49 protein-coding genes are annotated in these 44,926 nt (G+C 64.0%); 30 read left to right on the forward strand and 19 right to left on the reverse strand.

What is annotated here, in order from left to right:
* From NA11_RS37265 to NA11_RS37320, 12 genes are all read left to right on the forward strand, one after another.
* On the forward strand, window positions 1–846 hold an 846-nt coding region (locus NA11_RS37265; protein WP_218023454.1), incomplete at its 5' end, for a phage tail tube protein.
* A 126-nt stretch (window positions 847–972) separates the two neighbouring features.
* Window positions 973–1,230, forward strand: coding sequence for a hypothetical protein (locus NA11_RS37270; protein WP_069166794.1), 258 nt, complete (start codon window positions 973–975; stop codon window positions 1,228–1,230).
* Between the two features lie 2 nt (window positions 1,231–1,232).
* A complete protein-coding gene (locus NA11_RS37275) occupies window positions 1,233–1,634 on the forward strand; it encodes a DUF5361 domain-containing protein (RefSeq protein WP_069166795.1) in 402 nt (133 codons plus the stop codon).
* Window positions 1,631–5,611 carry a tape measure protein gene (locus tag NA11_RS37280; protein WP_141718057.1) on the forward strand — a complete coding sequence of 1,327 codons (3,981 nt, stop codon included), beginning with the start codon at window positions 1,631–1,633 and terminating at the stop codon, window positions 5,609–5,611. Before NA11_RS37275 ends, NA11_RS37280 begins: the two co-directional genes overlap by 4 nt.
* Complete coding sequence (locus NA11_RS37285) at window positions 5,608–6,546, forward strand: hypothetical protein (RefSeq protein WP_069166797.1); 939 nt, start codon at window positions 5,608–5,610, stop codon at window positions 6,544–6,546. Before NA11_RS37280 ends, NA11_RS37285 begins: the two co-directional genes overlap by 4 nt.
* Entirely contained in the window at window positions 6,543–8,195 is a 1,653-nt protein-coding gene (locus NA11_RS37290; protein WP_069166838.1) for a Gp37-like protein, read from the forward strand. The genes NA11_RS37285 and NA11_RS37290 overlap by 4 nt, the downstream gene beginning before the upstream one ends.
* Window positions 8,192–8,752 carry a phage gene 29 protein family protein gene (locus tag NA11_RS37295; protein ID WP_069166798.1) on the forward strand — a complete coding sequence of 187 codons (561 nt, stop codon included), beginning with the start codon at window positions 8,192–8,194 and terminating at the stop codon, window positions 8,750–8,752. The genes NA11_RS37290 and NA11_RS37295 overlap by 4 nt, the downstream gene beginning before the upstream one ends.
* A complete protein-coding gene (locus NA11_RS46900) occupies window positions 8,749–10,080 on the forward strand; it encodes a peptidoglycan DD-metalloendopeptidase family protein (protein ID WP_069166799.1) in 1,332 nt (443 codons plus the stop codon). Before NA11_RS37295 ends, NA11_RS46900 begins: the two co-directional genes overlap by 4 nt.
* Window positions 10,077–10,322: a hypothetical protein gene (locus NA11_RS37305; protein WP_069166800.1), complete on the forward strand. Its 246-nt coding sequence runs from the start codon at window positions 10,077–10,079 to the stop codon at window positions 10,320–10,322. The genes NA11_RS46900 and NA11_RS37305 overlap by 4 nt, the downstream gene beginning before the upstream one ends.
* Before the next feature lie 153 nt (window positions 10,323–10,475).
* Window positions 10,476–11,477, forward strand: a complete 1,002-nt coding sequence (locus tag NA11_RS45990) for a glycine-rich domain-containing protein (RefSeq protein ID WP_069166801.1) — start codon at window positions 10,476–10,478, stop codon at window positions 11,475–11,477.
* Window positions 11,477–12,082, forward strand: coding sequence for a hypothetical protein (locus NA11_RS37315; protein ID WP_069166802.1), 606 nt, complete (start codon window positions 11,477–11,479; stop codon window positions 12,080–12,082). The genes NA11_RS45990 and NA11_RS37315 overlap by 1 nt, the downstream gene beginning before the upstream one ends.
* A 55-nt stretch (window positions 12,083–12,137) precedes the next feature.
* Window positions 12,138–12,464: a hypothetical protein gene (locus NA11_RS37320; protein ID WP_069166803.1), complete on the forward strand. Its 327-nt coding sequence runs from the start codon at window positions 12,138–12,140 to the stop codon at window positions 12,462–12,464.
* 60 nt (window positions 12,465–12,524) lie between these two features.
* Here the strand turns inward: NA11_RS37320 and NA11_RS37325 are convergent, their stop codons facing one another.
* From NA11_RS37325 to NA11_RS37335, 3 genes are all read right to left on the reverse strand, one after another.
* Complete coding sequence (locus NA11_RS37325) at window positions 12,525–13,070, reverse strand: hypothetical protein (RefSeq protein WP_069166804.1); 546 nt, start codon at window positions 13,068–13,070, stop codon at window positions 12,525–12,527.
* Between the two features lie 122 nt (window positions 13,071–13,192).
* Window positions 13,193–13,570, reverse strand: a complete 378-nt coding sequence (locus tag NA11_RS37330) for a hypothetical protein (RefSeq protein WP_069166805.1) — start codon at window positions 13,568–13,570, stop codon at window positions 13,193–13,195.
* A gap of 211 nt (window positions 13,571–13,781) precedes the next feature.
* The gene (locus NA11_RS37335) at window positions 13,782–14,228 is read right to left on the reverse strand and encodes an NUDIX domain-containing protein (RefSeq protein ID WP_069166806.1); all 447 of its coding nucleotides are present in this window, start codon (window positions 14,226–14,228) and stop codon (window positions 13,782–13,784) included.
* Here NA11_RS37335 and NA11_RS37340 point away from each other — a divergent pair.
* Entirely contained in the window at window positions 14,227–14,478 is a 252-nt protein-coding gene (locus NA11_RS37340; RefSeq protein WP_141718058.1) for a pentapeptide repeat-containing protein, read from the forward strand. The genes NA11_RS37335 and NA11_RS37340 overlap by 2 nt on opposite strands.
* Before the next feature lie 127 nt (window positions 14,479–14,605).
* On the opposite strand, the gene NA11_RS37345 is transcribed toward NA11_RS37340, so the two are convergent.
* The 3 genes from NA11_RS37345 to NA11_RS37355 all read right to left on the reverse strand — a co-directional run bounded on the left by NA11_RS37345 (window position 14,606) and on the right by NA11_RS37355 (window position 17,383).
* Window positions 14,606–15,028: an NUDIX domain-containing protein gene (locus NA11_RS37345; RefSeq protein WP_069166808.1), complete on the reverse strand. Its 423-nt coding sequence runs from the start codon at window positions 15,026–15,028 to the stop codon at window positions 14,606–14,608.
* A gap of 154 nt (window positions 15,029–15,182) precedes the next feature.
* Window positions 15,183–16,076 carry a phosphotransferase enzyme family protein gene (locus tag NA11_RS37350; RefSeq protein WP_069166809.1) on the reverse strand — a complete coding sequence of 298 codons (894 nt, stop codon included), beginning with the start codon at window positions 16,074–16,076 and terminating at the stop codon, window positions 15,183–15,185.
* Window positions 16,073–17,383 (reverse strand): NsdA family TPR-like regulatory protein, encoded by a 1,311-nt coding sequence (locus tag NA11_RS37355; protein ID WP_245746503.1) that lies wholly within the window; start codon window positions 17,381–17,383, stop codon window positions 16,073–16,075. Before NA11_RS37355 ends, NA11_RS37350 begins: the two co-directional genes overlap by 4 nt.
* Window positions 17,384–17,699: 316 nt before the next feature.
* Between NA11_RS37355 and NA11_RS37365 the strand changes: the two genes are divergently transcribed.
* From NA11_RS37365 to ileS, 9 genes are all read left to right on the forward strand, one after another.
* Window positions 17,700–18,380, forward strand: coding sequence for a hypothetical protein (locus NA11_RS37365; RefSeq protein WP_218023455.1), 681 nt, complete (start codon window positions 17,700–17,702; stop codon window positions 18,378–18,380).
* 131 nt (window positions 18,381–18,511) lie between these two features.
* Window positions 18,512–19,486 (forward strand): Gfo/Idh/MocA family protein, encoded by a 975-nt coding sequence (locus tag NA11_RS37370; protein ID WP_245746504.1) that lies wholly within the window; start codon window positions 18,512–18,514, stop codon window positions 19,484–19,486.
* Window positions 19,483–20,736 carry a DegT/DnrJ/EryC1/StrS family aminotransferase gene (locus NA11_RS37375; protein WP_069166812.1) on the forward strand — a complete coding sequence of 418 codons (1,254 nt, stop codon included), beginning with the start codon at window positions 19,483–19,485 and terminating at the stop codon, window positions 20,734–20,736. The genes NA11_RS37370 and NA11_RS37375 overlap by 4 nt, the downstream gene beginning before the upstream one ends.
* A 6-nt stretch (window positions 20,737–20,742) precedes the next feature.
* The gene (locus NA11_RS37380) at window positions 20,743–21,183 is read left to right on the forward strand and encodes an NUDIX hydrolase (protein ID WP_069166813.1); all 441 of its coding nucleotides are present in this window, start codon (window positions 20,743–20,745) and stop codon (window positions 21,181–21,183) included.
* Between the two features lie 338 nt (window positions 21,184–21,521).
* Window positions 21,522–23,930: a methyltransferase gene (locus NA11_RS37385; RefSeq protein ID WP_084655402.1), complete on the forward strand. Its 2,409-nt coding sequence runs from the start codon at window positions 21,522–21,524 to the stop codon at window positions 23,928–23,930.
* A complete protein-coding gene (locus NA11_RS45260; RefSeq protein WP_141718060.1) occupies window positions 23,927–24,784 on the forward strand; it encodes a 2OG-Fe(II)-dependent halogenase WelO5 family protein in 858 nt (285 codons plus the stop codon). The genes NA11_RS37385 and NA11_RS45260 overlap by 4 nt, the downstream gene beginning before the upstream one ends.
* Before the next feature lie 256 nt (window positions 24,785–25,040).
* The gene (locus tag NA11_RS37395) at window positions 25,041–25,706 is read left to right on the forward strand and encodes a hypothetical protein (RefSeq protein ID WP_141718061.1); all 666 of its coding nucleotides are present in this window, start codon (window positions 25,041–25,043) and stop codon (window positions 25,704–25,706) included.
* Between the two features lie 4 nt (window positions 25,707–25,710).
* Window positions 25,711–26,667: a phytanoyl-CoA dioxygenase family protein gene (locus NA11_RS37400; RefSeq protein WP_069166817.1), complete on the forward strand. Its 957-nt coding sequence runs from the start codon at window positions 25,711–25,713 to the stop codon at window positions 26,665–26,667.
* Between the two features lie 327 nt (window positions 26,668–26,994).
* Window positions 26,995–30,144 (forward strand): isoleucine--tRNA ligase, encoded by a 3,150-nt coding sequence (ileS, locus tag NA11_RS37405; RefSeq protein ID WP_069166818.1) that lies wholly within the window; start codon window positions 26,995–26,997, stop codon window positions 30,142–30,144.
* A gap of 73 nt (window positions 30,145–30,217) precedes the next feature.
* On the opposite strand, the gene NA11_RS37410 is transcribed toward ileS, so the two are convergent.
* Window positions 30,218–31,021, reverse strand: a complete 804-nt coding sequence (locus tag NA11_RS37410) for an aminoglycoside phosphotransferase family protein (RefSeq protein WP_167837811.1) — start codon at window positions 31,019–31,021, stop codon at window positions 30,218–30,220.
* Window positions 31,022–31,373: 352 nt separating this feature from the next.
* Here NA11_RS37410 and NA11_RS37415 point away from each other — a divergent pair, with 352 nt between their 5' ends.
* Entirely contained in the window at window positions 31,374–31,598 is a 225-nt protein-coding gene (locus NA11_RS37415) for a hypothetical protein (protein WP_069166820.1), read from the forward strand.
* Window positions 31,599–31,691: 93 nt separating this feature from the next.
* Complete coding sequence (locus tag NA11_RS37420; protein ID WP_084655403.1) at window positions 31,692–32,726, forward strand: FkbM family methyltransferase; 1,035 nt, start codon at window positions 31,692–31,694, stop codon at window positions 32,724–32,726.
* On the opposite strand, the gene NA11_RS37425 is transcribed toward NA11_RS37420, so the two are convergent.
* From NA11_RS37425 to NA11_RS44360, 5 genes are all read right to left on the reverse strand, one after another.
* Window positions 32,691–33,401: a hypothetical protein gene (locus NA11_RS37425; protein ID WP_141718062.1), complete on the reverse strand. Its 711-nt coding sequence runs from the start codon at window positions 33,399–33,401 to the stop codon at window positions 32,691–32,693. The genes NA11_RS37420 and NA11_RS37425 overlap by 36 nt on opposite strands.
* Before the next feature lie 576 nt (window positions 33,402–33,977).
* Window positions 33,978–34,232 (reverse strand): cold-shock protein, encoded by a 255-nt coding sequence (locus tag NA11_RS37430; RefSeq protein ID WP_069166823.1) that lies wholly within the window; start codon window positions 34,230–34,232, stop codon window positions 33,978–33,980.
* 13 nt (window positions 34,233–34,245) lie between these two features.
* Window positions 34,246–34,605 (reverse strand): hypothetical protein, encoded by a 360-nt coding sequence (locus NA11_RS37435; RefSeq protein ID WP_218023456.1) that lies wholly within the window; start codon window positions 34,603–34,605, stop codon window positions 34,246–34,248.
* Between the two features lie 500 nt (window positions 34,606–35,105).
* Window positions 35,106–35,318 (reverse strand): hypothetical protein, encoded by a 213-nt coding sequence (locus tag NA11_RS37440; protein WP_141718064.1) that lies wholly within the window; start codon window positions 35,316–35,318, stop codon window positions 35,106–35,108.
* Between the two features lie 588 nt (window positions 35,319–35,906).
* A complete protein-coding gene (locus tag NA11_RS44360; protein ID WP_084655404.1) occupies window positions 35,907–36,215 on the reverse strand; it encodes a hypothetical protein in 309 nt (102 codons plus the stop codon).
* A gap of 150 nt (window positions 36,216–36,365) precedes the next feature.
* Here NA11_RS44360 and NA11_RS37445 point away from each other — a divergent pair, with 150 nt between their 5' ends.
* The 3 genes from NA11_RS37445 (at window position 36,366) to NA11_RS45265 (ending at window position 38,791) form a co-directional block, all read left to right on the forward strand.
* A complete protein-coding gene (locus NA11_RS37445; protein WP_069166826.1) occupies window positions 36,366–37,217 on the forward strand; it encodes a helix-turn-helix domain-containing protein in 852 nt (283 codons plus the stop codon).
* 12 nt (window positions 37,218–37,229) lie between these two features.
* On the forward strand, window positions 37,230–37,595 hold the full coding sequence (locus NA11_RS37450; RefSeq protein ID WP_069166827.1) for a DUF397 domain-containing protein: 366 nt from the start codon (window positions 37,230–37,232) through the stop codon (window positions 37,593–37,595).
* 929 nt (window positions 37,596–38,524) lie between these two features.
* Window positions 38,525–38,791, forward strand: coding sequence for an NUDIX hydrolase (locus tag NA11_RS45265; RefSeq protein ID WP_141718065.1), 267 nt, complete (start codon window positions 38,525–38,527; stop codon window positions 38,789–38,791).
* Window positions 38,792–38,888: 97 nt separating this feature from the next.
* Here the strand turns inward: NA11_RS45265 and NA11_RS37460 are convergent, their stop codons facing one another.
* The 5 genes from NA11_RS37460 to NA11_RS37480 form a co-directional block, all read right to left on the reverse strand.
* On the reverse strand, window positions 38,889–39,392 hold the full coding sequence (locus NA11_RS37460) for a P-loop NTPase family protein (protein ID WP_069166829.1): 504 nt from the start codon (window positions 39,390–39,392) through the stop codon (window positions 38,889–38,891).
* Entirely contained in the window at window positions 39,389–39,964 is a 576-nt protein-coding gene (locus tag NA11_RS37465; protein WP_069166830.1) for an NUDIX domain-containing protein, read from the reverse strand. Before NA11_RS37465 ends, NA11_RS37460 begins: the two co-directional genes overlap by 4 nt.
* 52 nt (window positions 39,965–40,016) lie before the next feature.
* Window positions 40,017–40,391 (reverse strand): hypothetical protein, encoded by a 375-nt coding sequence (locus NA11_RS37470; RefSeq protein ID WP_069166831.1) that lies wholly within the window; start codon window positions 40,389–40,391, stop codon window positions 40,017–40,019.
* A gap of 99 nt (window positions 40,392–40,490) precedes the next feature.
* A complete protein-coding gene (locus NA11_RS37475) occupies window positions 40,491–40,958 on the reverse strand; it encodes a hypothetical protein (RefSeq protein WP_141718066.1) in 468 nt (155 codons plus the stop codon).
* A gap of 225 nt (window positions 40,959–41,183) precedes the next feature.
* Window positions 41,184–41,468 carry a hypothetical protein gene (locus tag NA11_RS37480; RefSeq protein ID WP_069166833.1) on the reverse strand — a complete coding sequence of 95 codons (285 nt, stop codon included), beginning with the start codon at window positions 41,466–41,468 and terminating at the stop codon, window positions 41,184–41,186.
* A gap of 565 nt (window positions 41,469–42,033) precedes the next feature.
* On the opposite strand from NA11_RS37480, the gene NA11_RS37485 reads away from it, so the two are divergent.
* The 3 genes from NA11_RS37485 to NA11_RS45995 all read left to right on the forward strand — a co-directional run bounded on the left by NA11_RS37485 (window position 42,034) and on the right by NA11_RS45995 (window position 43,766).
* Complete coding sequence (locus NA11_RS37485) at window positions 42,034–42,786, forward strand: hypothetical protein (RefSeq protein WP_069166834.1); 753 nt, start codon at window positions 42,034–42,036, stop codon at window positions 42,784–42,786.
* Window positions 42,787–42,969: 183 nt separating this feature from the next.
* Window positions 42,970–43,278 (forward strand): hypothetical protein, encoded by a 309-nt coding sequence (locus NA11_RS37490; RefSeq protein WP_069166835.1) that lies wholly within the window; start codon window positions 42,970–42,972, stop codon window positions 43,276–43,278.
* Window positions 43,279–43,613: 335 nt separating this feature from the next.
* Window positions 43,614–43,766: a hypothetical protein gene (locus NA11_RS45995; protein WP_167837812.1), complete on the forward strand. Its 153-nt coding sequence runs from the start codon at window positions 43,614–43,616 to the stop codon at window positions 43,764–43,766.
* A 220-nt stretch (window positions 43,767–43,986) separates the two neighbouring features.
* On the opposite strand, the gene NA11_RS37495 is transcribed toward NA11_RS45995, so the two are convergent.
* Together NA11_RS37495 and NA11_RS46000 are read right to left on the reverse strand one after the other, a co-directional pair.
* Window positions 43,987–44,364 carry a hypothetical protein gene (locus tag NA11_RS37495; RefSeq protein ID WP_069166836.1) on the reverse strand — a complete coding sequence of 126 codons (378 nt, stop codon included), beginning with the start codon at window positions 44,362–44,364 and terminating at the stop codon, window positions 43,987–43,989.
* 135 nt (window positions 44,365–44,499) lie between these two features.
* The coding region (locus NA11_RS46000) for a helix-turn-helix transcriptional regulator (RefSeq protein ID WP_167837813.1) at window positions 44,500–44,926 on the reverse strand (427 nt) is incomplete at its 5' end.

A 44,926-nucleotide genomic window follows, 5' to 3' on the forward strand; every position in this document is an offset into this window, starting at 1 on the left:
CACGTTCTTATGGCAAGCTCTGTTGCCAACGTCTACGCGGCGATGCCGCGCGCCACCGGGTCGTTGCTGCGCGCCCCGCTCGGCACACCCGGCCCGAGCAGCGCCACCAGCGATCTGAACTCCGCGTTCATCGACCACGGCTACATCGGCGAAGACGGATACACCCTCGCCGAATCCCGTGACGTCGACAAGAAGAAAGCCTTCGGCGGCTCGACGGTCAAGATCTTGCAAACCGACTACACCCTCACCGCGCAGTTCACGTTCCTCGAGTCGATCAACGCGCACGTCCTGCGGGCGGTGTACGGCGACGACAACGTCACCGTGAAAGGCAACTCGATCGCGGTGCGGCACAACAAAAGACAGCTACCACACTCGAACTGGGTCATCGACACCCTCGACTCCGATGTTGCGCTGCGCCGCATCTGGATCCCCGACGGACAGATCAGCACCGTCGACGACGTGCAGATCGTGCACACCGAGACCATCGCCTACACCGTCACCGTCGAATGCTTCGAAGACGCCGACGGAACACCGCTCTATGAATGGGTGCACAAGGGCCGCCCACCGACTCAGTGGACTGTCGCGATCTCCGGCGCTCCGACCGCCGGAACCTTCCTGCTATCCGTCGACGGGAAGCCCACCACCGCAATTGCTTTCGACGCCACCAACGCTGCGGTGCGGACCGCGCTGGCAGCGCTGGCCGACGTCGGTGCCGACGGCGTCACCGTGACCGGCGCGGCCGGTGGCCCATTCCAGATCACCCTCTCCGGTGGCGGCACCGTGACCGGCAACGGCTCGGGCCTGACCGGCGGCACCGCGCCCAAGCTCACCGTCACCCCGGCCTGACCCCGGCATCCCTTGATCCCGCCCGACGGGGTTCTTTCACACCCCTTGGACCGGGCCTGCCCTCGTCGGGCGGGCATCGAAAGGCCCGATCCACCAATCCAATTCCCACAGAAGGGTCCGGTCCAGATGATGGAGAAGTTCAGCTATACGACCGCGGGCGGTAAGGCGATCAGCCTGCCGAAGATGGAGAACATTCCCTTCGGGCTGATCCGCAAGCTGCGCCGCGAGTCCGACACCGAGCAGTTCTTCGCGCTCATCGAAGGTGTCGCCGCCGCAAAGGATCTCGCGTTGATCGACGCGATGACCCAAGCCGAGGTGCGCGAGCTGATGGCGGCGTGGCAGAAGGATTCCGGTATCGAGCTGGGGGAATCCTCGGGCTCCTGAGCGTGGTCGATCAGCATCGCGACGCCGTGGAAGCAGACCTCATCCGCGCCGGTGTCCGGTTACGCGACGTCGGCTCGGAGTCCTTCAACTGGCACGACCTGCTCGTGTTGATCCGCCAATCCCCCCGCGAATCCGCGCTCATGTCCGCGATGCACCCCGAGGTGACGCGGTGGGGACAAGCGGAGTTCCTGCTCGCTGAGCTGATCGACCTCGCGAGCTTGCTGCTGTGGGCCAAGACCAAGGACGGGGCGCGCAACCGCAACCGGCCACGCCCCTACCCCCGTCCCGGAGTCGAGGATTCCGGTGCCCGCCGTGTCAGCGGGCACGCGATCCCCATGACCGAGGTCCGAGACAGGTTGCGCGCCTTGCGTACCCGTGCCGAAGTGGAGGGGGATCTGCTGTGACGACAGGTGGAGTGAACCTCGGCACCGGGTACGTGTCGCTGGTCCCGACCACCGACAAGTTCGCCCCGGCCGTCGAGGGCGCGTACACCCAAGTCCAAGGCGGCGCGGACAAAGCGGGCCGGTCGATGGGCTCGCGGTTCGCCTCCGGGTTCGGCGCAGTGTTCAAGGGCGCGCTCACCGCCGGAGGGATCGGCGCGGCGCTGTTCGGTGGCACCGCCCTGAAATCCGGGCTGGACCGGCTCACGACCATCCAGAACGCCACCACCTCGCTCACGACCATCATGGGCTCGGCCACCGAGGCCGGTCAGCTGATGGACCAGATCAAACAGACCGTCAACGGCACCCCGTTCAACCTCGACCAGTTCGCCGACGTCGGCAAAAACTTGGTCGCGATGAACGTCCCGGCCGAGAAGGTGCCGGGGTATCTGACCGCGATCGGTGAGGCCGCCGCCGCATCCGGCAAGGGCGCCGACGGGGTCGAGCAGGTGTCGGCCGCGTTCGGGAAGATGGCCGCCACCGGCAAGGTGTCCCTCGATCAAGTGTGGTCGGTCGCCGAAGCCGGAGTGCCCGCGCTGGCGATCCTGGCCAACGGGTTCGGGGTCAACACCGCCCAGATGCAGAAGATGATCTCCAAGGGCGCGGTGCCCGCGGGCAAGGCGATGGACATCCTCGCCAAAGGCATCATGGAAGGCTCCGACGGGGCCGCCGGAGCGACCAAAGCCTATGCCGGCACCATGGCCGGGCTCCGGCAAACCCTCTCCGGAGCGACCGGCGGTTTCCAAGCCGCGATGGCGCGCTTGGGCGCCGGGTTCCTCGCCCCTTGGTTGCCGGTCGCCACCACCACTCTCACCGGGGTGGCCGGTGGTCTGGACAAGCTGACCCCGAAGATCCAGGCGTTCTCCCAGCGGCTTGCCGACTCTCAAGCTGTCGAGACCTTCACGCAGTGGATGACCAATCTCCCGGCGACTATCGAGCGGGTCACCAATTCGATTGGCGCATTCGACTTCTCGAAGCTCACCGCCGGATTCAGCACGGTCACCGACTCTCTGAATCGGATCAATGAAGCCGGAGCCGGGAAGGACAGCGGGTTCCTGAACAGCCTCACTTCCGGGCTGGCCGGGCTCGGCGGCGCGCTGGGCAACCTCGGCGTCGACTCCATCACCGTTGTCTCCGCCGCCCTCGCAACGATGAGCGACATCCTCGGCATCCTCGCCGAGCACACCGGCCTGGTCACCCCGCTACTGATCGGACTGGCTGGCGCATATGCGATCTCCCAGGCCGCGCAGACCGGATACCAGATCGCCAGGATCGTGCAGACCCCAGCGATGTTCGCGCAGTTGGTGGTCCAGCGCCAGCTCACCGGCGCGATGACCGCACACACCGCCGCGTTGACCGCGAACACCGCCGCGACCGGCGCGAGCACCGGGGTGCAGAACGCCGACACCGCCGCCAAGGCGCGCGGACGTATCGCGACGATAGCCCACGCCACGGCCACGAAAATTGCGGCGGGCGCGACGTTGCTGTGGAACGCCGCCATGGCGGCGAACCCGATCGTGCTGATCATCGCCGCGATCGCCGCGCTGGTCGCGGGACTGGTGTGGTTCTTCACCCAAACCGAAACCGGGAAACAGATCTGGCAAACCGTCTGGGGCGCAATCCAATCCGCCATCTCCGCCGCCTGGGACTACATCAAACCGGTCTGGGACAACTTCCTCGCCGCGCTGGGCTGGGTCGGAGACAAACTGCTGTGGCTCTGGACCTCGGTCGTCTCACCCGTCTTCGGATTCATCGGATCGCTGATCTCGCTGTGGTGGTCCGGGGTCCAGCTCTACTTCACCGCCTGGGGCATCGCCCTCAACGCAGTCGGCGCCGTCGTGTCGTGGCTGTGGTCGACGATCATCTCCCCGGTATTCGGGTTCATCGGAACGCTGATCTCGGCCTGGTGGGCAGGGGTGCAGATCTACTTCGCCGCCTGGAAGGCCGTCATCGGCGAAGTCGGTGACGTCGTGTCCTGGCTGTGGTCCTCGGTCATCTCACCGGTGTTCGGGTTCATCGGCGATCTGATCTCCTCGGTATGGACCGACATCATCCAACCCGCCTGGACCGCGTTCACCACCGCGATCAAGGTCCTGGGCACCGCGTTCTCGGCGATGTGGACCGCAGTCATCAAACCAGCGTGGGAGGGTTTCCAGTCCGGATTCCAATCCGGCTGGGAACTGATTAAATCCGCGATCGACACCGGCAAGAAGTGGTTCGAAGGTCTGCGTGACACCGTCGAACGCGTCGTCGGCAAGATCGTCGAGTACTGGGACCGGGTCAAGGGCATCGTCGGCAAGGTCAGCGACGTCGCGGGCCGGATCGGTTCAGCCGTCACCAGCGTGATCCCTGGACTCGCGGCGGGCGGCTCGGTCGCCGGACCCGGCGGCCCGACCTCCGACAGCGTCGTGGCCCGGCTGTCCGCGGGCGAGCACGTCGTCACCGCCCGCGAGGTGTCCGCTGTCGGGGGACAAGGCGCGATGTACCGGCTGCGCGGCGCGATGCGTTCGGGCGCACTACGTTTCGCTGCCGGTGGTGCGGTCCCACGCGGCATCAAGGATGCACTCGCCGCCGCGCGGGCGGTGACCGGCAACCCCTACAAGTGGACCGGTGTCGGCCCCGACCAATTCGATTGCTCAGGCTTCATCAGCTTCCTTCAAAGGGTCGCCATGGGGATGGCCAACCCAGCGGTGCGGCTCTACACCACCCTGGACCTGCTCGCCGGTCGCCTCGCCGGGCTCGAGGTCGGCCTCGGCCCTGCCGGCACTCTGTTCCAGGTCGGCGCGAACCCCGATCACATGGCCGCGACCATCAACGGCCAACCCGCCGAAGCCGGTGGCTCCCACGGCACTTCACGGCTCGGTTCACCGGCGGTCGGTGCGACCGACTCCCAGTTCACCCACGCCTTCCACCTGCCCAACGAACTGATCGCGGGGTGGGCCGAAGGGGCCAGCGACACCAGCGGAACCACCTCCTCCAGCAAGGGCAAGGGGAAGAAGGAGTGGACCGACGCCGATCAGACGAACCTCGAATCGGCGCAGGTCTCCGTCGAGCAGGCCAAACAACGCCGCGACAAGGTCTACGGCGATGAAAACAAGTCCGACGCCGACCGACGCCAGGCCGACCTCGCCGTGGAGAAAGCCGAACAGAGGGTTGTTGGGCTGCAACAGAAGAAGGACGCCGTCGCCTCCGGGGAAGCGGATGGTCCCGCACCTCAAGCGCCTGCGCTGGAACGGAAGTTCAGCGAAGACGAGCTCTCTCGCATCGACGCCCAGTCCTCGCTCGACTCCGCCAATACCCGCCGCAACGAGGTCTACGCCGACCCCGAGGCCACCGCGAACGATCGACTCAAGGCCGACGCCGAGCTGTCGCGGGCACAGACCAAGCTCGACGAACTACGCAACTCCGGCAACAAGATCCAGGGCCGTGTCCGCGACTTCGTCACCAACGCCGCCGGGATCGCCTTCGACGCCGTGCTCGAACAGCTACCGTTCGGGCTCGGCCAATCCCGCTGGTGGAGCATCGATTACAGCCCGCTGATCCAGGCCGGGCAGACGCTGGCGCAGCGCCAGGCCCAAGCGATCGGCCCGCTGCCCTCGTTCTCGCCGGACCAGGTCGCCGCCCAGCTCGGCTATACCCCCGTTGCGGGGCAACCGACACCGGAGTGGTGGGAAAAGCTGCGGCCGAAGGTCTTCGACAGCGGCGGCTGGTTGATGCCCGGCGAGGCCGCTGTCAACCTCTCACGCCGCCCGGAGCCGGTCCTGTCGAGCCCGGGACAGATGCAGGCGTTCATGGGCGGGTTCACCGCCGAACCCGCATTGGACGCCAGCGTCCGCATCGAGAACCTCACTACCGGCATGTCTTCTGCGGAGTTCCGCCGCGAATGGTCGCTGATGCAGCTCGACCAGCGCCAACGCGCCAAGACCTGGACGGGACGATGATCAGCCCACCCGAGGGCACTCGCATCGTCATCGACTCCCCGGCCGGGGAGTCGTTCACCGTCGCCGGACCCGGACGCGGCGACAAGGGCGTGGTCCTCGCCGACGAGGACTCGGGCACCGAGTTCGACGCGATGTACGAAACGGTGACCGAGACCATCTACAACGCCACCGCTTTCCAGGTCGGTGCGGACTTCGGCGGCACACGGGAGGAGAAGTTCGACTTCTCCCTCGCCTTCCACATCATCGGAACCACCGGGCTGCCGTGGCGGGTCGCCGATTCCCGATTCCGTAACGCCTTCTCCTACAAACGCGAATCCCTCGTCCGCGTCCGCATCGGCGACACCCACCGCCGCCTGCCGGTCCGGCTCGGCGCGAAACCACGGGTGAAGATCGTCGGCGACCCCCACATCGACGACTACGGCCTGGTGGTGTTGCCGCTGGTCGGGGCGTATCCGCGCTGGCTCGAAGACGACGTCACCTCCAGCTTCGTCACTACCACCGATACCACCGGCGGCGGAGTCGAGACCGGGTTCGTCACTGTGTCCAATCCGCTGCCGGTCGACTATGAGATCTGGCTGCGCTGGGTATTCCAAGGCGCCGCCGGAATCGTGTGGACGATCCCCGACTTCTCTTGGGGCTCCGATGAATTCGATCGAGCAGACATTGACAGAGAGCGCAAGATCGTCATGCCGCCGCTGCTCGACGGCGAGCACATCGTCGTCGACACCGACCGCATGGCCCGTAACGGACAGGTCAACTCGAGCCTGGATACCGAGGTGTATGCGCGGATGGGTGGCAAACGGTTCCTGTACCCGCTGCCCGGCCGCACCCCGCTCACCCGGATCCCGGTGTCGGTGACCGGCGCGCCGATCGGTGCCGGGATCCAAGTGCGCTGCCCGCGGCCGTGGCCACGCCCCTGGGGTGGACTCGAGTGAACGCCACGGTCGAAACCATCGATTTCGACCAGGTTTTCGCCGACATCACCGCACGCCTGAAAACCGACACCGAGCGCCGGATCCGGCCCCCACTCGTCCGGATCTGGGACGGCAACTGGGCGCTACGCGGAGAAGTCCACAACGAGATCAGCGCGAAATTCTCCGCCATCGAGAACGACACCGGCATCGGGACGATCGAACTACCCGCGCACTACTACCTCGCGCGGTGGATGACCAACCACGACGCCCGCTCGACGGACAACATCTTCATCACCGTCGACAAGGACGGCGCCCGCTGGTCGGGGATGCTCGATGACCTCGAGCAAATCAAAGACGAGAACGGGCAGCGCATCGTCCGCGCCACGTTCAAACACGACATCGAGCACCTGCGCCACATCATCGCCTACAGCAACCCGTTTCTGTTGCCCGAGGTGCAGTTCCCCAAGGTTTTCGTGTGCTTCGGTCCCGCCCGCTGGAGTCTGCTGCTGACCTTGTTCCTGAACCTGCTGCGGCTCGAAAGCCACCTGTGGACCCTGCCCGATGACCCGCTGGATCCGCGCAGCTGGCTCAATCTCGACACCACGACCTGGTCGCAGGTGGTCAAACCACTCGCCATCCTCGACGACCGCTCCCCGTTCGCGATCGTGCACTCGAGATTCAAGACGATGTATGAGGTCTCCAAGTCCATCGTCGCCGACGCCCAGCTGACCTGGGAGCCGCGTCGCTGGCTCGACGGCGACCCCGAACCCTGGCCCGGAGGCCGGGTCCGCCACGGCGCACTGGTGTGGGACCTGGTCGATTCCTCCGGGTGGAGTACTGAAACCTCTTTCGCGGGAAACCTTTTCGACGGGCTCGTGCGTGCGGTCACCCGCATCGCCGCCGACGGCTTCAACCAGACCGTCGAAGAGATCCGCGATCCCACCTTCCCCGAGGAGTACTCCCGCCCCGGCTGGAAAGGCACCGTTCCGCGCGCGCCGGGCATCATTCTGCGCGACGGCGACCGAACCGGGGTGGTGTCCACCAGCTTTCACTGGCGACCCGCGACCGACGTCGGGTTCGTCACCGGAGGCCACAGCGCCCCTGGCGTGAACGAGATGCTGGCGGCGGCGGTGAACCTCATCGGCGATCTTACCTCGCTTGCATTGCTACTCCCGCCCCTCGGGGGCACGGCTTCAGAATTGCTGAAACCCCTGTTCATGGACGTTTTCGGGGCGTTCATGAAGCACCGCGACGGCGCACGGGCACGCAAACTCGGGTGGTCGCACTACTTCGAAACCTGGTGTGACGGAGCCGATCGCGCCTACAGCCTCAACGCCCTCATCGCCCTGCGAACCGGGCGGTGGCGCACGCGTGAGCAGACCACCCACACCCTCAAGGTCGCCGATGGCTACGAGAACTTACGCATCGGCCAGCGCGGATACGGCAACGCCTGGCTGGGCACCCGCATCGGCACCACCGTGCGCGACTGGGGGCAAGCGGGGCGGGTGTATGTCGACCGGATCACCGAAATCGTCCTGGCCTGGGACCGCGACACAACCCCGACCTGGGACATCACCGTCGGTCACCGCGAACCCGAAGACCCACTGATGAAGGGACTGGAAATGCTCGACGAACTCGCCGGCCTCGCCCGAGACCTCGGTGTGCTGTGAGCACGCTGTGGCGCATCGAAGACATCGACCCGGACAACCCCGAAGAACGGTTTCTGCCTGCGCTGCAATGCATCCCGATCCTTGGGCGCACCCCGATGGTATTCGTCGAACCACTCGCGCGCGCTATCTCCAAACACCTCACCGAGGCCGGATGCCCACCCATGGATCCCGCCCTGGCGACCAAGAAGTTTCAGCGGCCCTATCGCGGTGAACAGCACCAGCTCAACGGCATGGGCCAGTGGGTCGACCTCGATGTGCCCGATCCCGAGCCGTTCGTAGTCCAGGACCCGGCTTCGATGACAGTGCGCGAGCGCGAAGCCCAGGTCGAGCGGCTGCGCTACCTCGGTTACAAGATCGACGAACCCGAGCCCGCCACACCGACCGCGCACGTCATCGACACCCTCGATACCCCACCACGTTTCGACCCGGCTGCCCACTCGGTCACCGAGGTCAACGCCTACCTCCGCGCACTCGACGACCAGATCGAGCACCGCCGCGTTCTGCACGCCGAACGAAACGGCAAGGCACGCAACGGAATCCTCAAGAGGCACACATGAACACACGCTATTGGCCGATGGATCGCGGGCTCATCGTCACCTCGCTGTTTGGGCCACGCGAGGACGGCTGGCACTGGGGCCTCGACATCGGCTGGCCCTTCGGCAGCGGCGGACGCCCGGTCTATGCCATGGCAGGCGGGCGCGTCGACCGCGCCGGGCCTGCGAGGGGGTTCGGGCGCTGGGTGTGCATCGACCACCCGGCGGCCGAGGGCGGCGGCTACACCGTCTACGGGCACATCGTGCCCGAAGTCTCTGTCGGCCAACGCATCGAAGCGGGCCAGCGCATCGCCCACGTCGACCCCGACAGCGCGACCAACGCCGGAGTGAAACCCCACGTCCACATCGAGGTGCATGAGTACAGGTGGGTGCCGCCAGGGCCCGGCCGCCTCGACCCGCTGCTCTGGCTTCGCGACAGCGGTGCCATCTTCCCCGATGAAAGGCCGAGCATGGCAACGGTATTCGGCATCGACATCTCCAACCATCAGCGAGCTTTCGACTTCGCCGCCGCGCGCGCCGAGGGGTTCAGCTTCGCCACACACAAGATCTCCCAAGGCAGCTGGGTCGACCCCTGGTGGCCACGCGCCCGCGAACAGATGCAGATCCACTTCCCTAACCGGTGGGGCGGCTACGTGTACTGCGACGTCGGCACCAAACCCGAACTCGAAGCCGACACCGCGCTCGCACACTCGGGCGGGGCCTGCCGACTACAGATCGACTACGAAGACCTGGACCGCGACGGCAGCATCGAAGATCTGCACGCACGCGTCACCGCGTTCACCGACCGCGGGTTCGAGCTGCTGCCGATCTATCTTCCGCGCTGGTACTGGATCTCGACCATGGGCTCCCCGTCGCTGGCCGAACTTCCCGTCGGCATCTGGAACAGCCACTACGTCACCGGCGAGGACTACGCCCCACAGCTGTACCCCGGCGACAACCACCCCGGCTGGGAACCGATGGGCGGCAAAGCGATCGCCATTCTGCAGTTCTCCTCCACCGCCCACGTCGCCGGACAACTCATCGACGTCAACGCCGTGCGCGGGGGCGAACCCGCCCTCGCCGCCCTCTTCGGAAAGGACACAGATATGACCCCCGACGAGTCCCACAAGCTCCACGAGATCCACCGCGAACTCACCCAGCTCCTCCCGTCCCGCTCGCGCTACCGCGACACCGACCAGCCCACCGACACCGTGGCCGGATATCTGCTCAACGTCGACGGCCGCGTCCACGAAAGCTCCATCGACCTTCCCGCCGCGCTCGATCGGCTGCAGCGCGGCATCGACGAGCTGCCCGCGAAAATCGCTGCGGCACTGCATGAGAACAAGTCGTGACCAGTCACAAGCCCCGGCTACCCGAACCTGCTCTGGTCCGATCGGTCCTGGTCACGATCACCGCGATCGCTGCCTACGCACTCAATCGCGAGATCGACAGCGGCTGGATCGAGCCTGTCCTGACCCTCTACACCCTGCTTGCGCCCGTGATCGCGGGTCTGCTGATCCGGCCCGCTGTCACCCCGAAGCGCACCCGGCCACGTCGCGACAGTGCGACGTCGGTGCCGCGCCGCGATCCCTAATAGTGCAGCGCCCGAGCGTGACTCGCCGCATCGGTCACTGACCGGCCCACCTCCCACGATCGGTTTGCTGCTGGCGATCGGTCTTTCCCATCCTGAACGCGCCTCGCCGTCTCGCGGTCCGAGGGCGCGTTCACCGTCATGTCTGGAGGTGAGATGACTACTCCTCGCCAGCCCGCACCGGACGGCTCGTTCGTCCTGGGCTCGAAGTTCGGGCAGAACATCAACGAAGACTCCGCCAGGTCGGCGCTGAAAGAGGCGACGTTGGCGGTGTTCACCCGCTACCAGCAGCGGCTGCACAACCAGGTCGTCAACGTCATCGGCGATCACTCCCGCTCCATCACCGAACTGCGGCAAGCCTACGAACAGCTCACCTTGCACGGGCGGGCGATCGTGTTCCCCGGCAACAGGGACTACACACCCGCCAAGGGCATCGTCTCGGTCGACGTGATCCTGCTCGGCGGTGGCGCCGGAGGCGCGGCCGGCCGCTGGGACATCCTGGCGGCCGGGCGAAAGACCGGAGGTGGTGGAGGCGGAGGCGGCGAAGTCCACCACAGCATTCCCGCCGCCTTGCTGCCGGTCGACCGTGACGGCAACTTCCTACCCATCGCGATCGTGATCGGGCGGGGCGGATCGGGCGGCACCGGCGATGCCGAGCCCGGATACGGCGGTGGTAATACCAGCTTCGGCGATTTCCTGATCGCGGGCGGCGGTGTCGGCGGTCAAGCCGACTTCGAAGTCGGTGGCACCGGCGGTGCCGGTGGTGCGGGCATGATCCGTGGCGGTGCCGGAGGCAAAGGCGCTGGAGTCGGTGTCGGCGCAGCCAATCCTGGCGGCGATTCCTACACCGAGTACTCGCTCAACGGCGGTGGCGGAGGAGGCGGCGGCGGCGGAGGTCCGGGCGGACCAGGAATGCCCGGCGGGCAAGGCGGCATCTCACCCGGCGGGCTCCCCGGCCAAGACGGCCAACGACCCTCTGTCGTGGTCACCACCGGCGGCGGTGGCGGTGGCGGCGGCCCCAACGTCAACGGCTCCGGAGGCAGCGGCGCCGCTCCCTCCGGAGGCGGCGGAGGGGGCGGTGCCGGACTTATCCCGCCCCGAGGAAACGGCGGCAACGGCGGCAACGGGCTGCTGTATGTCATCGAGCGATTCACCTGATGCACACCGTGATCCGCTTCTATGCCGCCAACGCCACATGGAACAAACCCACCCGCCTGGACTCGATCGAAGTCTTCGAACGAGCCGGTGGCGGCGGAGGTAACGCCGACAGCGGCGGCGGTGGCGGAGCCGCCGTGCACCCCCGGCGCATCCGCGCCAGCCAACTACCCGACACCGTGGCCATCATCGTCGGTCCCGGCGGCGATCACGGAAACGACGGCGGCCCCACCGTATTCGGCGAACTCCTCGCCGCACAACCAGGTCTCGGTGCCGACCACGGCGGCATCGGCGGCCAGTCGAACATGCGCGGAGGAAACGGCGGCGGCCCGAACCAACCCGGCCGATCCGTGACATCCGGCGCCGTCGCCCTGCTCGCCGGGGGCGGCGGCGGCGCGGGATCCGGATCCACCGGCGGCGCATCCGGACTCGTGCCCGCGGGCACCAGCCACCCGGTGCTGTGGCAAACCGGCCAATCCGGCGGCGGCGGCCACACCGGACAACCCGGCGGATACCCCGCCGGTGGCGGCGGCGCAGGCGCACACGGCGCGGCCGGACTACTCACGCTCATCGAGTACCTCTTCGAGCCGCCGAACCCGACCCCCTGAACGAAACACCCTGCCCCCTAGCGAATCCGGGGAGCGACATCGAGGAGGAGCCGTCATGGCGCACGCCGCACTGCATGTAGACAACCTCGGCGGGTACATAGGACCTGCCCGCTGCTACAAACTCGACCCGCCCATCCGACTCGACGGCATCGACTGCGAATACGTCACCGTGTGGATTCAGCCACGACTACCACACCAGCAGGCCGAGGTCGGAGTCGTCGCGGCGACCGTCACCGGTGCGTGCGCCACCATGTCGGTCATGCGGCAGCCGGGAAGCTTTGTTCTCCACGGCGATCCGGACAACGACGACTATCTCGAAGGCTGCTACACCATGGCCCTCGGCCTGCTCGGCTACCAACTCGGCGACACACCCCCCACCTGACCCAACCCCCGCATGCGATCGAGCCCCGGCCACGGCCGGGGCTCTTCTCGCATGTCGGGGTCAGTGCGAAACTTGGCCCCCGCCAGCCGCACGTCGCCGCGCCTCCAGCCAATCCTCGCGCCGGAATTCGCCCAACCCGTCCATGCCTCGTTCGTCCGCGATCGCCATCGCCGCCATGATCACCTCCGGCGAGGGCACCAACTCGAATTCCGGTACCAGAGGAGCCGCCGTCGTGCGGTTGATTCGCAGGTCCGCCGCCACCTCCACCCAGGTGTGGTCGGAGAACAACACCTGGACCCGACCTGGTAGCGGCGAATCCTGCACCACCTTGGCGACCCGACGATCGCCCTCGTGCCACCGATCAAATGGAAGCAGCTCGCGCGCCGCAACCGTTGTGTCCCAAGGAAGCTGACCGGTGATCTTGTAGTCGATCGCCCAGCCCGAGGTGCACTCCGGGCAGATGGTGAAGCCGTGTCCGCACGCCTCGGCGCTGGACGCGATCGGGATCTCGACATCCTCGACGGCGCGGACCATGACATCCGAACCCGCTGGAATGTGGTTGTTTTCGAGTGTTGCGGTCACCATCCGCAGAGCGGTATCGGCCATCGTTTCGTTCCCTTCGCAATACGTGAACTGTATATACGAAACGTAGCTGCGGCCTATGGAAACCGGAACCCGGATATCGAGTCATTTGAAAGTTAAAACCGTTGGCGCACAACGGTATACGTTCATATGAGTATGAACACGGCGGGTAATGCCGCAGCATCGAGACTGCCCCCGATCAGTGCGCGTGCCTGCTCGACGGTGATCGCTGCCACCGCGTCGAGCTGTTCGTTGAGTACGCCTTTTACCAGGTAAGCGACCTGATAGTCACCAGGAGCGAACACCCCGACCGACCACGGTTCCTCATGCCCAACAGCTTCGAGATCACCATTGACCACACCGACTTCAAGACCGTTCGGAAGGAGTCCCGACAGCGCCCAGCACGATCCACCTGCGCAGGTCACCTCGGCGGCAGTGACACAGTACTGCGAGATCAGATGCAATTCCCGGCTGTACTTCCTACGCAAGTCGGCTGCGCGATCGACACGAAGCTCCTCGCTCATCTACGTTCCCCTCTCAGCGGTTCGCGCGTCGTCGACGGTAGCTCGATGTATATACATGATCAACGAATCCGAGGTGCGCGGAAAGGTATTCCTAGGCAGCACAGTTCGCGAACGCGTGGACCGGCGATGGTTCACTTACGGATGCGATCCGGGGCGGCGCAGCGCGGTCGAGCTGGCGTCCGCGTTATCTGGCGCGCCAGATTCGGTGTGGTTACCGCTCGACGCCCATGTAAATCTCGGTGCCGTCACGCCATTGACCCCGTTTGAGGAATTCCGGGTAGATATGCTGCTCGGCCTGCACCTCCTCCGGGGTGAAGAACCGCATTTGCTCGACCGGTCCGTCCAGGTCAGCCCAATCCTGGTCGAGTTCCCCGGCTTCCAGTTGAGCAAGGAAGTAGCACTCGACCTTGTGGCGGTGATGTTTGGCTTCCCAGTATTCGAAGACGTGCACCAGATCGCCGGCCTTGACCTGGAGCCCGGTTTCTTCGTGGACCTCGCGGCGGATGCAGTCGTGTAGCGATTCCTCTGGCTGGAGCCGCCCGCCGGGTGTGTACCAGATGAGGCCGTCGTTGGAGACCAGCAGCAGATCTTCACCTTTGGTGACCAGTGCGCGGGCGGTCACCTGGATCTGAAACTCGTCCGAGTTCGTGTCGGCCATGATGTCCCTCCTCGGATCGCGGTGGGTCAGCGGCATCGGCAAGCCACTGCCACAGCGCGGTGTGGAATCGGAGCTGGGTGGTCTCGGTCATACCAGCGCCGACGCCGATCTCACCGAAGCATCGCTCAACGGCGCGAACTTCGAGCGGCCGAACTTACACGACACCGACCTGCACGCCATCCACAGGCACAACCCCGGCCAGCTGGCCGTCGCCATAGTCGACGACAGCAGCCGACTCCCCGATTCCTGATCGCCGCACATGCTGTAACGGGGAATCGTTTGAGCGAGCGCTCCCCTAACTCTCAGGTCGACGGATGCGAGATGAAGGTGTAGATGGCTTCGACACGGCTCCGGCGTGCGAGTCCCGCGCGTTGGATTCAGCCCGCCCAGCTATGCCAGAGTGACCGGGTTGTGGTGTCGATGAATTCTTTCATCGCGCTCGGGCGCAGGTCTGCTGTCGTGAGCTGTTCTGTTGGTAGCCAGTCGAATTCGAGATGAAGCTCTTGGCTGGACGGTTCGGCGTCCAGTTCGGCGTCGAATACGAGATTGATCTCGTGGTGAGTGGTTTGGTTGTCGTCGATGTAGCCGTGTTCGACTACGCCGATCAGGCCGACGATCTTGGCTCCGGTGCCGAGTTCTTCGGCGATCTCGCGGGTGAGCGCGGCTTCGACGGCTTCGCCGGGTTCGACGTGTCCTCCAGGGAGAAATGCCCATTTCTTGCCGCGTTCGCGTGCCACGAGTAGCCGGTCGCCGTCGCGGATGACTGCTCTGGCGATGATTTCGGTTGTGGCGGCGCCCATCTGGACCTTTCGTGTCGGATGGCTCCCGTACGGTGGAGGAAGGGTGATTTCGGAGCTTACTGCTGATGATATGGCGCTTGGAGTAGGACAGGTTGTCGCTGGGATCGGACTGGATCGAGTGACGCTGCGTTCGCCCCACCGTGCTTCCTCGCCTTTACAGAGCGTCCCAGCGCCACGGCCGCGCCACTTGGCCACGCAGGCATGCGATCCGGTGCTTCGCCTGCGCAGCCGCCCGTGGACTGTCCGGGGATCGGGCGATAGCGAACCCCACCCACCGCAGTTCTTGGATATCCGCCAAAACCCGGAATCCGGGCCAGGAGGTCACGTCATATCCACCGTAGGCCTCGACGAAGGCGCGGTAGTCCTGTCCGGAGACGCGGCTGAAGTCTGTGTAGTCCACCGCCAGCTGGATGAGGTCCCACTCACGTCGACCGATTGAGACCTTGTCGAGGTCGAGTACGGTGGGGACCCCCGATGACGGCACGACCAGGTTGCCTTGCCAGGCGTCACCGTGAATCACGCTGAGGGAGAATGCTTCTGGCAAGGCGTCATACTGTGTGCGCAGCTCGGTGTGGTGACTGAGCAACCAAGTGCGATCATCCTCGTCGATCATGGCTGCGGTCACGAGGCGCTCGTGGAGCCCGGTGAAAGGGTCGTAGGCGGGCAGTTGTAGTTCGGTCGGCGGTGGCAGTGCGTGCAATGCGCTGAGCATTGCCCCCATCTCAGCTGGTGTTGATGGTCGATGATCGGGGATCAGGCGCCACCAGGTGACAGGGCGGTCAGCGACGACAACTGGCTGTCGCAATGCTGACATCGCTTCGACGGTTGGTATCCCAGAGTTGTTGAGCCACTGAGAAATCCGCAGTTCTCGTTCGGCAGCTTCGAGGCAGCCTGGCTGTCCTATTCTGGCGACCATGTCGTGGGCCAACCGATAGATGGCGTTGGAACCGTCGCGGATGACCTGAGCACCATGCAGGTCGACGCCACTGATCTCTGCTGCCTTGGCCAACACCTGCTCAGTTGAGCTGGTCGCGCGAGCGGAGCTCATTGCGCCGGTCCCGACGGCGCGCTACTGGCGATGGCGTAGCGCAGCTCAGCCACTTCGCTGACCCGCCGTCGTGGTGCAGCCGCAGCGGCCAGGACACGCAGTTCGTTCTGAATGCGTTCCGAGTGAAACGCTGTCGCTTGCTGAGCGGCTTGCAGGCCGATGACTGCGGCCTCTCTCGGATCGTCCAGTTGCATGGTCAGGGTGGCCAACCGGGTGAGGGAGAAAGTGCGCGACCGCGGGTAGTCCGATCCTTGCAGTGCAACAGCTTCCCGAATCCGTGGAGCGGCCAGCTCGATGCGTTGGCGCGCCCGCGCGACGGGGATCAGTGCTTTGCCGGTGCTGCCGAGGTGTTCGGCTTTGTCGTAGTAGCACAGCCAAGGGGCGTCGGTGGCGGGAGCGCGGTCGGCGAAGTGCTCGTCGGATCGAGCTACCTCGGTGAGTGCTTCGTCGGTACGTCCCAAGCTGGCGAGGAACTGGGCACGAAGTGCACTCAACATCGCGCGAGCGGTGGCGGACAGGCGATCTGAGCGCACCTGGGCGAGCTCGATGAGCGAGAGTGCGCTGTCGGTGTTGCCGATGTAAGCCATTTTCCGGGCCATGTCCGCCAGTGTGCTGGCGCGCAGTTCCCACGATCCGGCGGTGTCGGCGCACCAGAGTGCGAGCCGAAACCGCCGCTCAGCCAGCGGATAGTCTCCTACATCGAAAGCGGCGTAACCGGCTACACCGCTGAGGTTTCCGACGGCTTCGAGCAGCGCGCGCCGAATAGTCGGCGCAGCCAATCCATCGAGGTATCGAACGCAAGAACCGAGCTGGTTTCGCGCAGTGAGGCTGGCCCAGCCGCCGCCGTGCAGATTCTCGGCTGAGGCAGTTTCGCGGGTGGCGTTCTGGACCTGCTCGACCTCGGTCCAGCCGACGCGGCTGACCGGTTGGTGATCGTGGGCGGTGAGCCCGAGGTACTCGGTCGGAATTACGCCGGGGTCGAAAGGGCTGAACAGATTCACCGACAGCGTGCCGTCGGGATGGTTATCCGGCTGGCGTCGCTTACGGGACGCTACGAACCCGAGCTCGGTATCGGTTACGCCGAGGACGGTGCGAAATGCCTCTCGGTAGAGCTCGTTGGGCCACCGGACGATGCCGCGTTCGTAGCGGGCGATGGTGTGCGCATCGAGCTCACGGCGCTGACCGTGCTTGCGCCACAGATAGTCGTTGACGGCCTCGGCGAGTTCGGCACGGCCCATCGGCTGTCCAGGGGTGACCCGCGACGGCGTGGCCTCGCGCCGCTGCTGCAACTGCACGTTTGGTGGCATAGGCCCCCTCCAGTGTCGGTCGGCTCAGTGTAGTCAGCCGCTGCCCGCCCGCCGGGGCACACCGAATTCTGCCCCCTAACTTGCCCTCTTTCATCGTCGCCCAACAGCCGAACCTTGAACCAGAGGTTCTGACGACAGGAACCACCGAAGGCTCGACTAGAGCGTTTCTCGGTGACCGTGTCGACCCCGGATGAGGACGGTGAGGATGAGGCCACTTGGGCATGGCTATCTGCGTCTAGATGTAGCTGGTCGCCGAGCCACACAGTGTGAGAACGAGATCCGGCAACTGGCTCATCGCGAAGGCATCGAGCTCGGCATGGTGTTCCATGAGCGCCAGGGTGCCACGGCTGCATTGGTGGCGCTCATCGCCGAACTCCGCCGGTCGACATCTCGTCATGTTCTGGCGCCGACCGCGAATCACTTGGTCGGGCCAGCCATGCCCGATCGGGCCTTCGAGGCACGTCTCTGGGGTGAGGCGCGTGCCAGGGTCATCTTCGCTCACCCCGCAGCCGCCGCCGACAATCTGATGCCGTCATCCAGGCCCCGCGTCCAGCCCGAGAATTACCCCGAACCGCTCTCGGAGTTGCAGCTGGCCACCACCACGACGGCCGTCTCCATGGCCGAGATGCACGCACGCATGACCTTGTCCCGCTGGGGACTGAACGAGCTGGCCGAGGTCACCGAACAAATCATGACCGAATTGGTCACCGAGGCATTAAAGGCGACCGGCATCGCTTACCCACACCACCGGCTGCATGAGGCCGCACCGCTGAAACTGCTGACGGCCCGGATCCGCCGCACACAACACAGCCTCGTAATCGAGGTCGTAGATGACCGACCAATCGAAGCGGACTCCGAGATCAGGCTGGGCTTCAACCAGCGAGTTGCGGCCCTGAGCCATCGCTACGGCCGGTTCCGCAACAGCGACAACACCGTCACCACCTGGTGCGAACTGGCAACGGCATCTCGCACCGTGTCACCGATATGGGGGATCTAATGAGGCAATCTGAATCACTTCGAGGCGCCGTCACAGCGGGACCATCACCGCGCATCTTCTGCGCAGGGATCGAACCATCCTGGCGCACAAAACAACTCGCCAACAAGTGCCGACCCACCCTGCGGGCCGCAGTGATCGGGCTCGGTCAGCAGGCAATCAATGACCACCTGCCCGCACTGGCGGCATCGCACAGTGTCAACCTGGTCGCCGTCTGTGACGAGAATCCGGCGATCGCGCACGAGCAGCACCATCTGCGGCAGGTCCCCGGCTACACCGATTTCCGGGAAATGTTCACCGCCGAAGAACTCGACTTCGTCGTGGTCTGCGTACCCCACGACATCGGGCGAACCGTCATCGAAACGGCTGCCCAGCACGGAGTCCATGTGCTCAAGGAGAAGCCGTTCGCCACCAACCTGACCGAAGCGATCGAACTGGCCGCGCTGTGCGAACAAGCTGGCATCGAGCTGATGGTCACCCTGCAGCGACGCTTCAACCCGATCTACAGCAGCTTCACCCAACTCGCTGACCAGATCGGCACACGGTTCCTGGTCGACGCCCGCTACACCCTCCATGTCGATGACCCCTCCGAAGGCTGGCGTGGTGTGACCGCCAAAGCCGGAGGCGGTTGCGTAATCGACCTGGGCTACCACCTCATCGACTTGATCCTGTGGTACTTCGGCCTCCCCGATTCCATCACCGCCGACCTATCGATCAGCGCGAGACCCGATCGCAGCTATGACGCCGAAGACACTGCCCTGGTTCACTTCTCCTACGACAGCGGGCTGTACGGCTCGCTGCTGCTCTCGCGTTTCATGGGCCCCAAAGCCGAGGAGATCCGCCTCGTCGGCTCCGACGGCATCGTGCATCTCGAGCGCGGCTGTATCCGCCGACTGACCAACGGCGGCGAAGTCATCGAGTCGCTGCGGCGCGAACAAGCCTGGCCCTCAGCCGCGGCCTGCCAGATCGACTACTTCCAACGCGTCATCGACGGCACCAGACCCAACCTCAGCGGCCCCGCCGACAACCTGGCCCACATGGCCTTCGTCACCGCCTGCTACGAGTCCGCCCGCACCCACACCCCCATCAATCCCAAGGAGCTCCTGTGACCTCACCGCTCGCTCTTCTCGGCGGCAAACCCGTCATTGATCAACAGACGCCGCACTTTTCATGGCCACCCTTGCCCGACTCCGCCACCGCCGCCGTGCTCGACCAGCTCGACGAAGGCATCTCCATCTACGACCGCTCCGGGGTCATAGCGCGGCTCGAGGATGCGTTGGGGGACTACTTCGATGCCCGACACGCGGTCCTCACCAGCTCAGGGACCGCAGCGTTGTATTCGATGTACGCAGCATGCGGCATCGGCCCCGGTGACGAAGTAATCGTGCCCGCCTACACCTTCTTCGCCACGGCGACACCACTGCTGCACCTGGGCGCGACACCGGTGCTGGCCGACTGCGATACCAGCGGCAACATCGACCCCCAGGACGTCCCTCGCCGCATCACCGATCGCACCAAAGCCATTGCCGTCACGCACATGTGGGGAATGCCCGCCCAAATCCAAACCCTCAATCGCCTGGCTGACGGTTACGGCCTACAGTTGCTCGAAGACGCTTCTCACGCCCACGGAGCCAGCGTTAGCGGCAAGAAGGTCGGCACCTTCGGCCGCGCCGCCGCCTTCAGCATGAACGGGCCCAAACCGCTATCGGCCGGTGAGGGCGGCTTCGTGCTCACCGACGACGACGAGGTGTACCACCGGGTGCTCCTGCACGGCCAATACAACAAGCGCTGCCGCAACGAAATACCGGCCGACATCGAACTGAGCCGCTACGCGGTCACCGGCATGGGCCTCAAACACCGCATCCACCCGATCGCCGCAGCCATTGGCTTAGAACAGCTTTCACACCTCGATGACTACCTCTCCGGTCGCCAACGCATCGCCGAATACATCGGCGAGAAGCTCGATCCCGAGCTCGGCATCACCGTGACCTGGCATGAACCAGAGGTACAGCCATCCTGGTACGGGCTGACCATGCGCTACGAGACCGAATTCTTCGACGGTGTCTCCGTCGAACGCTTCCACGCCGCTCTCCAAGCCGAAGGCTGCGATGAAATAGACCGCCCTGGCTCAACCTGCCCGCTCAACCTGCTGCCGCTCTTCCAGGACCCTGGCCCCTTGTTTCCGGCGTTCACCGGCAAACTGGCCTACGCCCCTGGCGACTACCCACGGGCCGAGCAGACCCACCACGCCACCCTCAAGCTGCCGGTCTGGCACCGCGACGAAGACCTACCACTGGTCGACCGCTACATCGAAGCCATCTACAAAGTCATCGCACACCACGCCGACCTGAAAGGATAGGAACTGATGATCGACACCATGCTGCTGGAGAACCTCGTTCAGGACGCCGAACGAGACGGGGTGCAACAACTCGTCGTCGGCGCGGTCGTCCAGCACCACGGCAAAGTGCTTCTGCTGCAACGTCCCGTAGACGATTTCATGGGCGGCATCTGGGAATTGCCCAGCGGGAAGGTCGAACCGGGCGAAGCGCTCGGCGATGCACTGATTCGCGAAGTCAAGGAAGAGACCGGCCTCGACGTCGCCGACATCCAGGAGTACCTCGGTGACTTCGACTACCAATCTGGCAGCGGTAAGAAGAGCCGCCAATTCAACTTCACCATCGAAGTCACCGCCCCTGAACCGGTCGAGCTGACCGAGCACGACGCCTACACCTGGACCAGCCTTACCGAGGAGCCACCGGTTACAGACGCAGTGAAGCAGGTTCTCGCCCGCTACCGCAGAAAGTGAAGATGAGCTGCTTGAACGTTGACCCGCCATTGGGGCGGTCAGGTGTTCACCCCGCAGCCTGACCGGCGGCATACGCGAAAGCCTCTGCGCCATAGGCGGTTCCGGGGTACGGTAACGCTCAAGACAACCCGCGAGGTGCTGGGCGGGTGGCTCCCTGCGGCAGCGTTTGCTGTTTGGTGATCCAGGGGATTAGGCATCACGGCCAGGCTGCTTCTGTCACCTGCCTGCCGACTATTTGGAGACTCTCGAGCCATCAGGGGGATCACGCCGTGAATGTTCCACTTCCGCAAGGGGTATCACTGCCGGGCGTTGAACTTCTAGGGCGATCTCCTCAACCTGTGTTCGACTATCACCAGATGCAGCGACGGATCTCGCGCTGTGCCCGCGCAGCCAAGAGTCGCAACATAGTTCTCGCCTACAGCGTCAAGACAAATCCCGATAGGGAGGTACTGAGTTGCGTCGAACAGGCAGGTCTCAAAGCAGAGGCGATCAGCGGCGCTGAGGTATCAGCCGCTACCGCAGCAGGTTTCGACCCCAGCCGCATTGTGCTGGGTGGAGTCGGGAAAGCTTGGCCGACAGGCAGCATCCCCGGCGGATTAATGGCCTTGCTGGATGACTCGCCGGATGCGTTTACCGATTCAACGAAAGCCGGTGGGGGACATCGCTTTCATTGCCTACGCCTCAGATTTCCGGGTGTATCGTCTCGTCTGGGTGTGGACACAACTACTGACAACGGTCGCAAGGAAGTTGCTGTCGCCCTTCAGCGCGCCTACGACTCTGGAATAGCCGTTGGCCTGGCGACCCATCAGCGAAGCTCGTTTCGGCTAGGTCCTGACCAGTGGCTGTCGGCGGTCGAAGGTCTCCTCGGCGACCTTGTGCAGGCCAGCCCTAAGGTCAGAAGCATCGTGAGCGTGCTCGACCTCGGAGGCGGCTTTACCTCGGATGGCCTGGACGCGCTGCTGGAGGGCGATGCCGGCGCTACTTTGCTGTCCGTCGTTCACGACCTATTTCCCAACTGCGAGAAGCTCATCCTGGAACCTGGACGCTCGTTGGTTCAAGCGTATGGCTTCGTCTTATCGCGAGTCATCGGCCGTTCTTCTGAGATTGAGGCGAATGTCGATGCCTGCCTTGCCGAACTGCCGTGGCCGGTTCCCGACACTCGCCCGGTTCACGTCTACCGTGACGGTGCCTGGCAATCGCTCCGCGGTGGATCGGGAACGCTCGCTGGCCGGACCACTGTCGAGACAGACATTCTCGCGTCCGGTGTCAATGTGCGCGACTTGGACGTGGGCGACATCGTTTGCTTCTCCGAGGCCGGAGCTTATGACATCAGTATGCGCAACTGGTTCGGCAGCGGCATGGCACTTGGTGGTGACCAGAGAAGCATCGTGGCCACGTCAAACACGCTACGGGGACCGGTATCAGGGCGGCAAGACGCTGGCTGGGTCAAGGTCTTTGACCGCTACGTCTCTAGCGCCCCAAATGGTGATCAAATCCATGCCGTCGTGACAGAGTTGATCGACCCCGCCTCACGGCACGAGAGGATGCCACGCTTATCCGAACGATACGCGCCTTTCTTTGGGCCTCAAGACATTCCGGGTAGCCGGTATCCGTTGAATCGGCTCGGTTCCTTCGCACGCATCGACAGAAACTACTTATCAAGCTGGGTCGATGTCGCAAAGTTGACGCAATTCGTGACCACTGACAATTTGCTTGTGCCAGCCGAAATGCTGGTAGAGGCGATAAGCTTGATCGGCGCATTGACATACTCTGCGGAGTGGGTTGATGACCCGGAGACTGCTCAGGACCTCGACAACAGTGCTAGCGCCAGAAGTGTCCTACATGTAAACCAGTTGATGGGGCACGAGGCGGTGGCGCACCTACTCTCCAGCCTGTCGGGTAGCCCACACATTTTGGACATCGGGGTGGGTCGCGGCAACACCCTGATCCCATTACTGGATGCGTTGGTTAGCGCGGGTACCCGTCGCGTTCGTATTTCACTGCTGGACATTTCAGGCGAACAACTCAACAAGGCTCGTGACCGGATCGCGCACCATGCTCATAGCATCGGACTCGGTATCGACTCATTTACGCTGATTGAGGGAAATCTTCACGAGCTGGGGGTGTCTCTGCCTGCACGGTCGGGCGAATTTGATCTCGTGCTGTCCGGGGGCACACTGTTCCATTCGACTGAAAAGCAGCGGATCTTCGACTGGGTGCGCGATTCGCTGCGCTCGGGAGGCATTTTCGCACTGTGGGACTGGTTTGCGCCCTGCTGGGGCGCGCCAACCCTTCAGATCGGTAATGCTAGCCAAGACGACAGCCGCGAGCGATTCATCACGACCGCCGAACAAGCTGTCGCAGCTGCGCAGACATGGGCCATCGGATGGTTTGGCCCACGCGGGTATTTCAACTACCGGGCACCTACATGGTCCGACTTGACACACGAACTCGACGGCGAGCTGACGCAATTTCTCGAAGGCAAGCCATTTGCATTTGTCGACTGGCTTTCCAGGACTGCGACTAAATACCCCGAACCTGACCCGGTCGCCCACTACTACTGCATCGAGGGGTACACAAATGTGGACGTGTACCAGAATCATATCGGGTTATCGGGATTTCAGACGCTAGGCCACTACTCCCAGGAGGATCTCCGCGCGCGTCATGTCGCGCATGCTCATTCGGTCGCCGACGGGTACGACAACACCATCCAAATCTTCGTACTTCAGAAACAAGAGCAGAAATGAACGACGTCAGCCACTTCAGCGCGGTGACCGCGGGCAGCCTGACCCCCGAGTTGTGGAACGGCCTCACGGGCGGAGGTATCGGAATACTGCGTATCAGCGGCTTCATTTCTGCGCAACGATGTTCGGCCGCAGTAGAAAGGCTGACGGACGAACGGTTCCCTGTCTATGACCCTTTCGACGAGTTCGGTGGGACTGACCCGCTGAGTCATCAACAGATCCGGCATGACTACCTAGCCGGAAGCGATCCTGACCAGCCACCTGTAAGCCGCAGGCTGGGCCGAACGCTTTACGAACACGCAGCCAGGGGGTCGGAGTGCGAATACTTCACGCACGCAATGGACTTTGACAAACAGCGACGCGATGTTTTCGCGGACGGCGGTGATGTGATCGATGATGTGCTCACCGCCGCGCGGGCCGTCACTGGAATGGCGGCAGAATTAGCCGAAGAACCAGGCCACGGTAAATGCTTCGCTGGCGTGATCCGCGAAGTGCACGGGCTATCCCGACTTCACTCCGACGACTCGCGTGAAGAGACACCAGGATTCTTGGTCGGCGCTGTACCACAACAACTCGGCATCAACGTGTTTCTTCAAATGCCAGAAGCTGGCGGCGCCCTGACTGTATATGACCGTGAATACCAGCTGGCGGACCGGTCCATGAGGAGCGGCTACGGACTCGATCCTCGCGCCGTAGCAGGGGATTCTTATGTTGGGGTGACTCCACAGGCTGGCGATCTCATCCTCTTCCCGGCCCGGCACATTCACCGGGTAGATGCCTGTAGTGGCGCTGGACGGCGAATCATGCTGCAAGCACATGTGGGTATCACCAACGAAAAGATTGTCTGCTGGTCTTGAGGCGGCCCCGCGTAGGGAACATCTGCACCAAAGTCTTGGCTAGCGCGCCGACGTGTACAGCTATGCCTTCAACGCCTGCTCCAGCGCATTTCGGCTTTCGACACGGAGATCTGATGCGCCCCAAGCGATCTCGCAGCGAACCTCAGTGTCGCAGAATGCCCTACGCAGGGCTGTCGGACCTAGTACCGTAACCGGCACGCACCCCCGGCGCGTGGGTGCGTGTCGATCGAACCAACAGCAGTGGGGAGTTCCGATCATGACCATTATTCCCGTTTCATGGCAGTTACATGGCGACGTCAACGGCCATTCTTTTGAAGTGGACGGCACGGGTATCGCCGATATGGCATCCGGTGCAACACGTCTCGATCTCGATGTCGCACCCTCTTTGCCTTCGGGCTTCGATATCCGTATGTCCCAGCGGATTTGCAACTTCGCTCTCGCCGCGTATGCGGCAGACGGAGCGTTGCCTGTTCGTTTCCGGGATGCCGTCGGCCGCGGTGTACATATCAAGCCGTCCCGGGTCGTGCGCATTTTCGATGCCGCCGGTGAGGAAGTCGCCGAACTCAAGGCTCTGACCACGATGACCGTGCACGAGGACAAGATCTCGGTGGTCAACTGGATGACCGGGTACTCACACTTGAGTGCCAACGTTGCTCATGTCGAGGGCGGCGAACGTCTCGTTCCGACCGATAGCGGTGCGGCCGTGAGCGTTTCCAGCTTCCGCGTGCGTCTGGAGAACGGTGAACAGCTCGAAGGTCTCACCACCGTCCCCTACCGGTTCGACCGCCCGGTGCTCGTGACCCCAGCGGTTCGCACGATCTCCGAGGAATCCTGCATCTGGAGCAGCGATACCCACGTCCGCCTGGCGGCAACCAGCCAGTGGCAGCCGATGGTTGTTCCGACCGGCGTCACGCAAGGCTGACCTCTTGGACGTTCCAGTCGCAGACCTACCGGGTCTGAGCGGTGCCGAGATTGCCGAAAATCTCGGCACCGCGCTGGATCTCCTCCGCAAGGACGGGATCCTGATCATCCGGCAAGGGATCGAGCCCGCCATGCTCGATGAGCTCAAGCAGATGGCAACGACCTGGCACGATGACTTCCTCTCCGGAGAGGTGCAGAACTACTCGCTCGGTGACCCGGAGACAACCGCAACCGTCGTCCCGGACATCAACCAGGACACCTTCGTCGAGCCACGCGACAAGCAAGGCTTCCGGAAGTGGAACATGGCCAGCAAGGACGCCAGAATGCTTCCACTGGTTGATGTTTCGCCGCTCTACGACGTCATCCATGCGTTCATCGGGCCCGACTTGCAGGTAACCAAAACACAGTTGATCGTGCTGCCGCCGGACTGCCTCGATTCACAGTTCCTGCACACTGACGCCGGATCGCTGTCCGACATCGTCGAGAGCATGGACGCCTCGCCGGTCATGGTCTCGGCGCAGGTCTTCCTGACCGATCTCCTCGAACCGGGCATGGGCAACTTCACCTGCGTGCCGGGCTCACATCAGCAGCGGTACCCGTGGTCACCGGACAACCCGACACGCACCCAGATCGGCACGGTCCCACTGGGCCAGGAGATCCCGCTCGATATCCGCCGTCAGGTTCTCGCTCGTGCTGGCGATGTGGTGATCTTTCTTCATTCGTTGTGGCATGGCGTCACTCCGAACACATCCGCACAAACGCGCCGGAGCCTGATTCTGTCCTACGGCAAGTCGTTTGTGCGGCCCTACGACTACCAGCAAACCCCACCGCTGGTGTTGAAGGCCGGTACGCCTCGGCAACGCCTGTTGTTCGGAGACCTCGGCGGCTGGGGCTGGCAGGACGGCTGCTACTACCACCTGCCCGAAGACCATATTCAGACCCTGGCTCCCGGCGAGCCCTGACGACGCTCACCGACGTACAACCCGGGCGGAATCGACTAGCAGGGCAGCGGCGGCGCATCGCCGTTGTCCTGCTAATCTTTTGTTCAAAGGCGTTGATCCGGCCATCACCGGGAAGCCTCCGGAAGAACAGAGCCCCCTTCGGGCAGCTCCCAGTAGAACCGGACGTCCGTCGCACGTTATAGCGACCAAATGAGCGGCACACAGTCTGAGCGTGTGCAAGCGGGGTGGTACCGCGGGCTCCCAGGCGCTATCACCTGGGCGTTTCGTCCCCGTACGGGTTACAACACACTGCCTGTGCGAGCACGAAACCAAGGGAGCATCGACAACATGGTCCACGACGATCGGCCTGCGTCTCCATTCAGCGTCATCCCGACACGAATCGACCTTCCCGAGACCGAATCGAAGATCATCGAATGGTGGAACGAGCAAAACATCTTCGCTCGAAGCCTCGAACGCACCGCTGACGGGCCGAGCTGGAGTTTCTACGAAGGCCCACCCACCGCGAACGGGTCACCGGGTATCCACCACATCGAAACGCGTGTCTTCAAGGATGTCTTTCCGCGGTTCAAGACCATGAAGGGTTATTCCGTTCCACGCCAAGCCGGTTGGGACTGCCACGGTCTGCCGGTCGAGCTCGCGGTGGAGAAGGAACTCGGCCTCAACGGCAAACCCGAGATCGAGAAGTTCGGTGTCGCCGAGTTCAACGCACACTGCCGTGAGTCGGTGATGCGCTACGTCGGCGAGTTCGAGCAGATGACCGAGCGCATGGGGTACTGGATCGACCTCGAACACCCCTACACCACGATGTCGCCGGAATACATCGACAGTGTGTGGTGGTCGCTCAAGCAGGTCTTCGAGGCAGGTCGGCTCACTGAGGACTTCCGAGTCGCCCCGTACTGCACTCGCTGCGGCACCACGCTGTCCGATCACGAGCTGGCCCAGGGCTATGAGACGGTGACCGACCCCTCGGTGTATGTGCGGCTGCCCCTGCTGGATGCCGTCGCGGGGATCGAAGGTGTCAATCTGCTGATCTGGACGACGACCCCATGGACGCTGCCGTCCAATACTGCCGTTGCCGTCCACCCGTCAGTCACCTACGTCATCGGGCGGACCGAGGCCGGCACTTTCCTCGTGGCCGAGCCGCTGCTGACCGCAGTCCTGGGCGAGGACGCCGAGCAGCTCGCCACGGTGACCGGCGAAGAACTCGCCGGGTTGCGGTACCGCCCGCCGTTCGACCTCGTCGACATCCCCAACGCTCACCTGATCGTGCTCGCCGACTACGTCACCACCTCCGATGGCACCGGCCTGGTCCATCAGGCTCCGGCCTTCGGTGCCGACGACTTGGTTGTGTGTCGAGCCAACGGCCTGCCGCTGGTCAACCCGATCGAGACCAACGGACGATTCTTCGGTGACCTCCAGCTGATCGGCGGCATGTTCTTCAAAGACGCCGACCCGGTATTGATCCAGGAACTGGAGAAGCGCGGACTGTTGTTCCGCCGCACCGATTTCGAGCACAGCTACCCGCATTGCTGGCGCTGCCACACCCGGCTGATGTACTACGCACAGCCGTCCTGGTACATCCGCACGACTGCCGTGCGCGAAAAGCTGCACCGCGAGAACGAGAAGACGAGCTGGTTCCCCGAGACCATCAAGCACGGGCGATTCGGCGACTGGCTCGACAACAACGTCGACTGGGCAGTCTCGCGCAGCCGGTACTGGGGAACCCCGCTTCCGTTGTGGCGCTGCACCAACGGACACCTCACCGCCATCGGCTCACGGGCCGAATTGAGTCAACTGGTCGGCACCGACGTGTCGGGGATCGATCCACACCGGCCCTACATCGACGCGGTCACCTTCACCTGCCCGGACTGCGACACAGTCGCAACCCGAGTCCCGGAAGTCATCGACGCCTGGTACGACTCGGGCTCGATGCCGTTCGCCGCGTTGGGTTATCCACACGTGGAGGGCAGCGTAGAGGCGTTCGAGCGCACCTACCCCGCTCAGTTCATCTGCGAAGCCATCGACCAGACCCGCGGCTGGTTCTACACGATGATGGCCGTCGGCACCCTGGTCTTCGACCGCTCGTCCTACGAGAACGTCGTCTGCCTCGGTCATATCCTGGCCGAGGACGGCCGCAAGATGAGCAAACACCTCGGCAACGTCCTCGCACCGATTCCCTTCATGAACGACCACGGCGCCGACGCGCTGCGCTGGTTCATGGCGTGCTCCGGTTCACCGTGGTCGGCTCGCCGTGTCGGCCCGACGGTGCTCGATGAGATCTCGCGTCGGCTGTTGATGACCTACTGGAACACGGCCTCGTTCTTCGCGCTGTACGCGAGCAACTCGGCCTGGAACCCCGAAACAGCAAGCCCGCCAGCGGAACGTCCGGTTCTCGATCGCTGGATCCTGAGTGAAGTGCACACGCTAGCGAGCGAAGTCGATGCCCGCCTGGAGTCCTACGACACGACCGGAGCGGGTCGGCTGCTGTCGGAATTCGTTGACGTGCTGTCGAACTGGTACGTGCGGCGCTCTCGTCAACGGTTCTGGGACGGCGACCAGGACGCGTTGTCGACATTGTTCGAATGCCTCGACGTGGCTACTCGACTTCTGGCGCCGTTCGTTCCGTTTATCACCGAACAGGTGTGGCAGGACGTCGTGCGGCCGGGTAACCCGTTGGCGCCGGAGTCGGTGCACCTGTCGGAATGGCCAGTCGCAGACCTCGCGCTGATCGATGTGGTCCTGGCTGAGAGTGTCCGCACCGCGCAGGCGCTGGCTGAGGCGGGTCGTGCCGCTCGCAAGGTCAGCAAGGTGCGAGTCCGCCAGCCTCTGGCGAGGGCGTTCGTAGGGTTGCCGCCCGGTGTCAGGCTTCCCCAAGATCTATTGGATGACGTAGCCGACGAACTCAACGTCAAGAGCCTCGAGACCTTGCAATCAGCCGCCACCGTCATCGATGTCAGCGTGAAAGCGAACTTCCGGGCTCTGGGCAAGCGCTTCGGCAAACAGACCCAAGCCGTAGCCAACGTCGTGCACGACGCGGACGCCCGGCATCTCGTCGAGCAGCTGCGCGACACCGGGTCCGCGGTGATCGAGTTCGAGGGAACCGAAGTCACCCTCAGCCCGGACGATGTGATCGTCTCGGAGCTGCCGCGCAGCGGTTGGGTCGTCGAATCACAGCGTGGAGTCACGATCGCCCTGGATATCGAGATCACGCCGGAACTCGCGGCAGAAGGTATTGCTCGCGATGTGGTGCGGGTTGTGCAAAACGCGCGACGGGATGCTGGACTGGACGTATCCGACCGCATCGCACTCACCATTGCAGCCACAGACGATGTGCTGGCCACAGTGAAACAACACGAAGCCTTCATCGCCCACGAGACGCTGGCAACGTCGACGGCCTTCGTGAATTCCGTTGACGGCGGGTTCTCCGGAACGGTCGGCGACGCCGCCGAGATCAGCGTGCGGACCGTGAAAGCCTGATCCCCGCAACAGTGGCCCCGCCGATCTCAGATCGCCGGGGCCACTGTGTTCGCGCCAGTCAGTAGCGGCTGGTCTATGACCATGTGAGCCGTCGGCTCAACCATTCCCGTGACACCAGCGCCGAGTGCGCTTGGTAGCCGCGAAGTTTCGGTGACCGCGGTGGCGCAGATCGGCGGCTGTTGTGTTCCCAGTAGCCAACCAGCGCGCAGACGAATGCGTCGATGGCAGCGGGGTCGGTTCCGCGGGTGACCGGATGCGCCGCGAGTATCGGGTCCGGGTCGAGCCCGCTAGCGGCAATCGAGGGCGCCAACGAAACCAGATCGACCCATGCCGCGCCGCGACACGGCCACGCCCAGTCCACCGCAACTACAGTGCCGTCAGGGCGCAGCAGCATGTTGTCAGGACGAAGGTCGGTGTGCAGCAAGGTTTCACCAGCCGCAGCTTCGGGCCATGTCGACTCGAGCGCGGCCAACCGGTCCAGATTGCGTAGCGACCAGTCATCGAGATCAGCAGGTGGGGTGTGCTCGGCGAACTGCCGCCAGCACATCAACTTCGGCCCGTAATCCTCGGCGATCGTTGCTCCACCGACCAGAGGGCTGGGAGTCAGGACGTCGGCCAGCTGTTCGACCATGGCGAGCACGGCCACCAAATCGTTGGGTTGATCGAGGCGAGGATGGTGGCCTTCGATGTCCTCGAAAACGGTGATGAACCACCCGGCGGTTTCGATGGTGCAAAGGACGCTGGGGGCAGGGACCCGTCGAGGCAACCGCGCGGCGGTGTCAGCTTCAGCGTGATACATCGGCGCGAGGCCGTCGTCGTCGCTGATCGCCTTGGCGAAAACCCGTACTCCATCGTCCAGCTCAAGTCTGGCAGCCATGCCATGACTGAACCCACCTCGCTGGCTATTGGCTGTACAGACCTTCGCTCCCAGGCGGCGCTCGATCTCGTTGCGCACCAGTGGTGGTAGCTCGTTCCATTCGATCCGATGCGCAGTGCCCTCGCTGTAGACCATCGCATCATCGTGGGGGTTCAAGGGACAGACCTCCACTAGTTATTCGCGGGTGGCCTGCAGGTGCTGATCGCCTCGGAGCTGCCGCGCAGCAGTTGGGTCGTCGAATCGCAGCGAGGCGTGACGATCACCTTGGACATCGAGATCACCCCCGGAGCTTGCGGCTTTAGGGCTCGTCAACGAGGATTGCGCCGGTCTTCGCCACGACGACCCGCTGGAGATGTCAGTGCCCGTAATCGACCCGATAGACGAGGCGTTGCGCTGGCTGCGCCAGGACCTGCTGGCGGCGCAACGAGTGCTGGCGAGCGCGCGTCTGCCTGCGGAAGTGCCGTACCACGTGGAGGTGGTCGAGGACATCCTCAGCGATCCTGAGCAGCGGTCGACTACTGAATGGAAAGTGACTGTGGCCGAGGCGTTGCTGGCGGCCCGCGATGCCGCCCGGTGAGCAGGACGGCTTCCTGAGCCGGATGCCCACCCTGCGGATCGGTCGACTAATTCCGTCCCCTGCGCACTCGGGATCGCCGATATCGTCGGAGTGATGCCGCCCATCACAGCCCGGCCGTCGTGGCAACACACTGTTCTCGCCCCGCCGCCGTGGACTCCTTTGCTGATCGCAGCGCGTTGGTGGGTCCGCTACGGCCCGGGGATTGGGCTCAAGCAGCGATTGGTGCGCGAGTGGCTCGATGTGGGCCTGCGGCAACGTCCCCGGCCGCCGCGGATAGTGCGCACTCGTTACCGCGGGCGATTCAGTATCCCGACGACCCTGGATTTCATCCCCCGCACGATCTACGTGCAGGGTTGCTGGGAGGCATGCCTTTCCGCGCTGGTCGCCTCACGTCTGCGGGCCGGCGACCGGTTCATCGACATCGGTGCCGCTGGCGGTTGGTACAGCGTTCTCGCCGCACGCCAGGTAGGTCCCACCGGCAGTGTCGTCGCCGTGGAACCCGCGCTCGAAACACTCGAGCAGCTGCGGGCCAACCTGGCGCTCAATCGCTGTGACAACGTTCGCGTCGTGCAGGCTGCGGTGTCCGTCGAGCCCGGACCAGTACGGCTATATCTGCCGGACTACGGCAACACCGGTGCCACCACCACAATCCGGCCGGACAACCCCGCATCAGAGATCACGGTCGCCGGGCTGCCCCTGGCCGAGATGTTGGAACCGGCCGACATTGAAAACGCTCGGATGATCAAGATCGACGTCGAAGGTGCCGAGAACATTGTCTTGGCTCAGCTGGCGCGCCTGATCCCCAGGTTGCGCGCGGACTGCGAGATCCTCACTGAGATCACCCCGCAGTGGCTCGCTGTCGGCGGTCACGCTGCGGAGGATGTGCTTAAACCGTTCGCGGACAGCGGCTTTCGCGCATACAAGGTGTACAACTCCTACGCGCCCGAGGACATGACCGCAGCAGTGCGTCACCCGCTCGCGTTCGCGCCGACCTCGATCGCCGGTGTCATCACTCGGCAGACCGATCTGTTGCTCACCCGTGCCGACCCGGAGCAGCATCGAACCCGGGTCGGCGGCTGGCGATGGAGACCGTCAATGCGCTTGCGCGCCACGGCTGCTCACGGTTGAACGCGGCAGTAGATGTGGATTGCTGTCGAATTCGACCGCTCCCCGGTTCGCTACCAGCCGAGACCGGCTGCCCGCTGCTACAAGCAGTGAGTTCACTACCTGAACCATCAACGGCGCGAAGGGGTTTCCCGGCTGGCCGGACCGTGGCCACTCGTACCACCAGCGGTCGGTCACCGGCCGCACCGGCAGCGAGATCGGAACCCGAAGGCGTGAATCGGCCGGTAGCACGGTGATATCGAGCCGATCCAACGCTCGATGGGCAGCCTGGGGCAGCTGAATCTGCTTGGCTAGCACCGCCCAGCGGGCGATCGGCAGGTAGGGCGGCGGTGCGGCGAGCATCGGCATGGCGAACTGGTCGTAGGTCGCGGCTGCCAGTCCGGCGGGGACCATCACGGCGGTGATCGTGTGGTCCGTGATCAGCTCTACTCCGCCACCCTCGGCGGCTACCGGTAACCCCCGGGCGCGGTATGCGGTGACCCAGTCCTCGACGGATACCAGCGCGTCCACTTCGTCCCATGGCTGCGCGAGAGCGCCGTTGAGCACCGCGAGCGCGGCCATACCGGTGCGGCACAGCCGCTGGTGGTGACGATGCTGTCGCCACAGTTCGCGGGCGCGGTGCGGGCTGATCCTCAACGGCGGCGCATCACAGGTGATCTCGTCGTCATCCACGCTCACTGCTGCTCCTACCGCTGGGCCGATACGCATGCCAGTACCCGTATTCGCATAGTCGGATCTGGTTCGGCAGTGGTCCGGGCGTAGCGGGTGGTCGCCGCCAGATGCGAGTCAACGCAGCTTCAGCTCTCTCGCGGGTGCGGTAACGGCCCTCGGTCGGGATCGAGCACTTGCGCTGGGGCGGTCGCTTTTTCACGCGGTCGATGTGCCGAGTGAGTTCGTGGATCGCTGTCCGGGAACGGCGGATTCCCCTGGTTTCCCATCCACAGCTGCACACGGCGATATGCACTGCGACGCAGGGCTTTCGAATCCGAACGAGCTCGTGTCGGATGGTCGTCAAGCGTTGAGTTGTCATTCCTTGGCGGGTTCCTACCAGCGTGGTGAAGGTGGGGTGTGAGATCGCGCCGGAGCGGGACGTGCTCGGTGGATGAAGTTCCACGGCAGCGGTGGCAGGTTCTGTAGGCAGCGCGTCAAGGGCGGCATGCTGTTGCGAACCAGCATCTTTCACCGATGCGACCAGATTCCGGGTACGGCGGAGCACAGAGTGTTCACGCCGAGTCGCGATGGCCATCGCGCGGCTCAGTTCGTCGACGAAGTCGACTGGCTGTTGGTGCCGAGTAGTACGACGTTCTTCGCCTGCGGCCCTTTATTGTCGCGGACCAGCTCGAACTGGACGCGTTGCTCGGCGCTGACCTCTCTTTTACCTCTCACGTTCTTGGAGGTTTCTGGGAGTTGGGACCAGTGCAGAAACAGGTCGGGCAATTCATCGCCATCGGGTGCGACCAATCCGAACCCCTTTTCTATATTGAACCACTTAACTTTACCTTCAGGCATTTCAACTCACTTTCTATTTCTGGTTGTACATGTCGTGAAATCTGATAGCGGCGAGCGTCAGGCGATCGGCTACGCTTTCGTATTCCATTTCGATGGCATCCCAGAGGATCCGCCATTCAGCGGGAAACTCGGCGCGAACGTAGTCGAGGGTCAGCTGATTGTTGAGAGAGAATGCGATCATCCCTGGCTCGCCGATAAACATGGGGCTGAAGTCTTCCCAGCGGAGTCCGGGCCTTTTGTCGGCTGGGTTACGGAGACTGCTGATGCGCACGCCGTCTGCCCAGCTGCCATTCCATTTGGCCCAGCGTCCGTCCCGTAGCTCGGTATGGAACAGCCAGGTCTGGCCGTCACCTCTGGAAACGATCACCTGCACCTCCGCCCCTGGTTCGATCTGGGCCGGAGTGCGGAACGACTCCGACTCCAAACTTTTTGAGGGCTTCGATGTCTCTCGCCAGTTCCAATGCTTTGACCGTGTCGGCGAATTGCCGACGATCGTCGTCGTCCTCGTCGTGGCAGGTAGCAGCAGTCATCGGACATCTCCGTCGGTCGCCAGGTTCAGACTGACCGGGCCTGGATCGAACAGGCAGTAGTGAATCAGGGCCGACTGCTCCATCTCGATCATCGGGAGCTACCCGGCGACCGACGTGGGCTCAGGTGACGACGGTTGCCACCTTCGTGGATCCTTCGACCTTGGAGCTATCGGGAGTACAGCTCCCTCCTCAGCGGACGCGATCAACTCGACCGGTCGCGGCTGCTGGCAGCATGGACAGTTGTGCAGCCTGCTGAACTCGCGACGTAGTCGCCGATTCAGCCATTCCGTGGGTACGAAGTAGCACCCCATGATGAGCGCGGTGATCGCGGCGGTAACGACGATCATCGTTGCCACCCGGCCGGATCAGGGTGACTGTTCTCGTCCAGCTCGGCCTCGATAACCCCCGGCAGATCCGGAATTCCTGGGCTGTGCGCGAAAACCCACTGCACCGCGAGCATCAGGGCACGGACGCGGCGCGTGAGCCAGAGGGCCCACCAAGCCAGTAAGCCGACCCCGGCCAGGATGAATACGATTTCCACTACTTGCGGAGACATAGTTCCTCGATGTCAAATTGAAAGTCATTGCAGTCGTGCAGGATTCAGGGTGTTGCGATGAATCCCTCGCGGGCTCATTCCCACAGAAACAGGCCCTCGTTCCCCATACGCCGTAGGTCGGCCGGACTGTCACGGACCTCGCATGCGGCCAGCCCTGGGGAATGACCCTCGGCAAAGGCATGGAGAAAGTTCCGTGCCGCTGTCGAGCAGGCGCATACGTCGATCACGAGGCCGTTCTGGTAGGTGAGTTGGAGATGCACATCCGGCTCGTCCGGTCGTGGGCTTCGTTTTGTGGACATCGCGATTCACCGCACGGGCCTTGGATTTTCGGGCAGCATCGCCAGCGCACCTCACTGCTGACCTGGTAGCCGAAATCGGTAACGGGACTTCGTCACCGGCTCTCTCCAGAGCGAGTCCTGGATAGCCAGCACTGCCGCGCTAAGCGCGGTGAGGCCGACCTTGTTGGCGAGCACGCCGACCGCCGCCACCGCTTCGCTGAGCGATGACCGGCCTTCCAGAGAACTGGTCGCACGGCGACTTCGCCAGCTCGGACGGCAGGATCGCGACGGCTGCGAGAGGTCGGTCGGGTCATCCATCGCTGCGCCGCTGTTCGGAGGTAGACCCAGGTGCAGCAATGGACGTGTGTGGCGGCGAAGACCAGGGCGGTTCGGCAATGGCCAAGCCGATGGTTTCGCGGGTTGTAAGTCCGATCAGGTGAGCTAAGTGCTCGACTGCCTCGACGGCTTCGGCGGCTTGGATCGCGGCGGCGGCCTGTTCCAGGTTGAGTGTGCGACCGGGGAGAAAACTGACAACCCAGCCGTCCAGGCCGACCGACTTCGCCTGATGTTGTGTGTGGTCACTGGTGATTAGTGACCCGCTGATCACGTGTACCGCCATGGCGGCTCCCAGTCCATTCAGGTAGCGAGACCTTACGTGTATGAATGTTGGTAAGCTTACCGGTAAGCCCTAAATACATCTACGGGATCGGCGAAGTTGTTGTCGGGTAGGTTGATGCAACGCCAGGGTTCGATGGAGAGAGGGCTTCCGATGCAGGACCACCGTTCGGATCCGTCGGCGCTGCGGTTTCTGGTCGGACATGATCTGCGCTCGGCACGTGAACAGGCTGGGATCAAACAGGCTGATGCCGCGAAGATCATCGGTTGCACGCCGACCAAGTTGAGCTACATGGAAAGCGGTCGGACCGGGCAACAACCCGAAGAGGTCGCCGCCCTGCTGCGGAGCTACGGCGTCGCGGTCGAGCACGTCGAGCGCACCGTCCAGCTCGCAGGGCGAGCTGATCACGGCACTTGGTGGGCTCCGTTCAAAGACGTACTGCCGGACTGGTTCCGCACTTTCGTCGGCCTCGAAGGCTTGGCAGCGGCGCAGTTCGCCTACGGCATCCTGGTTCTTCCTGGTCAACTCCAGACGCCGGAGTACTGCGCAGCCCTCCTCGACAACAGTCTGCAAATCCCGCAGATGGACACGGCGCAAGTCATCAAGGCCAGAATGGCTCGCCAGCGGTTGACCGACGCCAAGGCGCCGCTGCAGTTTCGCGCGGTCATCGAGGAAACCATGCTCGATCGGATAGTCGGCGGTGCATCGGTGATGCGTGCCCAGCTCAAGCACCTGCTGAAGATGGCCGAACGAGACAACGTCGAGCTACACGTGATGCCCACTCAGGTGACCGTCCATGACGGATTGCCAGGAGAGTTCACGCTCCTCGACTTCTCCGAAGCCCGCAGCATCTCCTACGTCGAGTACCACACAGGCGCTCTCTACCTGCAAGAACAGGACCAAGTACACTTGTATTCGCTAGCTGCTGACCGGTTATGCTCCACAGCGCTGTCCACCTCGGACACCGTTGAAGCCATCGCCGATCGCATCGCACGACTTGCTTGACGAGGAGACCGAATGAGCACCGCTGACCGCCACGGATGGCGGAAGTCCAGCCTCAGCAACAATGGTGGGCAAAGCTGTGTTGAGGTCCGATTCGGCACCGACGTGGTCTACATACGTGACAGCAAGTACTTACGCGATCCGGCCAATGATCTTGCGCGACAACCGATCATCACCATTCCCCTGAACAGATGGTCCGAGTTCCTCGATCACGCAGCCGGTTATCGTTCTGCTGTCTCGGAGGGCGTACCCGTAGTTGACGTCCGCGCCGATGGTGGCGCTGACATATGCGCTGCTGACGGCACCACGCTCACCTACACCACCAGCGAGTGGCGAGCCTTCACCTGGAGTATCGGCGCGGGAGAATTCGTAGCTGCCTGACGGCATATCCTCAACCGCTTGTAGGGTCTCAGAAGTCGTGGCATCTGTCTCATAATGATGGCATCTCGCTGGCATTTCTGACATCGGCTGTGAGACAATGCAGGTCAGGGGCTCAGGCTGCTCGGCCTGACTGGCGGTTCAGCTAGGAAATGCCACGGTTTGTGAGACTGACGGCAGTGGCCATGCCGTGAGACAACCGCAAATCCGCAGGTCGTGGCGTCCTGAAATGCCATGAATTTTGAGACCCTACACCGCTGTAGGGCCTCACGGCGCGCTTCGTAATCTCACGGCCGACTTCGTCTCGATTGCGTGTTCGGCCACGGAGTTGAGACTTACCAGGTCAGAACACCTGCTCTACCGAGGTCGACCGGGGCTAGCTTGAGGATATGAAGCGCCTCGTGAGACCACAACGCCGCGAAGGCGTTGTGAGACAACAGGAACGCCGCAGGTCACAGCCTCGGCAAAACGAAGTCGGCGCGGAGACCCTACAACCGCCTGTTCTTGCGACGATGCGCTGGCGGAGTCTGCAACTGCCCCACCTTTCGGGCTGTCCCTGGGCGGGCTGTGCCAGCAACCCGCCTATACGCGCCTGCAGCTGATCTACTCGATCTCGGGTCGAGCCCGCCAACCCATGCTGGGCTGACTCGACAATGGAGGCGCTTTCGTGATCAAAGAGTCCACGGCCAGCGTGTTCATGTTCTGCAAGATCGGCAGACAGTGGCATCTCGGGCTGATCGAACATCCCCGCCTCGGTGCGCGGACTCTGGTCGGTGGCCACGTCGAGAAGCACCAATCACCGCCGGAAGCCGCTATCCAAGAAGCACTCGAAGAATCCGGGCGCAACGTCGTGCTGCTACCGCCTCCAGCTCCTGCACAGCCCTGCCGGGTATCCACATCCAGAAGTGCAGCGGCCGTGGTGGATCCACGAGTTGCGCGTCCCGGCCGACAACCACACCCGCGGACCGCATATCCACATCGACCATCAGTACATCGGTGTCGCGGCGTCCGCTGACCCTGTGGCCGTGCCTGAGCATCCCTTCGGCTGGTTCACTGCCGACGAGCTCGACGGCGCCGAGATGCTGTCCGACACTTTGTTGTTGGCCAAGATGATCTTTCCGGTTATCAACATTCTGAATGCAACACAGATTGATCGTGCCGAACAGTGGAGGGCGATGGCCACCGCCGGGCTGCTCTAACGCCGCCGGCCACCGCACCGTGGCAGACGAGGAGAAGGCCGGCCGGAGGAAGGCAAGCGGGAACCACGTGGTCGGCGAGCGTCGCGACACACAATCGTCACGAGCGAGCGGCGAGGATATCGTCCTGGATGCGGTTGGCGATCGCCTCGACTGTCCAGGTGGCGTCGATCCGGACTTCGTCGACGAACGGCAGTGGCTGCCAGCCGTGATACCAGTCGGCCATCATCTGCTCCGGGATTGTCGCCGCCTGTGGCCTCCCGGCATGACGGGCCAGTGTCTCTTCGAAGGTCAGATCGAAGCTGTAGTGCAAGGATCGGGGCGCGCTGGCGGTCAGGCGTTCGAGCATCGGCCCGTACCGGTGCGCGTCGAGAATGCCCTCGACAAGGACAACGCGCCCGCTCGCTAGGCATGTCCGTGCGATCTGTTCGATCAGCGTGATGTTGAAGGCGCCGGGCTCGTCGAACTCCCGCAACATATTTCGGCGCACCAAGTCTTGTGGCACGACCGCGCACTCACCGCGTTCGAAGCGACGCTGGACGGCGGCGGCGGCCGTCGATTTACCCGAGGCCGAGTTGCCACGGATCACCACAAGGGGCGTCACCAGATGGCCCGCGGGGCGAGTGCCCCTTCGAGCTTGGTCACGAAGCGAATGAAATGCGGATCGGATTCCGGCGTGCCGAAGCGGTCGATGTCCCACCAACGCCCGCCATCGAACTCACGCGGATCCAACCGGGATTCCTGCGTACGGTCGCCACAGATGAGATACCACAGCGAGCAATCGACGTGCCCGCCGTCGGCATCGTGGACCGAGGTCACCGTCAGCAACAGCGGATCGATACCGACAACGCCGAACTCGGCTTCGACATCCATCTCCTCGCGTGCCTCGCGCCGCGCCGCCGCCAACGGGTGCTCTCCGGGCTCAACGTGACCGCCGGGTGGCAGCCACAGCCGCGAAAGCCGGTGTCGCCCAAGCAGGATCCCCCGACCGGCCGGATCGACCGGCACAACGTAGACGACCAGATGCGGTGAAGGCGTTGCGGGTTTGTGGCGTCGGAAGATGTCGTCGGTCGCGGCAAGCCAGGCCAGCGCTTCCTGCTTATGCTCCTGTTCGAGGCGGTCGAGGGGAACGATCCCCCTGACAATCTCAGCAACGGCAGCTGTGGCGGGCTCCATGGCCGAGCACCATATCCCTCGGGTCCGACAACTTCAGAGCCACAGCGAATCCTCAATAGCGGTCGTTGTCGTCGCCGATGGGAATGTGCCTGTAGTAGGCCGCCGTCCCGGCTTGCTGTTGGTGTGCTCCCACGAGTGGTTCTGCCAGGTCAAGCAGTCGCTGGGCGACCGTCCCGACCTCCGCGCCGGGCAGGTACCCGCCCTCGGTCTTCACTACACCGCCCAGTAGCGGGGAGGCGAGGAACTCGAGCACGGCGGCGACCTCGTCCACACTTGGTGGCGGGTCGACCACGCGGCGCAGCACGCGATAGACATCGAGCGCGGTGATCGGTTGCTCCACCGCGCCTTGCCCGGTCTCGGCGAGTTCCTCGACCTCGTCCTCGATCACCTGCAGCACCGCTACCACCCACGCCGCCGCATGCTCCATACCCCATGCCTAACACACTTGCCGGACCGAATTCGCCTCGTGCCTTGACGGGTTGGCGGGTAGAGGGTGATGCCCCTCTACCCGCGTTTCGGCCGTGTCTCAGCGGACGCGTACCCCGTATCGCGGGCTGGGGAAGGTTTCGGGGTCGGTGCCTGGCCATTTCTCCTCGGCGCGCAGGCGGTCGCGCAGGTCGCGCAGCCACTTGTGGTGGGCCAGATATCCGTTCGGGCCGTCGAGCAGCTGTGTCCGGACGCGGGTGGCGATCCAGTCGATGGGTCGTTTGGTGGTCACCTTGATTCGTTCCTGCCAATTCTCGGCGTTCGCGTCGTAGTAGAGGTCCGGCAGGTCGTAGGTGAGGCCGACAACCTCCACCCGATAGTTGCCGGTCGGAGAGACCCGCATCTTCTGCCTCTGTGGTCCGTTGAGGTAAGCCTGTCGCTCGCCGTTCATGTAGGGGTACAGCGTCCAGCCAGGCCCCCAGTGCCCGGCCATGCGCTCGGCGAAGTCGGCGAGAGCCAAGCCGGTCAAGAAGGCGGGCAGTTCGGTTGGGTTCGCGTCGCTGGTCATCGCGAGTCCTTTCTTGCTGGTTGATTGCTGCAACACCATGAACGCTCTGCTCGGCGGACGAAGTCAAGCCGCAAAACGAACTGTTTGATCTCGAAAAATAGTGTCCTGCAACAAATTCAGGGAATTCGTCGGTCGGCGTCGATGGCCGGTGGCATGGATGGCGGCGGCCGTACTGCGCGCGTGTGGCGCTGCCGGTTCGGGCGGCCCGCGAGGGCCGCCCCCGGCTCAGCTGTGCGGGTTGGGCGGTGCGATGAAGCATCCGCCGCCGGAGTAGTTGGCGCCATGCTTCTCGCAGGCGGCCTCGATGTCGTCGCGGCCACCGTCGGCGAACGCCTTGTCCACCGAGCCGTAGGCCATCAGCAGCCAGTCGAGGTCGGGTCGGTGGGCGTACGGCCAGGGGTCGTATCTGGGCGGGTTGGGGACCATGTATCCGGCGGCGGTGAGTTCCGCAGCCACCGCCGTCAGGGCGTCTTCGGTGCTGGCGTAGATGAAGTGTTCGTAGGTTTCCATGTCTGCCTCCGGGGTCGGTTCGATGCTCGCGACACCATGAACGCTCCGAACCGCAAACGAGTCAAGCCGTGCGTGCACTCAAACACGTTGTGGCGCAATTTAATTCGGTAACAGCGGACCGCCGATGCGGCGCTCAGCCGACGTGAATACGCAGAGCGTTGCGCACCGTGTGGCGTGCACGGCGATGAGCTTTTGCCGTCAGCCGCGCGTGACGGCGGCGTGTAGCACGCGAGCTGTAACCCGCCGGGAATCGGCTGTGACCCCAGCAGCAAGCCTGGTCGGCTCTGGTTACTCCGTATGGGCGCATGTGCCTGTCCTGTCCCTTGGTCGATATGTGGCACCACCATGTGTGGCGGCCCCTCAATGAACGCTCTGCATCCCGTAATGAGTCAAGCCCTGTTGTGACGAAAGATGTTGGAGTACAACTCATTTCATCAACAGGCGGCTTGACTTCGGTGGCGGCGAGAGCGTTCATGGTGTCGTAGCCCGAACACACCGGCAGCGCACCGGGGGCTACCGCCCCGGCCGGGGCATGGCCATCCACCAACTCTTTCGAGGAGACGTCATGTCCAAGAACCGCCCCGCCCACTACACCACCGCCCAAATGCTCTGGGCGGCACTGAACTACGCACCTGGCAGCACCTCGGCTGAGCTGGCCGAGAACGCTGGAATCGGCGGCTCCACCGCCCGCAAGCTCCTGCTCGCCCTCGAACGCACCGGCACGGCGCACCGCACCGAAGGCGTATCCGACGGCAGCGCCCGCCGCCCCGCCGACCGGTGGTGGCCGACAACCGACACCAGCTCTGGCGGTACTGACACGGCCGAGGCCACTGAGCCCGCCGAATCGGGCGACACCGCCCCAGCGGCCGAGGACCCCACCGCGCCTACCCCCGCCGCGAACGACGCGACAGGAGGCGAATCCGGGGCCGACACACCTGACGCCGACAACGAGATCGACTCTGCGGAAACCGATCCCGACGACACGAACGGACCCGAAACCGCAACGCCGCCGGTCGAGGACCTCGCGCCGAAGGAGGGCGACGAACTCGAGAATCCCACCGAGGAGGCCACGCAGGCCGCCCCCGGCGAGGAGGAGCCGGTCACGCCGAAGCGGCTCGGAAAAGGCGCACTGCGCGGCATGGTCGAGAACTTCCTGGCCGACTGCGCGGGCCGGGAATTCACCCCGAGCCAGCTCGCCAAGGACCTGAACCGCTCGGCCGGGGCGATCCACAACGCCCTGGAGAAGCTGGTCGCCGACGGCGAGGTCACCCGCACTTGCGACGCCCCGAAGCGCTACATGATCGCCCCCGCCGAGTAGCGGGCTCCAGCGGCCAGCCTCGGGCATCGACCACCGCCGCTCGATGCCCCCTGGCTGACCGCTGGATCCATGAGAAAGGTTGGGAACCGATGTCCTACGACGACCGCCAGCTGGTGGCCTGCGACCGCATCACGATGGCGCTCGCCGCCGCGATGGTGTGCTTCCGCGAAGCGAGGGCGCACCATGGCTGAACCGACCTATCACGAGGTGGCGATGCGGGTGTACCGCGACGACAGCTGGGACACTGAGCTCACCGAAGCCGAAGCCAAGGTCGTCGCCGCTGGATGGGTGGGCGTGCACTACTGCCCGAACCTGTACCGGTGGGTCAACGGGCGCACCGGCCTCGACCCGAAAACCCTTCTCGCCGAGGCGCTGCGACTGTGGGACGACCTCGGTCTGCGGCGCGAGGACTGGCCACACGAAGGCGATCCGGACCCCAGCATCGCCGCCGTCGCCGCGCTCGCCCATTACCTCGAGCAACAGCCCGCCTGACTTCACCTCCCCCTCCGAATCCAGCCGAGGAGCTCTCGCTGCGACCCGGGTGTCCTGCAGGTGTCCGCTGGCAATGCCGCCAGCTACCGGGTAGGGGGTGCGAGGATTGTGGTTGGCCGGAATCGTGCTCCCCGTTGGGCTTTGCCGACGGCGGTTCCGGGACCTGCATCGAGGCCGGATGTGTAGCTGTGCCGACGTCAGGCTTGGCCGACGTTGGAGTCTCGGGGTCGAGCCCGGCTGTGCCGGGCACCCCATCCTGTCATTCCTCATGTCACCAGACGTGCGCACGCGCGAACTGGTCGTGCGCTGCACGCCTTAACGAAAGGGAGATCATCATGGGCAAGGGCGGCACTCCAATGGACCGCGACGCAGCAGATCGCATCGCAGAGGCAGCCGAACGAGATCCTGGCTCGGCGACGGCCACAACAGGATTTGATGACCGGGCCGACGCGGCGGCCGACCGCAATGAAGGCGGTGACGACGAGTAGTTAGCTGGTGGGTGCGGTGAGGAGTCGGCCCTCACCGCACCCACGTGTACCGGCGAAGCTCGGGCTCCCGAAATGCACCTCGAGCCGTTCATGACACGGGCGACCTCGGATGATTACGCCGAGTTCGGAAAAGGTGAGGGGCGCAGGGTGGTTCGCGTTCACGGCTCGAGAAGGGCGCCCCGGCGGGCTGTGGCTCGCCGGGGCATCGTCGTCACGATCGTCAGATCGAGGTGACCATTTGGTAGACCACGCGGGTGCGGAGGCTGGTGGCCACCATTTGGTGGTGTGCCGCTTCGAGCATCCAGTTGTCGCTGCCGTCGCGCAGGGGCTCGATCGCCGCGAGGGTGGTGGCGGTGAGCCAGCCGAGCAGTGTCGCGGCGATCGCGTCGCGGATCTCCTCGTCTATCGGCATGTCGCGCAGCAGCGTGCGCGCGTTGGCGATCGAGTCGACCGCATCCTCGGGGTCAGCGCCTTCGTACGGAGCTACCTCGATCGGAATCGGCAGTGCCAGGAGGATCTTCGTGATGACGCCGTGTGCGCGGTTGCCGATGGCCACGATCTTGTCCAGCGTGTACTCGTCGTCGTACTCGTTGCCCATAGTGAGCCCCTTCCGGGTTGTTGGTTATTTGCCTTGCCAGGCGGGTCCGACCCCGCCCAACGACACCAACACTACGACGAAAGAGTAGTAATTACAACGATCAGTCAGTCGAAAGATGTTGCCCCTGAACAGATTTCATTGCACTTCCCGTAGGTAGCTCCGGCGTGCTGCGGTATCCGCGTCGACGGTGGCGCGCCGCCAGCGCTTGACGCCATCCCTGTCTTCGTCCGGTGCGGGGTATTGGCCGCGCGAGACGTAGGCGGCGATCGTTCCTCGGGCTTTTCGCGTATAGGCGGCAATCTGGGAGATGGTCAGCAGATCATCCGGGTCGCCGGACGCCACGGGCCCCTCGGGGGCCGCCGGTGCCGGGCCGATGGCCGCTTCGACATCGCTGGCCAGGTACTCGTTCCAGTGCCCACGCCGTCCGATCGGCGCTGGCCAGTCGGGCTTGGCCATCCACACCTTCTGCACCGTGGTCAGGGCACGGCCGTAGCGCTGCGCGATTTCGGGCGCGATCAGCCGTGGCGCGTCGCCGCCGTTCGGGCCTATCATGATCTGTTGA

The organism is Nocardia altamirensis NBRC 108246 (assembly GCF_001612685.1).
In the GTDB taxonomy this organism is placed as follows: domain Bacteria; phylum Actinomycetota; class Actinomycetes; order Mycobacteriales; family Mycobacteriaceae; genus Nocardia; species Nocardia altamirensis.

Excerpts from the sequence above, each read along its gene's own strand:
- NA11_RS37340 (WP_141718058.1), top strand. The coding sequence starts at position 14,227 with ATGATGTCCCTCCTCGGATCGCGGTGGGTCAGCGGCATCGGCAAGCCA.
- NA11_RS44360 (WP_084655404.1), bottom strand. The coding sequence starts at position 36,215 with ATGGCGGTACACGTGATCAGCGGGTCACTAATCACCAGTGACCACACA.
- NA11_RS37495 (WP_069166836.1), bottom strand. The coding sequence starts at position 44,364 with ATGGGCAACGAGTACGACGACGAGTACACGCTGGACAAGATCGTGGCC.
- NA11_RS37335 (WP_069166806.1), bottom strand. The coding sequence starts at position 14,228 with ATGGCCGACACGAACTCGGACGAGTTTCAGATCCAGGTGACCGCCCGC.
- NA11_RS45995 (WP_167837812.1), top strand. The coding sequence starts at position 43,614 with ATGGGCAAGGGCGGCACTCCAATGGACCGCGACGCAGCAGATCGCATC.
- NA11_RS37430 (WP_069166823.1), bottom strand. The coding sequence starts at position 34,232 with ATGCCTGAAGGTAAAGTTAAGTGGTTCAATATAGAAAAGGGGTTCGGA.
- NA11_RS37350 (WP_069166809.1), bottom strand. The coding sequence starts at position 16,076 with ATGAGCTCCGCTCGCGCGACCAGCTCAACTGAGCAGGTGTTGGCCAAG.
- NA11_RS37315 (WP_069166802.1), top strand. The coding sequence starts at position 11,477 with ATGCACACCGTGATCCGCTTCTATGCCGCCAACGCCACATGGAACAAA.
- NA11_RS37365 (WP_218023455.1), top strand. The coding sequence starts at position 17,700 with ATGGTGTTCCATGAGCGCCAGGGTGCCACGGCTGCATTGGTGGCGCTC.
- NA11_RS37285 (WP_069166797.1), top strand. The coding sequence starts at position 5,608 with ATGATCAGCCCACCCGAGGGCACTCGCATCGTCATCGACTCCCCGGCC.
- NA11_RS37490 (WP_069166835.1), top strand. The coding sequence starts at position 42,970 with ATGGCTGAACCGACCTATCACGAGGTGGCGATGCGGGTGTACCGCGAC.
- NA11_RS37445 (WP_069166826.1), top strand. The coding sequence starts at position 36,366 with ATGCAGGACCACCGTTCGGATCCGTCGGCGCTGCGGTTTCTGGTCGGA.
- NA11_RS37450 (WP_069166827.1), top strand. The coding sequence starts at position 37,230 with ATGAGCACCGCTGACCGCCACGGATGGCGGAAGTCCAGCCTCAGCAAC.
- NA11_RS45260 (WP_141718060.1), top strand. The coding sequence starts at position 23,927 with ATGAACGACGTCAGCCACTTCAGCGCGGTGACCGCGGGCAGCCTGACC.
- NA11_RS37345 (WP_069166808.1), bottom strand. The coding sequence starts at position 15,028 with ATGGGCGCCGCCACAACCGAAATCATCGCCAGAGCAGTCATCCGCGAC.
- NA11_RS37330 (WP_069166805.1), bottom strand. The coding sequence starts at position 13,570 with ATGAGCGAGGAGCTTCGTGTCGATCGCGCAGCCGACTTGCGTAGGAAG.
- NA11_RS37410 (WP_167837811.1), bottom strand. The coding sequence starts at position 31,021 with ATGGCTGCCAGACTTGAGCTGGACGATGGAGTACGGGTTTTCGCCAAG.
- NA11_RS37420 (WP_084655403.1), top strand. The coding sequence starts at position 31,692 with ATGCCGCCCATCACAGCCCGGCCGTCGTGGCAACACACTGTTCTCGCC.
- NA11_RS37465 (WP_069166830.1), bottom strand. The coding sequence starts at position 39,964 with ATGGAGCCCGCCACAGCTGCCGTTGCTGAGATTGTCAGGGGGATCGTT.
- NA11_RS37270 (WP_069166794.1), top strand. The coding sequence starts at position 973 with ATGATGGAGAAGTTCAGCTATACGACCGCGGGCGGTAAGGCGATCAGC.
- NA11_RS37475 (WP_141718066.1), bottom strand. The coding sequence starts at position 40,958 with ATGACCAGCGACGCGAACCCAACCGAACTGCCCGCCTTCTTGACCGGC.
- NA11_RS37480 (WP_069166833.1), bottom strand. The coding sequence starts at position 41,468 with ATGGAAACCTACGAACACTTCATCTACGCCAGCACCGAAGACGCCCTG.
- NA11_RS37380 (WP_069166813.1), top strand. The coding sequence starts at position 20,743 with ATGATCGACACCATGCTGCTGGAGAACCTCGTTCAGGACGCCGAACGA.
- NA11_RS37325 (WP_069166804.1), bottom strand. The coding sequence starts at position 13,070 with ATGGCCGATACCGCTCTGCGGATGGTGACCGCAACACTCGAAAACAAC.
- NA11_RS37355 (WP_245746503.1), bottom strand. The coding sequence starts at position 17,383 with ATGCCACCAAACGTGCAGTTGCAGCAGCGGCGCGAGGCCACGCCGTCG.
- NA11_RS37470 (WP_069166831.1), bottom strand. The coding sequence starts at position 40,391 with ATGGAGCATGCGGCGGCGTGGGTGGTAGCGGTGCTGCAGGTGATCGAG.
- NA11_RS45990 (WP_069166801.1), top strand. The coding sequence starts at position 10,476 with ATGACTACTCCTCGCCAGCCCGCACCGGACGGCTCGTTCGTCCTGGGC.
- NA11_RS37440 (WP_141718064.1), bottom strand. The coding sequence starts at position 35,318 with ATGTCTCCGCAAGTAGTGGAAATCGTATTCATCCTGGCCGGGGTCGGC.
- ileS (WP_069166818.1), top strand. The coding sequence starts at position 26,995 with ATGGTCCACGACGATCGGCCTGCGTCTCCATTCAGCGTCATCCCGACA.
- NA11_RS37320 (WP_069166803.1), top strand. The coding sequence starts at position 12,138 with ATGGCGCACGCCGCACTGCATGTAGACAACCTCGGCGGGTACATAGGA.
- NA11_RS37415 (WP_069166820.1), top strand. The coding sequence starts at position 31,374 with ATGTCAGTGCCCGTAATCGACCCGATAGACGAGGCGTTGCGCTGGCTG.
- NA11_RS37395 (WP_141718061.1), top strand. The coding sequence starts at position 25,041 with ATGACCATTATTCCCGTTTCATGGCAGTTACATGGCGACGTCAACGGC.
- NA11_RS46900 (WP_069166799.1), top strand. The coding sequence starts at position 8,749 with ATGAACACACGCTATTGGCCGATGGATCGCGGGCTCATCGTCACCTCG.
- NA11_RS37485 (WP_069166834.1), top strand. The coding sequence starts at position 42,034 with ATGTCCAAGAACCGCCCCGCCCACTACACCACCGCCCAAATGCTCTGG.